This is a genomic window from Legionella sp. km535 (assembly GCF_003990085.1).
Taxonomy (GTDB): Bacteria; Pseudomonadota; Gammaproteobacteria; order Legionellales; family Legionellaceae; genus Legionella; species Legionella moravica.
On the sequence record NZ_RZGU01000022.1, the window covers coordinates 1 to 57671 of the forward strand.

Consider the following 57671-nt stretch of genomic DNA (forward strand, 5'->3'; position numbering starts at 1 on the left):
ATGTGCTGGATTTAAGACAATGGCGTCAACAGTCGGCTGCAAATGACGTGCAACGCTACGGCGGTTTGGGTGGTTTAACTTTTGAGGGAGAACCCGGTATTGGTAAGTCCGAGCAAATAAAACAAACGTTAATCGCTCGCGGATTTAAACTCATGTCCAGAAACTCGGTGCCGGCTCCTGGTGAGCACCCCATGTATGTTCTCCCCGTCAGTATGTCTGCTACGGATAAGGAAGCGCTATTACTTAAGGCTTTTCATGAGGGAGCAGTTGTGGTCATTGACGAGATTAATAGTTCTCCGATGATGGAACATTTATTGAATAGTCTTCTTATGGGTAAAACCCTGCAAGGGGATACACCCGATGTTCCAGGATTTTTTATTATTGGAACGCAAAATCCCATTACCCTGTCCGGTCGCCGCGCACCCAGTACTGCCTTATCCCGGCGGATTATTACGGAAGAACTGCCGCTTTATTCCAAAAAGGAGATGCTGAATATTTTAATCAATGAGGGCGTGAAAGAGAATGTTGCTGGCGACATGATTAAGGCCTTTATGAACAACAGACAAAGAGCTGAAAAAGAACGGCTTCTTCCTGGTCCAACATTCAGGGATTTACTCCGCCTTGCTCAAAGCACTGTGAACACTAATGCCAAAAAGCGTGAACGAGTTGATGCGCGCATCGAACATGCGGAAGCAAAAACTAAATGTGCACGACAATCACAGGGCAGACAACACGTTTCAAGTACGAGTTCGAGTAGTGCTTCCACTTCGAGCCTTGTTTCCGGCGTAAGTTCTGTGTTCAGTTCAAGCAGCAGTTTCTTTAACTCATCGAAGCGTATGGAAAGAGGGTATGAATCAGAAGAAGCCATGACCAAGATGATGAGGCGCTGATCTGTTGTGTTGCCGTTCTTCGTGCCCAATGCGTGTTACATTTCAAGTTCGGGCATGGCACCGGGGAGATCCTTTTTCGTTTTAGTCACATTGGACTTTAATAAAAAAAGCAAAGGCAGCGCACAGAGTACCAGCCACATCATAAAGCGAAAATCCTGTAAATAAGCTAAAGTAGCGGCTTGGCGCGTTACTTCAGCATTTAGTGACGCTAAGCCCTGGGCAGTCTTTACATTCATGATTCCTAATTCGCCAGCATATCTTAAATTTTGGTTGAATGGGGTGATGAAATTGGCAAAAGCCGCATGATTGGCTTGAATATTTTGAGCTAACTTGGTCATAACGATTGAAATTCCGATGCTACTGCCTATGTTTCTAAGTAAGCTGAATAAAGGTGTTCCGTCGTTGCGGTATTGTTCAGGTAACGTTGCAAAGGCCAGTGTAGATAAAGGAACAAAAATAAATCCCAACCCAAATCCTTGAATTATACCGGTATAAACAATTCTGCTGGCAGTGATATCTGTGGTGAATAAAGTCATAAGCCATAATGAATAGCTGGTTAGCACCAATCCAAAAAAAATTTGATAGCGAGAATCCACTTTGCCGGACAACTTACCGACTATCATCATGGCGACCATGGTTCCTATTCCCCTTGGTGCCATAACCAGGCCTATATCGATGATGGGATAACCCATAAGGCTTTGTAAATAAGGCGGGAGTAATGCCATGGTTGCAAGTAAAATAATGCCTATGATAAAAATGAACATGAGCCCGACACTGAAATTACGATCTCGAAACATCCCGGGATCAAGAAAAGGGTTTTTAGCCGTTATAACATGCGCTATAAATAAATAGAGGCACATCAGGGATAATATACCTTCAATTACGATTTCATTACTGTTTAACCAGTCCAATGATTGCCCTCTGTCCAGAAATAATTGTAATGAACCAATGGCTATAGCCAGGAAAGCAAAGCCCAGCAGGTCAAAATGAGTACCTCGAGTTAATTTATTTTCCTCAAGAAAGGTCGCTAATCCCAGCCATGCCAGCAATCCTATAGGCAAATTAATATAGAACACCCATCGCCAGTTATAATATTCAGTCAACCATCCTCCGAGGGATGGACCGAGTATGGGCCCTATCATCACGCCCATGCCCCAGATGGCCATGGCTGCACCGTGCTGCTTTGGAGGATAGGTATCTAATAATACTGATTGTGACATGGGAACCAGGCTGGCTCCAAAAGCACCCTGGAGCAACCGAAACAGGACAATTTGGTTCAAGCTTTGCGCTGCTCCGCAAAGCATGGAAGCCACTGTAAATCCGACTACAGCCCAGATGAACATGCGTTTACGGCCAAATTTATTGCTTAAAAATCCAGTTAGAGGCATAAAAATAGCTGCTGCTACAATATAGGAAGTAAGAACCCAGGAAATTTGCTCTTGAGTAGCGCCCATGCCTCCTTGCATATGGGGTAACGCCACATTCGCTATGGTGGTGTCCAATGCTTGCATAATGGTTGCAAGCATTACAAACAGGGTAATAAACACCCTTCGTGACGGGGCATGTGAATTATAGGTCTTTAAAAGATTGGGCATAATGAGTGACTCAGGCTGATTTGTTCTTTGAAGAAGAATGTTCCTGTGTATCGATTTTCACCCATGAACTTAATCCGGATCGAAGTTGGGGGCTGTCTGGCGTTGTGATTAACTTAATACGGACTGCAACTCTTTGCGCCACTTTAACCCAGTTTCCTGTAGCATTCTGAGCTGGGATAATTGAAAACTCGGAACCTGTAGCAGGACTGATGCTCTCAACTATGCCTTTCCATTTCAGCTTGGGATAGATGTCTATGGTTGCTGTAACGGATTGGCCGGGATGAATGTTTGTGAGTTCTTTTTCAGTGAAGTTTGCTTCGATCCAGGGGTGGTCATTAGTGACCAGCGTCATGGTAATGGCTCCGGCCGAAATGAATTGGCCCGGTTTGGGGGGCGAGTTGATGGTACCAGAAATTGGCGCTCGAACCTCTGTATGCTGGAGATCCAGTTTGGCTTGATCCAGTTCTGCTTTCGCTATTAAGTAAGTTGGATGTTTTTCAACCGGTTCATTCACATTGCCCGCCAGAGATTCAGCCAAGCGTTCCAAATCATGTTCTACAGTCATAACTTGTTGTGCTGCAATTTCAGCTCCTTCTTTGGCTTCATCCAGAGTTGACGCGGAAGTGAAATGTTTTGCTGCAAGATCGGATTGACGCTTTTTATTGCGTAAAGAAAAATTATATTTGGTTTGTGCCAAAGCAATTTCTGCCTGTTTGGCATGGTATGCTGCTTTAAGCGCAAGAATATCGATACGAACCTTGGCTAATCGAGATTCTGCCCTGGCTAATGCCACTTGATAGGAAGAAGGATCAAGGCGATATAAAATTTGATCTTTAACTACATGCTGGTTCTCATGAGAGAGTGTTTTTTTAACCACTCCTGAAACCTGAGCACTGATTGGAATCTTATCTGCCTTGACGTATGCATTTTCTGTTTCGACATAACGTCCGCTCATGAAATATGAAATCATGACAATAAGTACTATTAATGAAGGAACCAAAACTAAAAGAATAACTCTTTTAGAAAGAAGGTGTTCAACGGATTCTCTGACAGCTGGCAGAGCCGAGTCTTCTCTCTGGGGGGCTTGCAGTTCATTCATAGGTAGTGCTCCTTAATTTCGCAGCAGTTCTATATTCCTGACTCACAGTAATCAGCAGTTAAATCTATGGTGAATCTGAGGTATCATTTATGGATTTTATAATAACAGGTTTTTTATGCAATTCATTGATAAATTAAATACCCCGGGCGAGCATTCTTTGGCTCTTGAGGGATTGGCTGGTCAAATTGAAGCAGTATTAACCGTTCCTGAGAACATTAATACCTCTTATGTTGCCTTTTTAGGACATCCCCATTCCTTGCAAGGGGGTACTATGAATAATAAGGTAGTGACTACTTTGGCCCGGGTTTTTAAGGAACTGGGAATACCTTCATTACGTTTTAACTTCAGGGGGGTAGGGCAGTCGGGTGGCGTTTATGATAATGGTTTGGGTGAGAGTAATGACTTGCTTGAATTGGTTCGCTCGTGGCAAAAAGATCAACCTGAGATGAAATTGATTTTTGCCGGTTTTTCTTTTGGGTCTTATGTTTGTTATCGAGCGGCAGCTCAGTCGAAACCCAATATATTAATTACGATTGCCCCTCCGGTGCATCATTATGATTATCGAGAATTTGATTCTCAGCCAGAGCCATGGCTCATTGTGCAAGGTGATGCTGATGAGGTAGTCCCCAGTTCTTTAGTAATTGATTTTGCAAAACAATCACAGCCTATTCTTCCTGTGATTGAGTTTTCTGAAACAGGACATTTTTTTCACGGAAAATTGGTGGAGCTTAAAATCAGATTAATTGACTGGCTTGGAGACTGGATTCAGACATCATGAATTTAATGAAGCAGTATGAAGCAGCGATTCAACGGGGTGAAATAGAGGATGATCTCAATCAGCGAGAGATTTTGATCCACATGCAACGGCTTGCAGATGAATTAACCCAGGACTCTAAGTCCTGGTTTCAATGGCCACGTAAACGATCAATTAAGGGATTGTATCTCTACGGACCTGTCGGGGTTGGAAAAACTTATTTGGTGGATTTGTTTTATCAATACATCGATGAAAAGAAAAAAGCACGATTTCATTTTCATCATTTTATGCAACAAATTGATTATAAATTAAGGCAATTTCAGGGAAGAAGAGATCCTTTACGTCACATTGCCAAAGAGATTGCCCAATCGACTCGCTTATTATGTTTCGATGAATTTTTGGTTCATGATGTGGCTTATGCAATGATTCTTGCTGAATTGTTTCAAGCATTGAATACTCATGGCGTGATACTGGTTATCTCGTCTAATACGAGTCCTGATGATTTATACTTGAATGGAGTGCATCGAGAGCGATTTTTACCTGCTATAGAGATCATTAAAAACAACTGCGAAGTACTTAAAATCCCAGAAAAAAAAGATTACCGGATTGGGCATCAGCCTTTATTAGACGCTTATTTGTATCCCTTAAATGACCAGACAGAACATGCGATGGAACAACAGTTTCGCTTATTGGTCAAGGAATATACGCTCAATGGTTCAATCGTCATACAGAGCAGGGATATTCCTTATCTTAAACACGGTTCTCAAACAATTTGGTTTTCTTTTGACGTCATTTGTAATTTACCACGAAGCCAACTTGATTATCTGGAGTTGGCAGAGCAGTTTAATACCATTTTCGTCAGTGGCATTCCCTGTTTAACAGTGAATCATACCTTGCAAACTATAATGTTTATTCATTTTATTGACGTAATGTATGATAGAGGTATAAATATTATCATGTCAGCTGAGGTTCCTGTTGAGGAACTGTATGTACAAGGCGAAATGAAGGATACTTTTAAACGCACTTTAAGCCGTTTGATGGAGATGCAGTCGGTTGACTATCTTGCCAGGCATCCTCGTCGAATTGTGCAAAATATGATTTAGGCTGTTGCGTGTAATGGAACCAGTTAATGATTAGCAAGACTCAAGGGTTGATGTATATTTTTTCGCTTAATTGAGAATGATTCTCGATATCATTTGTGGTATAATTATTTTATTAAACTATTTTTTAGTAGTGCATGATGAACATTTCTGAATTAGTGGGTGGAGACAGAGTGCGATTGGTTGATTTTGGTGCCACTGATCTGCAATACAGAAGAAGACTGTTATCCTTGGGAATAACTCGAGGCGTAGAAATTTCTGTTGTACGAATCGCTCCCTTGGGATGCCCTGTCCAAGTTGAGGTGAGGGGAACATCCTTGACGCTTCGCAAAGAAGAAGCGAGTCAATTAGTGTTGGAGCGTCTATGACTCAGGTTTTATTAGTAGGAAACCCAAATTGTGGTAAAACCACCTTATTTAATGCTTTAACCGGAGACTGCCAGCAGGTTGGAAATTGGCCAGGTGTTACCGTTGAAAAGAAGACAGGCGAGTGTTCTGTCGGTACTCATTTAATTGAAATTACCGATTTACCCGGTGTGTATTCTTTGGTGGCAAATGCTCAAGGCATGAGCCAGGATGAGCAGATCGCGGCCCAATCCATAGTCAATTTGGAGTCAGATTGCATCATCAATGTGATTGATGCCAGCCATTTAGAACGACATTTATATTTAACCACGCAAATATTGGAGTTGGGAAAGCCTGTAATTGTGGCTTTGAATATGATGGATATTGCCGAGCAGCGTGGTATTACGATTGATATTAAGGCGCTGGAACAGCAATTAGGATGTCCGGTAATTCCCGTTCAGGCGCATAAAAATATTGGCATACCAGAATTACTCAACATGTTATTATCTGCTCCTGCAGAACTGATACCATTATCCTTACCCTTATCACAACCAGCCCAGCAGGCATTAAACAGCTTAGAAACCCGATTAGTCAGTGAAGGATACAGTCAATCTCTTTCCTATTATTATTCACGCAGACTTGCTGAAGGCGATTCATTACCTGGGCATAAATCCTTGCAAATTGACTGGGACCAAGCAAAAAACAACAATCTTGGTATTGATGTACTCTTGGCAGATGCTCGATACCAGGCTATTCACCAGATTGTTTCGGCTGTTCAACAAAAGAAAAGCGATGCCAGTGAGCATTTTACGGCGAAATTGGACAAAATCGTCTTACATCGCTTTTGGGCTTTGCCAATATTTTTTGCCATGATGTATTTGATGTTTTTGTTTTCTATCAATATTGGCGGGGCATTTCAGGATTTTTTTGACATAGGAACGGATACTGTTTTTGTTCAGGGCAGTGCTTGGCTGTTGCAGCAAATGCATGCACCGAACTGGATCATTGCTTTAATTGCTAATGGAGTGGGTAAGGGGATTAATACGACCTTAACTTTTATTCCTGTTATCGCATCCATGTTTTTCTTTTTATCTTTGTTGGAAACTTCAGGTTACATGGCAAGAGCTGCATTTGTCGTTGATAAAGCGATGCGAGCCATGGGGCTTCCCGGCAAGTCCTTTGTGCCCATGATTGTTGGTTTCGGTTGTAATGTTCCGGCGATTATGGCAGCACGAACCCTTGATTCCGAGCGAGACCGTTTATTGACCGTTATGATGAGCCCCTTTATGTCGTGCAGTGCTCGATTGGCTATCTATGCTGTTTTTGTTGCTGCATTTTTCCCTTCTGGCGGGCAAAACGTCGTATTTTCTTTGTATTTGATTGGTATTTTAATGGCTGTTTTAACGGGCTTTATTTTGCGTAAAACCACATTAAAAGGTCACTCCTCACCGTTAATCCTGGAATTACCCGCTTATCATAAACCTGCAATGAAACGTTTGTTAAAAGAAACCTTAATGAGGTTAAAATTCTTTGTCTTTCGGGCTGGAAAACTAATTATTCCAATTTGCGTTATTCTGGGAGGATTGAATGCAATTACTCTTGGTGGTGGAATTAATACCGGTGAGGCCAGTACTGAATCATTACTTTCTATAATGGGACAGTGGATAACTCCTCTGTTTGCCCCGATGGGTATTCATCAGGACAACTGGCCAGCAACAGTAGGTTTATTGACTGGCATGTTAGCTAAAGAAGTAGTCGTGGGCACCTTAAATACACTGTATGCCCAGGTAGGCCATCTAGGGGAAGTGGCCGCCGCTCAATTTGATTTTTGGTCTGGAATTAAGGATGCATTTTGGTCCATTCCGGAGAATTTATCTCAGCTCGGTTCTGCTTTATGGAATCCCGTTTTGGCCAGTGCTGCGGATAGTGAGGTATCCAAATCAGTGTACGGTATGATGTCTCAACGTTTTGATGGACAGGCTGGGGCTTATGCTTATTTGCTTTTCGTTCTTCTTTATATCCCTTGTGTTTCCACTATGGCGGTAATCAGGCAGGAAGCAAACCGGCAACTGATGTGGACTTCCGTAATTTGGTCTTTTGTAGTTGCTTATGCGGTAGCTGTTGTGTTTTATCAACTAACACAATTTTTTGAGCATCCCCAACAAAGCGCTTTATGGATAAGTGCCATGATATCGAGCCTGTTTTTGGTGGTCGTTGTATTTAAATACAGTGGAACAAATATGGAGAAGAATGGTGTTGTTGCAAATTCGTGATTATATTCGTCGAGAGGGTGTTGTCAGCACCCAGCAATTGACTAGAGAATTTCGCCTGGATCTTCCTGCTCTGCAACCCATGCTGGATATATGGCTCAATAAAGGCGCTATCAAAAAATGCCAAGAGAAGGGAGCGTGCCAAAGTTCCTGCTTTAAATGCCGCACCCCTCCTGAATATTATCAGTCGGTTATGTGATGCGCTCTTATCTATCTTGTGAACATACGAGCATTTATCAGGCCATCACATAAGTTATTCGGTGGGTAATAACCTAATTTTACGTGATTTTTACCTTTATTCATCACATCGTTCGTGCTCATTATTCAATTTTGGGCTAATATAAACTTATCTCATTTTATACTTGGGTAAATAGATGGCTGACTCTGAGAATATAGAGAACCCCGGTTTTGCGGAAGTCAGTTTCGATGTTCGCAAATTGGAAGTAACAAATGATTTGAATAATCCAATCACCTTGGTGGAACGTGTTTATCAAATATGGTGGCATTGGGCTGATTTTCATCTTTACATTACTTCTCCTCATATTGAGGCTATCTCTCCACCAATCATCATAAAGCCAGAAACTATTCCAGGATCCAATGATCTTGAATTTGTTTATGACATACACGATTCGGGTCACAAATTATCTACTTCTAAAAGTGAAGATATGTATACCGCCGGGATGTCCATGTGTAAATTATTTTATACCATAGAGAAAATGATTAATATCCTTGTCGAGCGTCTGAAGTCTGGTGGCGTGAGTGTGGAAGATGAAGTTCAGGTAGCCTTCGGTGGTCATGAAATTGCGCAAAGAAAGGCTTTTGAATCCATTATCAATTTAAGCTATAACGTTGTCGTTACTAATTTTGATCCGGGTCAATGGGGCGAGCGTTACTTACAAACTGTGAAACGCATAGCAGATAAAGGGTATGGATATCCATCAGAAGCACCGCGTGATACTTACAAGCAATTACCTAATCCAGCTTCGGCAGGGATATCACGTTAATGCTCTATTTAATTTGTGATGAATTCAGTACTGGTCCATTTATTTATCAGGGCATAACTGCTTTTTAAAAATGCAGGGGCAAGGAATAATGCCGGTATAAAATAGATTAATCGCAATACAATTTGTTGATTGGATATTTTTTTCTCATTCACGGAAGTCAGTTTAAATCGCCAAGCCCTCATTCCCAGAGTTTGTCCCCCAAACCTTAGTGAACCTTGGTAATAAAAAAATGCCGTACTAAGTAACGCGAGTTGATACCAAAGGGTAGACGGCGGAATCGCCTGACCATTGTTTACTATCAGCAACAGGGCGGTAAGGCAAACAAACAATACCAGGACTATGATTGCGTCATAACAAAGAGCCCCCAGATAGCGAATCAAAAACATGGTGTACCTTATATTAAATCTCATTCATGCATGGCTTTTGAACTGTCAGTTATCAATGCCAAACTATCGATATATAATTTACTGATATCTACCCCATTATAATTTTCTGCAGGTACTTGTTCCCATTGTCCTTGTTCGTAAGCGATGACTAAAGACAGTAGTGTTCCCAAAGTGCCTTTTTGGCCTATTAAGGCTTTTTTTATGTCCTCGGCCAAGGTGATTTGATCCATCAGCTCTTGCATGGGTTTATTTAACAAGCAATCCAATATGGATAACAATCCCGCCGTATAAGCGCTTTGACCATTGATGTTCGTGCTGGCCTCAGCCAGTTCTCTTGTCATATAAGCTCTGATAAGCGCTGATTCTAATATCTCTACTGGTTTATTGGAAATATTTTTCATGGAAAACAGCATAACCCAATTTTTCAAATTGATTAAACCAAAACGAGCGATAGCCTGGTCAATCGATTCTATAGTTTGTCCGCCTGAGATTCCAATAGAGTTTGCAACTCTGAGGATTTGATAACTTAACAAGGGATCTGACTGAATTAGCGTTGAAATATCATTAAAATCGCAGTCATCTTTTTGAACCGTCTGAATCAGCTGGATGAGATTCAATTTATTTGCTGCGATGTTGTCATGAACTGTATGGCTTAGTTGAAAAAGAAAATCGCCACAATAATAATCCATGTTCATTGCTTTGCATTTATCGAAACTGGCTGGTTGCGCGATGCCGTATCCGATCACTTTTCGATGCTTTGCCTTACAGTATTGAACAACCCTGTTTACGTCAGATTGAGTCATTAGTTGATCCGTCAGGGCAATATAATCGGCAAAATTAAGCCAAGCCAGTTGTTGTGATGTGTTGATGATTAAGGCAATTGAAAAGACAGACTCTTGTAATTCAATTACTGAATATATTGATTCGATTTCTTCAGCGGGCAATTTTAAAATAACTGGATTTTTTAATGGAGGATCTAATGGCTCCAGAAACACTTTAAAGGCAAAAGGCACAAACAGCGGAAGTTGAGTATCAGAATTGGTAATTAACTCTAAAAGATTGTTGGTTAATTCTTCATTTGATTGTAGATTTTGATAAGATAAAATTTCATAAGCGACACATTTTAAGTGCTGATTAAATATTGGCCTTTTGGTGAGCATTAAGACCTCCAAGTAACTGTTTTGTTTAATAATAGTACCGGTTGGGCCAATTAGCCAGTTGGTTCTGAATTTTACTTACCGACTTAACTTTGCGTGATAAAAACAGAGTGCTATACTTGCTTGCGTGTATTGAAATTTAGCCATTCTAAATTGTACTATCGTCACCTGATTTGAGGTTTTGCAAGAAAATCAGCTTGATAATAATGCAATGATCAGGATAGGAATCATCAATATGGATTAGGATGAGAATAGGCTGATTCGAGTTGTATTTGAGAAGGTGCTATATTTACAACATTTTCTAATGAGGAAGAAACCAATAGTGAACAAGAAGAGACCGGTTAATCTTGATTTAGGTACTTTAAAATTTCCTCCTATGGCGATTGCGTCCATATTGCATAGGATTTCTGGGGTACTATTATTTATACTGTTACCCATCATGTTATATATTCTGGGGCTTTCGCTTCAATCAGAAGAAAGTTTTACCCAAATGAAAAGCATGATTGCAAACCCTTTTTATAAATTAGTGCTGTGGGCTTTTAGCGCGTCACTGGCTTATCATATTCTGGCTGGTATCCGACATATTATAATGGATATGGGGTTTGGCGAACATTTGGCAACAGGCCGACGCACTTCCATTTTAGTTATAGTTCTTTCAGTTATTTTGACAATTATTCTAGGAATCTGGATATGGTAACTAATGTCACTAGCTTAACAGGTAATGGGTTAAAAGATTGGTTGATTCAACGAGTTACTGCGATATATTTTGCAGCCTATTCCATTTTTTTATTGTGTTTTTTGATCAATCACCCAGATTTAAATTTTGAACAATGGCACCTATTGTTCACTAATACGCTGTTTCAAATAGCAACCGGAATTGGGTTGCTGGCATTGTCATTGCATGCCTGGATCGGAATTTGGACAGTGACAACGGACTATATGAAATGTACCGCTTTACGTTTGGCAGTACAAATGGTGGTTGTTCTATGGCTTCTGAGTCAGTTTATCTGGGGCTTAATGATTGTTTGGGGACAATAAGCATGACAATTCCACGTAATAAATTTGATGCAGTAATTATTGGCGCTGGTGGTGCTGGAATGCGTGCTGCGCTGCAGTTGGCCAATTCAGGATTAAAAGTAGCGCTGTTATCCAAGGTTTTTCCAACCCGCTCTCACACTGTTTCTGCCCAAGGGGGAATTACTGTAGCCCTGGGAAATTCACACGCTGATGACTGGCGTTGGCATATGTACGATACCGTCAAAGGCGCCGATTATATTGGCGATCAGGATTGTATTGAATACCTGTGTAAAACCGGCCCTGAAGCCGTTTATGAATTAGAGCATATGGGCTTACCCTTTTCACGTATGGAGAGTGGTAAAATCTATCAACGCCAATTTGGTGGTCAATCCAAAAATTTTGGCGGAGAACAGGCTGCACGAACAGCCGCAGCAGCTGACAGAACCGGTCATGCACTACTGCACACTCTGTACCAACAAAATATCAAAGCAAAAACACATGTATTCAGCGAATGGTATGCCCTTGATTTCGTCAAGGATGCTCATGGACGTATTTCGGGCGTTACCGCAATGAATATTGAATCTGGCGAAGTCGTGTTTTTCCAGACCAGAGTCTGCATCCTTGCGACTGGTGGAGCAGGACGAATTTATCAGTCGACAACAAATGCATACATCAATACAGGTGATGGATTTGGAATGGCTCTCAGAGCGGGAATTCCATTACAGGATATGGAAATGTGGCAATTTCATCCGACCGGTATTGCGGGTGCGGGTACTCTGGTTACTGAAGGATGTAGAGGTGAGGGCGGTTATCTGATTAATAAAGATGGGGAACGCTTTATGGAGCGCTATGCTCCTCGAGTAAACGATTTGGCTTCTCGAGATGTCGTGGCACGATCCATGGCTCTGGAAATAAGAGCCGGTAAAGGGTTTGATCCTAAAGGTATCGATCATGTCAAATTGAAACTTGATCATCTCGGCGCCGATCTGATTATGTCGCGCTTACCTGGTATTCGTGAGTTGTCCATGAAGTTTGCCGGAGTAGATCCGATTCTCGAACCCATTCCAGTCGTTCCTACATGCCATTACAGTATGGGGGGCATACCCACCAATATGCACGGTCAAGTGATCACCAAAACCAACGGTGAAGAACATTTGGTCGAGGGGTTATATGCTGTAGGTGAATGTGCCTGCGTATCCGTTCATGGCGCAAACCGTCTGGGCGGTAACTCATTACTGGATCTGGTGGTATTTGGACGGGCAGCTGGCTTGCATGTTGAAGAGTTATGGCAATCCAACCAATTGCCTGACATGCCTTACATCAGTGAAGACGATATTGCCGCATCAATGGTGCGATATAATCGTTGGGATCAATCAAAAGATGGTGAAAGTCCTGCAATCATTCGTGATGAAATGCAACGCGTCATGCAGGAAGATTTCGGTGTGTTTCGTACTGGTGACGTTATGGCTTCAGGATTAAAGCGATTACAGGCGCTTCGCGATCGATTGGCCCATGCTAAACTGGAAGATAAAAGTCATATCTTTAATACCGAACGAGTTACTGCGTTGGAATTGGACAATTTAATGGCAACTGCCTACGCTACTGCTCAATCGGCTATTGCCCGAACTGAGAGCCGAGGAGCGCACAGCAGGGAAGATTTTCCCGCTCGTGACGATGCGAACTGGATTAAACATACGTTGTATTTTGAGGAAGGCGAGGTACTTGATTATCGTCCGGTGAACACATCACCCAAATACGTTGAGCCCTTTGAACCGAAAGAACGCGTTTATTAAAGAGGATATATAATGACTGATAGTAGAAATGTGACCCTGTCGATATATCGTTATAATCCCGAGGTGGATGACAAACCTTATATGAAAGATTATGAGATAGCGATCCCGGTTAAAAGCGATCCAATGATTCTGACCTTGCTTGAGCGCTTGAAAGCAGAGCAGGATCCCTCAATCACTTATAGACGCTCGTGCAGAGAAGGGGTGTGTGGTTCTGATGGTATGAACATTAATGGAACTAATGGTCTGGCATGTATTACGCATTTATCTCAGCTAAATTCGGATAAAGTCGTCATACGTCCTTTACCCGGGTTCCCGGTGATACGCGATTTGGCCGTTGATATGAGTCAATTTTATCAACAATATGAACGTATAGAGCCCTATTTGCAAAATGATCAAGTGGCTCCCGCTCAGGAACGTTTGCAATCTCCGGAAGAGAGAGCTCAACTGGATGGGCTGTATGAGTGCATTTTATGCGCTTGTTGTACCAGCTCTTGTCCATCTTTCTGGTGGAATCCAGAAAAATTTGTTGGCCCTGCAGGGCTTTTACAGGCGAGACGCTTTTTAGCTGATAGCCGTGACACAGCGACGCAACACCGTTTGGATAAATTACAGGATCCATTCAGTGTATTTCGTTGTAGAACTATTATGAATTGCACGAATGTGTGCCCGAAGGGACTCAATCCATCGCAAGCGATTGCTAAAATTCGCACGCAAATGTTGACACAGGAAACTTGATATAAGAATCATCCCGGAATCGTTTAACCCGTACTGTTTCATTTGGAAACAGTACTTGCCGCTTTGAATGCAGTCAGAACGCTTGGCAACATGGCACAAAATAAATATTTGACCAAGTTGCTAATTCTTTGATTTGTATCAAATAAGCGGGTTAAAAATGACCGGGTAAACCCTTTGGAGAGAACAATGAGCAGTTCCAATCTGCAAAATGAATGGGCTTCTTCCTATTTGTCTGGTGGAAGTATGGCTTACGTAGATAGCCTTTATGAGGATTATCTTGCTGATCCGAATTCGGTATCGGACGATTGGAGGGCAATCTTTAGTGCATTGCCTAAAACCAATGGTGCGGATAGTGATGTATCTCATAGAGAAATACGAGAGTACTTTTTGCAGAATGCTGATAAGAAAGTAAGTCATGTCGTTCAGTCCGCTGATAGCCAACAATATCAGGTAGCCAATCTGATCAATGATTTTAGAGCTTTAGGCCATTTGGCTGCGGATCTCGATCCTCTTGGGATGGCAGAACGAACTCATGTTCCTCGGTTGGAACTAGCCTATCACCATCTTGCTGATGTAGATAAAAATCGCTCCTTTTTCGCAGGCACCAGTTTTAACGGGCCAGAAATGCCACTAGCAGAGCTGTACAAAGCACTTCGAGAAACTTATTGCCGTAGTATTGGTATTGAGTACATGCATATTTCCGATACGGAAGAAATTGAGTGGTTGCAACAGCGTATGGAGTCTGTTCGCGGGCGTCCTGTTTATAATTCTGAGAAAAAAGTAACAATTTTAAAAGACTTAATTGCTGCAGATGGTTTAGAGCGCTACTTGGGAACCCGATATGTGGGGCAAAAACGCTTTTCACTCGAAGGTGGTGATTCTTTAATTCCCATGATGAAAGAAATCATTAATAAAGCTGGCACAGATGGGGTTAAGGAAGTTGTGATTGGAATGGCGCATCGAGGCCGTCTAAACGTACTGGTTAACGTTCTGGGTAAAGAACCAGGCCAATTATTTCAGGAGTTTGAAGGAAAAGTTAAGTACGACCGAACTGGTGATGTGAAATACCATCTTGGTTATTCTTCTGATATTAAGACTGAATCAGGAGCTGTTCTGCATTTGGCTTTGGCGTTTAATCCTTCTCATTTGGAAATTATCGGTCCTGTTGTTGAAGGTTCCGTTCGTTCGCGACTGGAGCGACGTAACGATTTATTGAAAAAAGATTCTGTTGTTCCTGTAGTTCTTCATGGTGATGCTGCTTTTGCTGGTCAGGGTGTCGTGATGGAAACCTTTAACTTTTCTCAAGCCAGAGGGTACTCAACCGGTGGAACAATTCACATCGTTATTAATAACCAGATTGGATTTACCACAAGTAATCCATTGGACGCGCGGTCTACTTTATACTGTACTGATGTAGCGAAAATGGTCCAGGCTCCTGTGCTGCATGTTAATGGAGATGATCCTGAAGCGGTGGTATTTGCAACTCAAATCGCATTTGACTTTAGAATGAAGTTCAAGCGAGATGTCGTTATTGATTTAGTCTGTTACAGACGCAACGGCCACAATGAAGCAGATGAACCTGCGGTTACCCAGCCAATGATGTATAAAAAAATTAAATCCATGCGTCCGCTGCGCGAACTGTATGCTGAACGATTAATCAATGCAGGCATACTGACCCAAACTGATGTCAATCAATTTGTTGATTCATACAGAGACATTCTGGATCAAGGTAAAGCAGTAGTTGATGTCGTTCATGAAGATTATGAAGGGAAATATTCCATAGACTGGTCAGCTTATATGAATGCCAAGTGGACGGATAAAGCAGATACCACAATCAGCAAAACCGAGTTACAGACGCTGACAAAGAAGCTTAATGTGATTCCTGAAGGATTTGAGGTGCATCAGGTGGTTCAGCGCTTACTCGCTGAGCGTGAAAAGATGGCCAATGGAGAAATTCCCATGAACTGGGGTTATGCTGAAACCATGGCATACGCCAGCTTATTGCAAGAAGGTTATGGCGTTCGATTATCAGGACAGGATTGCGGTAGAGGTACCTTTGCTCATCGACATGCGGTCTTGCATGATGCGGCAACAGGTGATTCTTTTGTTCCATTGGAACAGATATCTACCGATCCCAAGCGGTCTTTCACTGTAATTGATTCTGTATTATCTGAAGAAGCCGTTTTGGCCTTTGAATACGGTTTTGCCTCATCTGAGCCGAACCATTTGGTCATTTGGGAGGCTCAATTTGGTGATTTTGCTAATGGAGCGCAGGTAGTTATAGACCAGTTTATCAGTTCTGGTGAGCAAAAATGGGGACGTTTATGTGGTCTCGTGATGATGTTACCTCATGGTTATGAAGGACAGGGACCTGAGCATTCATCTGCACGTTTAGAGCGCTATATGCAACTATGTGCCCAGCATAATATTCAAGTATGCACTCCAACGACTCCGGCTCAAATATTTCATTTGTTACGCCGGCAGGTAATTCGTAATTTTAGAAAGCCTTTGATTATCATGACTCCAAAGAGTTTATTACGCCATAAATTGGCTGTTTCTCCTTTGGACGATTTAACAACAGGCAAATTTTATACGGTTATTCCTGAAATTGATGATTTGACTGCCTCTAAAGTAACAAAAGTGGTGTTATGTTGCGGTAAGGTCTATTATGATTTATTGCAAATGCGGCGTGAAAAGAAGTTGAATCATATTGCCATAGTACGCATTGAGCAACTGTATCCATTTCCCAAAAAAGCATTATTGGCCGAACTGGACAAATACCCACAAGCCAATGAGGTCGTTTGGTGTCAGGAAGAGCCTCAAAATCAGGGCGTTTGGTTTTCATCTCAGCACAATATGAGAGATTGCTTACGTCCAGAGCAAACATTGCTTTATGCAGGTCGAGAGTTTGCTGCCGCTCCGGCAGTGGGCAGTCCGGCGTTGCATGCTCAACAACAAATTGCTTTGGTTGAGCAGGCTTTATTAGGTAATAAATAATTAAACACTATAAAACGAGAAGGTATAACCATGTCTATTGAAGTCAAAGTACCTGTTCTACCCGAGTCTGTAGCTGATGCAACGGTAGCTGCATGGCATAAAAAAGTGGGTGATAAAGTAGTCCGCGATGAAAACCTGGTGGATCTGGAAACAGATAAGGTCGTTCTTGAAGTTCCTGCTCCTGCAGATGGCGTACTTACTGAAATATTGTTTCAAGTGGGTGATACTGTTGGTTCAGGTGAGCTGCTTGCTAAAATTGCTTCAGGTACCGCCATAGCAGCTGCATCTCCAGTAAAAGAAGAGAGTGCATCAACAAAAGAACCTGTTGCAGCACACGAAGATAAATCGACCAGTCCAGTAGTTCGTCGCATGATGGCGGAACATGATTTGCAGCCAGGCCAAATTCAAGGTACTGGTAAAGAAGGACGGATAACTAAAGAGGATGTCCTATCTTACATAGAGTCCAACAGAGGAAAATCGGCACAAGCTGCTGAACCTAAAAAAGCGCAACCTGCAGTTGCAGCTCCTATGGGGGCTCGCGAAGAACGTCGTGTTCCTATGACTCGATTGAGAGCCAAAATTGCCGAGCGTTTATTAGAAGCACAGCATAATGCCGCAATGCTTACTACATTTAACGAAGTAAATTTGAAAGCGGTTATGGACATGCGTGCTCAATATAAAGACAATTTTGAGAAGAAGCATGGAGTGAAACTGGGTTTCATGTCATTTTTTACTAAAGCAGTAGTAGAGTCTCTGAAGAGATTTCCTGCTGTAAATGCTTCTATAGATGGTCAGGATGTTGTTTATCATGGATTTTATGATATAGGAATCGCTGTATCTACTGAAAGAGGATTAGTAGTTCCAGTGATTAGAGATGCTGATCAGATGAGTATGGCTGAGATTGAACTGGCTATTAATGATGCAGCAACCAAGGCCAGACAAGGTAAATTGTCGATGGAAGAGATGCAGGGAGGTACATTTACTATAACTAATGGTGGTGTATTCGGCTCATTGCTTGCAACACCAATCATCAATCCACCCCAGACGGGAATTTTAGGTATGCATAAAATTGAAGACCGTCCTGTGGTAGAAAAAGGACAAATTGTCATTCGTCCTATGATGTATGTTGCGTTGTCCTACGATCATCGTCTGATTGATGGCAAGGATTCCGTACAGTTTTTAGTAAGTGTTAAAGAGTTGTTGGAAGATCCGGCTCGTCTTTTACTTAATGTTTAACAAGCGCATTTAACAGCATGACCCGTGTTAACGGGTTTTGCTTTTTTAGAAAGGTAATCACAATGAATTTACATGAATATCAAGCCAAGCAATTATTCGCAAGTTATAATTTACCGACTCCTCGTGGTGAAGTGGCTTATAATGTTGAAGATGCATTGCAGGTAGCATCACAATTATCTACCCCCAGATGGGTTGTTAAAGCCCAGGTTCATGCTGGCGGACGAGGTAAAGCCGGAGGTGTAAAACTGGTTTCCACTAAAGAAGAGCTAGCAGCAGTAGCGAAGTCATTATTGGGAACTCATTTGGTGACTTATCAGACAGATGCTAAAGGTCAGCCAGTAAATTCAGTATTAGTTGAAGAAACCTGCGATATCGCCAGAGAGCTGTATCTTGGTGCTGTAGTCGATAGAGCGACTCGTCGTGTTGTGATTATGGCTTCTACTGAGGGCGGTGTTGAGATTGAAAAAGTAGCTGAAGAGACACCTGAAAAAATATTCAAGGTTATTGTCGATCCTTTAGTCGGAGTGATGCCGTTCCAATGCCGCGACACAGCGTTTAAGTTAGGTTTGGAAGACGACCAAATTAAACAATTTACCCACCTGATGATGGGATTAGGTAAAATGTTTGTCGAGTGCGATTTAAGTTTACTTGAGATCAATCCATTAGTTGTTACCAAAACAGGGCAGTTAATCTGTTTGGATGGCAAAATTAATATTGATGGAAATGCCTTATACCGTCAACCTAAATTGAAAGGCATGCGAGATACAACTCAGGAAGATGAACGAGAAAATCGTGCCAGCGACTGGGAGTTAAATTACATTCCTTTAGATGGATCGATTGGTTGCATGGTGAACGGTGCTGGATTAGCTATGGCAACCATGGATGTTATTAAATTGCATGGCGGCGAGCCTGCAAATTTCCTTGATGTTGGCGGCGGCGCTACTAAGGAACGCGTAAGTGAAGCGCTGAAAATCATTTTATCTGATGAGCACGTCAAAGGGATATTGGTTAATATCTTTGGTGGTATTGTTCGCTGCGATCTAATTGCGGATGGAATTCTTGCTGCCGTGAAAGAAGTGGATGTGAAAATCCCTGTAGTTGTCCGACTCGAAGGTAATAATGCTCAATTGGGTGCAGATATTTTAAATAAGAGTGATCTGAATGTGATTGCAGCGACAAGTTTGACCGATGCAGCCAAGAAAATAGTCGCGGCTGTGGCGTAATAACATAATTTTTATTGAGATAAATAGACAATTTAGAGTTGCTGGATCAATAGAACTGAATGTGGATTCATTATTCAAAATGAACGACTGATTGTAACAAAGATTAACCAGTCTTATTGATTTGGCAACAACAAAAAATTACGAGGTTAACAATGAGTGTTTTAGTTAATAAGCAAACCAAAGTATTGTGCCAGGGGTTCACGGGCAAACAAGGAACTTATCATTCCGAGCAGGCTTTAGCGTACGGTACGAAAATGGTTGGAGGTGTAACACCAGGAAAAGGTGGGCAGCTTCATTTGGGATTACCTGTATTTAATACTATGCGAGAAGCAGTTGAAGTAACTGGAGCTGATGCTAGTGTTATTTACGTTCCAGCGCCATTTTGCAAAGATTCGATCCTGGAAGCTGCTGATGCCGGCATTAAACTGATCGTCTGCATTACCGAAGGTGTTCCTGTACTGGATATGCTTCAGGTAAAAGTTTATTTGGAAAATAACACCGATGCCCGTTTGATTGGACCAAACTGCCCAGGGATAATCACACCTGGAGAATGTAAAATTGGAATTATGCCGGGATCAATACATTTGCCAGGTAAAGTTGGAATTGTTTCACGCTCCGGGACTTTGACTTATGAAGCAGTAAAACAAACTACAGACAAGGGTTTTGGCCAAAGTACCTGTATTGGTATAGGTGGAGATCCCATTCCCGGAACTAATTTTATCGATGCCTTGGCTCTTTTTGAACAGGATCCACAAACAGAGGCAATCATCATGGTAGGTGAAATTGGTGGATCTGCTGAAGAAGAAGCAGCTGAATACATCAAAGCTCATGTCCGTAAGCCTGTTGTTTCTTACATTGCAGGAGTGACAGCTCCTGCCGGTAAGCGTATGGGGCATGCTGGTGCCATTATATCTGGTGGTAAAGGTACAGCCGCAGAAAAATATGCAGCGCTTGAAGCTGCTGGAGTAAGAACTGTACGTTCTCCTGCTGACTTGGGTGATGCAATTGCCGAAGTAACTGGTTGGTAAACACCTTGGGTAGCAGCTGGATATTCGGCTGCTACCAACCTCTCTAAATGTCCAGGCTATAAATCGGGTAACGGCTCAACAGGTATTATTAGTATGGGGTCTTTACATAAAAGCAGCGTGATCTTTTCTCCTTTTCTCCTCTCGCAAAATAGTGATTCCCAAGCGTATAATTGAAACCAATCTTCATTTGGAATGGTGTGCTATGAGTAATTTTAGAAGTCTTGCGGATATAAGACGAGATTATGGTGAATTATGTTTGAGTGAAGAGTCTGCTCAACATGATCCTATCGCTCAATTTAAACTTTGGTTTGAAGAAGTGTTACAAAATGAAAAAAATGATCCTACGGCAATGATACTGGCAACTGTTGATGAGAACGGATATCCAGATACTCGAGTAGTTTTATTGAAGGGATTGGAGGATGGAAATTTTGTTTTTTACACGAATTATCAAAGTGCAAAAGCCATGCAATTGAACAAAAAACCTTATGCCGCGCTTAATTTTTATTGGCCTCAAATGGCAAGACAGGTTCGTATTCGAGGACGAGTTAAGAAGGTGAGCAGCGAGCAGTCTGATGCATATTTTTCTTCACGGCCTATTAAAAGCCAGTTTAGCGCTATAGTATCTCCTCAAAGTCAGGAAATTCAGAGTAGAGCCTCGCTAGAAACGACATTGAATGACTTAATTCAACAGCATGGGCAAGATCCGGTACTCAGGCCTGAAAATTGGGGGGGCTATATGATACTTCCAGATGAAATTGAATTTTGGCAAGGACGTGACAATCGATTACATGACCGAATCCACTATTATCGAGACGGAGCTCGATGGGGGATAAGAAGGCTTGCCCCCTAACCGGCAGAAATTGCCGGTGGCTGGAAATTTTCAGTTGCGAGCAACCAGGCTTAATATCAACACATAGTTAGAGTAGGTCGGGCCTTGGCCCGACAAAATCCATCTAGTTTTCCTGACTGACCAAATGTATTTGATGCGCCAAAACAAGCTTTATTAATCATAAATCAATTATTATTATGCATTATGGAATTGTTGGACCAAGGCCCAATATACACTTAACGTTCGGCACCTAAAGCGCATAACGTGGGCAAGGAAAGCAATTGGCAATAGATCCCGTGATTTGCCGTATCTTCCGGAACATTTTGTAATCGAGCTAAAACTCTGGATAAAAGTGGACACTAGATAGTGCTCCCAGGCTCATTCACTCAGTGTCTTCGTTTAGGGGCTGTTGACATTTCATTATGTTCAAGCCTACTTTCCGCGACTTGTTCGCGGAATCGATAGATCGTGCGCAAAACAAGAATATATTGCGCCTATAAAAAGTGAATTGGATCCCGCGAACAAGTTGCGGGACGTCGAAACTTGAATTGTCAACAGACCCTAGTAATTGTAAGTGTTTACTCAGATGATTTGGAAAGTAAATCAGCCATAATGTTAAAATAAACAACAGGTTAAAAAGTTGGCCTGATAGTTGCTTATTATATAGAAAATCAAAGAATAAAATGATTGTCGTTGATTTTTTATTTCCAGAGTAAAAAAGAATATTGTCAAGAATATGTAAATAATTTACCTGCGAAAGCATGGGGTTTTAAGAAGACGTAAAATTGATTCAAGTGTGATGATTTCATGTTCGTAGTGCATGTGAAATACTCACATAGTTTTAATGTAAACAACCAGGAGTAGAGTCAGTTGAATATAGGTCACTGTATATCAGATACATAGCTAGGGGATTATTATGAACGACACAACAGCCTTATTACCACATATTAAATTACGATTTAACATTGAACATCCAAGTTATGAAGAGTGTTATATCTTTGGTTATGAATGTGCACTTTCAGAAGTCGAAGAGGAAGATAATCCTTTCCGTGAAGGCTCTCAGGAAGCAGAACAATGGCTGGAAGGTTGGTGGGCCGGTACTTATGGGGAAAAACCTTTATTTGATATGAGTAGCCTGGATAGTGAAGAAACTATTCTTGATAAAGAAGTTGCTGCAAATGATCAACAGTATTGCCACAAACACAGTTTTATGTCTTTAGTCTTTGAAATTAGTGGTGCGATAGCTGCTTCAGCCATAGTTGGATACCAATTGCTTGAACTGGTAGCATAATGAATCGCATTCAATTGAAGAGCATGACTTAGTGCTTCTTCAATTGGGTAAGGACTGACGAAAAAATCCCTATTCAGGATTAATAATCTCTTTACCTACGCTCAGGTTGTTAATTTGAGGCCTGCTGACTATTGACTTGTTCAATTGTCATCAGACCCTAATTGCTGTCTCTTGCACGCAAATCTTACTTTTCTCCAAGATTCCATAATTGTGACTAAGAGTCAGACCCTAATCACGGCGAAATGGATTTAATCTTTAAATAATTTTAGAATCATCGATCTCATTCGTGCAGTTTCAGCAGGAATAAATTCTTTATAATGTTCGCTTCCTATATCAAGGCAAACGATCACATTGTCACCGAGACCTTTGAGTAAGTCGACTCCAGAAAGTTTGAGCAATTTGATGCGTGTGCTTATTTCGGCTGCCCAGGCATCCAGATAGCTCATTTCAGTGAATACAGGAAGAAAAATCTGGTTATTTTCTTCCAGAAACAAGACTACCGGGCTTTCGTCTTTTGAGTCATACTCTACAGGTATAATAAAATTTGCTTTTATAAATTCGAGATAGGCTTTATTTGCTTCTTTCATATTCCCGGAACTGTGGATCGCCTCTTTAACTGCCAAAATCAGACTGTTCATTGTAAATTTCATAAAAAAGAAACGATTATACCTGAGTCTGGTTTCTATCGCTAATAACAATCAAATCAAATCCAACTATGTGTTGAAATAACTGACAACAACAGTATAATGTACCTTTGTTTTTGTTAATTAATTGCCCATTATTTAAATAATTACGGCATTTGTTTGTCTTGTTTTTAAACAAGATGAACCATTCAAACCCTGATTTACCAGGGTAATAATCAGATTTTTGGCTAGCCCTTACGGGCATCAGGAAGAGTATCTCCAGCCGGCTATTTCAATGAAGACAGTCTGAAATGACATGAGCCCATTGGAAATTGGACTGGACTGTTATAAGTAGAGAGCTTATGAACAAAATGAATGCATCAAAAGTAGAAATGTATAACCGTAAAAACTATTTGGGGTTTGCATGGTTAGTTTGGGGTTTGGCAGCTGCTTTTTATTTTTCTGATTATCTGGCACGAGTTGCTCCCGGTGTAATGCATCGCTATTTGCAGATTGATTTTGGGATCAATGAAGCCGGTTTTGGCATATTGACCGCATCTTTTTATATACCCTACATTTTTATGCAGATTCCCGTTGGACTAACTGTGGATAGGTTAAGTATCCGATGGCTATTAACTATAATGTCGTTGGTAACTGCTTTTGGATGCTGTGTCTTTGGCCTTGCAGACGGATTAATGATGGCATCAATTGGTAGAATGCTCATTGGCTTCAGTGCTGCTTTTGCTTTTGTCTGCTCTCTGCGTTTGGCAACTTCATGGTTTCCTCCTACTATGCTGGGATTATTGGCTGGTTTGACTCAATCTCTAGGTATGCTTGGGGCTGCCGCCGGTGAAGCTCCTGTTTCTTTTCTGGTGAGTAATGTAGGTTGGCGGCACAGCATGTTAATTATTGCCTTTCTATTTATCGCCTTGGCAGGTTTGCTGTATCAGTTCGTGCAGGATAGGCCCGGATCTCAAAGGCATGAAGTACAAAAAGTGAATGGAATCAGCATCTTACAAAGTTTAAAAATCATCCTTTCGAGCCGTCAAACCTGGCTAAATGCTCTGTATGCAGGATTTTTGTTTGGCCCCACGGCAGTAATAGGAGAAGCGATTGGTCCCGCGTATCTCCAGTTTGGTCGTGGATTGGGCGCACATGCCGCAGCTTTCGCAACGGGCCTGATTTTCATTGGATGGGGTATTAGCGGACCTTTATCCGGTTGGTTATCAGACAAAATGGGACGGCGTAAGCCTTTAATGATTCTTTCAGCTTTATTTGGGGTTATTTTTACAACCCTGTTTGTTTTCTACCCATCAATGAATCAAAATACAGCCTATCTGTTATTTTTTGCTTTCGGATTAACTAACACGGGTGTCGCCATTGCTTATGCAGTATCTACTGAGTTACATGATAGAAATGTAGTAGGAACTTCTATAGCATTTACCAATATGACATCAATCTTTGTTGGCGCTCTGTTGCAGCCTTTGGTAGGTAGATTAGTAGATATGGTATCCGGCTCAAGAGCGTACAATGTAGAATCTTTGTTGCTTTCTGATTTTCAAGCCGGCCTGAAATTATTACCCTTATGCTCATTAGTCGCGTTAATTTTAGCCTTTACAATTAAGGAAACCTATTGTAAACCGGTACGATAAAAACGAAGGTTACTTTTCAGCTTTTTTAAGTCTCTTGATAATTGATTCAAGGGTTTTTAACGTCGAGCGACGTTGAGGTCGAAAATGATTTATACATCACGGAAAGTCTGGTTGGTAATTCAATCAGGTTTGTAGTGGATAGGTAAAATTCCTCGATAGAACACGTAATTTATATTCTCATTTCTGTATATAAAAAGCCTGAAGGCGAGATTTAATCTCACTTTTTTCTATAAGTTTCAATCTTCTTTTAATAGATTGTCGCACTCTTATATTATTTACTGCTATACTTTGCCCAGCGCTTTGCTGCAATAAAGTAACGCTGGTCGCAAACTAATCACATGGAGATAATAATGAAAAAACTTACAGGATTAATAATTATCCTGGCTGTTTTAGTCCTGGGCGGATATTATGGCATGGGAGTTCTTACAGAAAGAACCATTAAGAACAACGTACAAGTAATTAATCAATCTAACGGACTTTTAGCTGATATTGAGCAATACAATAGAGGCTGGTTTAGTTCTGATGCCAAAATAAAATGGCGTTTGCATGTTCCAGAGCGCGTTGTTAAAGATGCTGACGGTAAATCCCAAACAGTTGCAGCTCAAGACTATCAAATGGATATGCCGCTTGTTATTCACCACGGCCCATTTATTCTTGCTAATAAAAGTTTACGATTTGGTATGGGTTATGCTGAAACCGTATTTCCCTTTCCTGAGCAATACAATAAACAATTTGATGAGATGTTTTCTAAAGATTCAATTAAACCTCAGTTGGATTTAAGTATATTTGTAAACTACTTAAACCATAGTACGGTTGAATTGGCTTTACCGTCTTTCAAATTAATTTCAAAAGATGGAACCGGTAATTTTGATTGGATGGGTATGGAAAGTACCACCGCAATGTCTTCAAATTTGAATAAAATAGATGGCGATATTGTTGTCTCTGGTATGAAAATATCCAAAGATGATACTAAAGTCACATTGGGCAAAGTAACCAGTGAATTTGATTTACATCAAACTCCTGCTGGATTGTACTTGGGCGAAGCCAGTTTTTCCTTGCCAGCTTTTGATGTCGTTGTTAAAGATCAAAAAATGTTTGAAATAAATGAGCTTTCGTTGAGTTCTAGCAGTGATATAGAAGATAGTCTCTTTAGCACTCATTTTAACGCTGAGATAAAGTCTCTATTTGCTAATGGAAAGTCTTATGGTCCAGGACAGCTTGAGGTTTCTTTACGTAATCTTGATGCAGATGTTCTTGCCCGTATTAATCAGCAGGCAACAGCAATGCAAAATGGAACAGATGCTGAGCGTCAACAGGCGATGATGGCTATGCTTCCAGAATTACCTAAATTATTCACTAAGGGAGCTGAGTTTGAAATATCAACATTAAGCCTCAAATTACCTGAGGGTACTGTTGATGGCAGCTTGCTCGTTACTCTACCTAAAGGTGAAAGTACCAATCCTTTTGAATTGATTCAGAAAGTTCAAGGGAATGCTAAATTAAGAGTTCCCACTGCTGTAGTCAAAATGTTAATGCAACAATCAATAATGCAACAAATGGCAAATCAGCCTGAAATGCAACAAGCGCTGATTCAGCAGCTGCAAAGCAATAATCCTCAGACCAATTCAGCAGCTCCAACACCAGAGCAATTGGCTGCGATGCAGACTGAGAAGCAAATTTCATCTCTTGAGCAATCCGGGTTGATTACATTAGATGGCTCTGATTATGTTGTTGAAGTAAGTCTGGAGCAGGGTAAAGTCACAGTAAATGGCAAGCCATTTGACCCATCAATGTTAAAATTTTAAAACCTGATTAGGGGCTATTGGCATTTCATTATATTCAAGGCTACTTTCCGCGACTTGTTCGCGGAATCAATAGTTCTTGCGCAAAACAAGAATATATTGCGCCTATAAAGAGTGAATTGCATCCCGCGAACAAGTCGCGGGACGTCGATACTTGAATTGTCAACAGACCCTAGTACTGGATAAGCTTTTTACTAAAGCTTATCCCATTTTATAGTCAGAAAGGATTTTTTGAAAAAGCAATTGTTGATGGCAGACACATTAAATATTGAATTTTAATACAGTTTTTAATGTTCTGCCCTTGTCTCGAATTGCTCAATTCGGTAATATACTGCTTTTAAAAGGAGGAGCTAATAATAATGACAACAATCAGTAATGATGCAGGGGATACCACTGCTTCACTAGCCGAGAGCGTAACTCACTCAGTACAAAAATATTTTTCAGAGCTTAAGGGAACTGATCCTGTTGACTTATACCAGTTTGTACTTGAAGAAATTGAGACCCCTCTATTTCGCGCAGTTATGGAACACTGTAAGTACAATCAGTCCCGTGCTGCTATCATGCTGGGCATTAGTCGTGGAACATTAAGAACAAAATTACGACGTTATTTTGATGATAAATATGTTGGAACTCGTGATTAAAATCATTTGAATACAAAATAGGGAGCTTGGCTCCCTTTTTTGTTTCTGGAACACTGATCCTCTCCTAAGTCTCTATCCAAGGTTGGCTCTAAGAGATAATGAAGAACAATATATGTCATTTAATTCTGTTTTCTGCTATCTCTAATGGTCAATATTATTCAGGTCCCGATATCTTTTGAGATCCTGGATGATGAATGAGTTATTTTAAGGAAAAAGTAATGCAAAATGACCAGAATCGATTATTAATACTATCCAGTTTAGGTGGCGTTTTAGAGTTTTATGATTTTATTATCTTTGCATTATTTGCGAGTTATATTTCAAATGCCTTTTTTCCTGTGACTAATGAGCTTGTCAGCCTGTTAATCACATTTGCCACATTTGCTATAGGCTATTTGGCAAGACCGCTTGGAGGGGTGATTTTCGGTCATTTTGGCGATCGAATCGGAAGAAAGGTAGTTTTCACCATATCCATCCTGATGATGGCTCTAGCTACTTTGGGCATAGGGTTGATCCCATCGTATGAGCGAATTGGAATAATTGCTCCGCTGGCCATTATCAGCCTTAGGATCATTCAGGGGATCTCGATTGGCGGGGAAATACCTGGTGCAATAACTTATGTCAGTGAATCATATACTCAAAATAAAGGTTTTGCATGTGGCGTTATCTTTGGCGCATTAACTTTAGGTATTGTTCTAGGATCCTTAGTACACGCATTGACTATTTCGTTATTTTCTAGTGAGCAAATGCAGTTATTTGGGTGGAGAGTTCCCTTTGTTCTTGGTGGTATTTTTGGGTTGTTGAGTTATTTATTGCGTAAAGATCTGCATGAATCAGCACAATTTTTAGAAATTGAGAATAAAATTGAAAAATTTCCTATCATTACAGTATTTAAAGAGCAATTTATTATGGTTCTTGCCGGTACATTTTTGGCAGCAATGTGCGCGGTTATCGTGACTTCGTTATTTTTATTTATTCCTGCTTATTTCACAAAAGTTCTTCATTTGCCTGCCGATTCGTTTGTTTGGGAACGAACTTTAGCTATTGCGATGGGTTCAGCCATGAGTGTATTTTTTGGTTATTTAACCGATCGTATACCGGTAAGAAAATTAGTAATGGCTCTTGGAATCCTGACGACATTATGCGCCTATCCAATATTTTTCATTTATGTCTATTGCACTCAATTGTACCTATTGGCCTTTCTGGCAAGTGCATTTTTACTCGGTATATCAGCGGGAATAATCCCTAGATTACTGAGTGAACTATTTCCTACGACTATTCGATACAGTGGAATAGCAGTGAGTTACAATCTTGGCTTCGCTTTATTTGGGGGGTTAACACCATTTATCTCATTATCCCTGATTTATTATAGCGGCATTGCAACAATCCCCGCTGTTTATTTGATAGCAGTCGCTGTTATGTCAATTATTTCACTGATGTTGATTAAGAATAAAGAAAAAAGGACTCATCAAATGGGTTCGCAGTGCATCGCTTGAAATGAAACGTGTAGTAACTTTCTGGTAAAGCGGAATATCTATATTCATTCTGTTGAATTAGCCTTTCTGTGCTTCCCACTTTCGTGAAGACAGAATTCAATATTGTACATGGCTAGAGAGCGGAGCTGTGTATGCGGTAAGATTATTTGGGGTTCCTTTCAGGAAGGTACGAAATTTCCCAGCATACCCTTATAATTCTTTACCAGTCTAGGTTTTAGCCAATAAATTGATTTTTCCGTTGGGTATCTTATTTAGTATAAGCTATTGTAAATTAAGACTTTCCTTTTTGTTTTAAAATTCATATTATCCAATCAAGTTAGTATTTTGGACCTTTCTGTTATATTCCCCCAAAAGTGCGTATAATTTGCTCATTTTCAAACGAAAAACTACCGGAATACTAGTAATGGGTTTTTACGAATTAATTGGCAAACAATTTAGTGAATTAAACCTCGAAATTGATTTTAAAAAGTTAGATGTCCTGGAATATATGGTGCTTGAAAGAGGGGGATGCTTAAATGCTCTGAAAGGTATGCCACTTAAATGTGTTTTTTTAAGCGGTCACACAAGTAATGTGCACTTTGAAGATGGTTATCAGCGCTCAAGCATTCAGCTTGGTTTTCATAGTAAAGTAGATGAAGTAACGGAACGTCGTTTGAGAGATTCTCTCAGGAAAATCCGGCCTAAATTTAGTCAAATTTATTGTCTTTGAGAATTTCATCATAAATTTTTGCCATGCGCTGCGCTGCTTTAATATCAGCAATATGTTCATTTTTATGATTTGCTTTTTCCATACCCACTAATGGCAAAAAAAACACAAAATTTTTATTAAGGTCGGGTATTTTTGTATCCAGAGTATCTTTTTGTTTTGGTATCTATAGCTAATAGTTCTTTATAGTTATGTCTCTTGAGCAGTATAAACAGCGCACAATTGCCATTGCCAAGGGGATATATAAACCTAAAAAAGATGAACCAAAAATTTGGTTCACGTCAATGAAGTCAGTATGCGAGAGACGCCCATGCCCTTTGGCTTCTTTTGGTTTACGGCTCTCATCAAATGATGCGCTGAGTGTGGGCTCTTCTGGGGCAGTATTATTCTGTTCCGCCTTTGGATATTTGTTTTGTAGTCTAGTGGCCTTATCCCCTTTGCCAAAGATAAGCCTCTTTAAATTGGATACAGTGATTTTATGCTCGACCAGTGCGCGAAGAATCCAAGAGGCTAGTTTAATGCACCCAATGACAAAGGGTTTTGTTCCCTCGGGTAAATTTGATGCGTGCACCAAGATCCTCCAGTGATTTTTCAATGACGATGGGTAATTCTTTGGCTGGTGTCATTAGTAACCCTGCTCCTCTTAAAGGCAGCAAGGTTAGTTAGCCGTCGTAATAAAATCAATAGGTTGTGGTGAAAATAATCAAACAATGTTTTTTTGCTGCAAAGTCACCAATAATGGCAACCTATTGACATTGTATTTTCATTAATTGAGCTTTTTATTTGTTGCAACCTATTGATGATTCCTCGCCAATCTAAATCACTCATTAACTTATCAGACTGACACCCAGTTGCCAGCTCCATTAACTCTTGCTCATCACGCTCAAGAGTCTTCGCAAGTTGAACAAGTCGCTTTCCATACTGTTGTCGTGATTCAAGAGAAAAGGAAGCGTCTTTTGATTTGTGAGATGAAGCAAAGTCTATTAATACCGGACAAGGTTTTGGACCTTCTCGAAGCAATATATTGGGGTTCATCAGATCGCGATGTGCAAAACCTGCCTTATCAAGAATTTCCAAGCCAGAAGCCAGATCAATAGACAGATCGATAAGATTAAGACATTTTTCCAGATTATGCTCTTTAGCTTGCTGCTCTCTACAGTATTGTTCGAAAGGATAGCCATTAACGTACTCGTACATTAGTCCCCATTGATTGAGCTCTTTAATAAAAGCCAAGCCTTTCACTCCAGCAATGAAGCGACTTTGAGGAATTGAGCTAATCGCTGCGAATATTTCATAGCATCTATTGAATGACTTATGCATATCAATATCCGATAAAGGGCTAACTAATATACATTCGTCAGCGATTACACGCCGAGGGTCTAAGGTAAATTGCCTTCCTTGCTTAACATTACCATGCATTAATCGATCTAATTTTAAAGCAAATTTTTCGTAAGAAGAGAAAACCAAATGGACTTGCCCCATATTGCCCCTGCCAAGCAATTTGTCTTCAGGGAAGGTTTCCACAGCAAAAACAGGAGGCAGGACAGTATTTTCTTCTTGCATCTTTAGAAATTGAGGAAAGTTATCTAACTGAATTTCCCCATTTTCTCCCAGCAATGGAATACTTAATTTTTCTAAGGGAATCCATTTACGGCGTGTTAACAGATAACCGTTTGACTGATATTTGTATTCAAAATGTGAATCAGGGTAATAACTTGAAAATCCTTCATTGTTAATTTGTAATTTGGCTATTTCATCAGAGCTAAGAAAGATTTGTTTGTCAAAGTGAAGTTCCATGGGTACAACAGGCGATTGAACTATGTCTGAAGTGCATTCATTTTTTCGCCGCGTAATTAAATAGCGTTGGCCAGGTTGAGAGTTGTATTCAAAATAAGAATCAGAATAATAGTTAGAAACTCCTTTCGCATTTATTTGCATTTTTGTCATGTCATCGAGTGACATCAGTATTGGTTTATCAAAAGGAAGGTCTATAGGTTCTTGGAGATTAGTATGCGAATTAAAAAAGCCTTGATTAGTTCGACCTGATTGATGCGATTCTTCTTTCTTGAACATAGTGGTTACTCAGTCAATTTATAAGTCAGAAATTATACACCTCTGGCATTAACTTGATCAATGAGTTTTATTTTAAATCTGAGGTCGCTTCTGCTGAGTGAAATGCCTTAAATCCTTTCATTGGCTTAGTGATTTTTTTTACAAATCGTCGAGTAACCACCCCTCATTGCTGAAGGGCAGTCCTCTAAAAACCTTACGTAAAAGCGAGCAATCAAGTGTAAGATGCATATTAATGGCCCGATGCAATCAATTGTCATCCAATAACCAGGCTAGAAAATATGAATTTCATCCTAATTAAAATGTTATAATTTACATGGAGTTATAGAATTATTAGTAACAGATCTAAAAATAAATTTACTGGCTGCAGCCTAGGTTACCAAAGGGTTATAGGCATGCTGCGGGAAATTTCGTACCTTCCTGCAAAGAACCCCTATTTGTGATCCGATGTTTCGAACCACAACACTGTCTTTAATTGAATGGTTTAATTTGTAGTAGAGCACTCTAGAAATTCAGTATCCCATAACTGATCGCAGTCATTTACGGGATACTAGGCAATGTCCCTAAAGTTATTTTAGCGTTCCCAGACCTAATCTGAGCACGGATTTTTCAGATTATTTCGATCTGCCTCCTCTCCCGCGCTAGGAATTTGATTAGTATGATGATGTTTTTTCGCGGGATGAGGGTTGGGGAGAGGGAATGGAACAATCTGTGTTAAGACAACGAGCCCGCGATTTAAGGAAAAATAGTACTGATGCTGAGAGGCATCTATGGTACTATCTTCGAGCGAATAGACTTGAATTTAAACTCAAGAGACAAGTACCAATAGGCGAATATATCGTTGATTTTGTCTGTCTTGAAAAACGACTGATTATCGAGATTGATGGTGGTCAACACATGGACAATCAAATGTACTATACGAAGCGTACTGATTGGCTAAAGACACATGAGTTTAAAGTGTTGCGCTTTTGGAATCATGATATCTTTCAGCAAACGCCATCAGCCCTCGACATCATCATAACTGCTCTAATTTAAAGCCAATAGTATACTCACAAACATCACTCCAGTGAGGTACATTCTGGCTGTTTTATCATATCTTGTGGCAATTCTTCTAAAACGCTTAATTTTTTGAAAAAACGTTCAACAATGTTCCTCTTTCGACCAGTTGTTATAACGATTATAAACACTTTTCCAATTACCGTAGTCCGCCGGTAAGTCTCGCCATGCAGCCCCAGTTCTAAGCATCGAGCATATTGCCTCCATAAACAACCGATCATCCTTACCATGACGTCCCTTGGGTTTTGGAAGCAACTTTTCTAAACGACACCGCATCTCATCGTCAATGACCATCCTTGACATTCCCTCTACCCAACCCTCATCCCGCGAAAAAGCATCATCTACTCAAATTCCTTGTGCAGGAGAGGGGGCAGATCGAAATAATCTGAAAAATCCGTGCTCAGATTCGGTCTGGGAACGCTAAAAAAACTTTAGGGACGTTGCCTATTAAATGTGATCTATTTATTCTGCAAACATTGAGCTGACGGACTCTTCAACATTCACACGTTTTATTGCTTGCGCTAACATATCAGCAAGGCTGACAACCCGAATTTTTTCACAACTTTGGGCCTCGGATGATAAGGGAATGGTGTCAGTCACAACCACTTCATCAAGACAGGAATGGCGAATATTTTTTACTGCAGGACCAGATAATACTGGATGTGTAATATAAGCTCGGACGCTTTGAGCCCCATTCTTTTTAAGCTCATGTGCAGCGGAACACAAGGTTCCTGCTGTATCCACAATATCATCTACGATGATGCAGTTTTTACCCGCTGGTTCACCAATAATATGCATCACTTCTGATTTATTAGGACCGCTTCGGCGTTTATCTATGATGGATAATTCCGCGTCATCAAGTCTTTTAGCGACAGCCCTTGCTCTTACAACACCACCAACATCAGGCGAGACAATCATGATATTGTTCAGGTTTTGTTTTGTTATGTCTTCAATCAGTATGGGTGTTGAGTAGACGTTATCAACTGGCATGTAGAAGAAGCCTTGAATTTGATCGGCATGTAAATCAACCGTGAGGACACGACATATTCCTACCGATGCCATCATGTCCGCAACGACCTTTGCTGTAATTGGAACGCGCGCGGAACGGACTCGTCTGTCCTGGCGGGCGTAACCAAAATAAGGAACTACCGCAGTAATACGACCAGCTGAAGAGCGTCTCAGGGCATCTGCCATAGTCAGCAGTTCCATGAGATTGTTATTCGATGGCGCGCAGGTTGATTGAAGAACAAAGACATCTTTCCCACGGACGTTTTCTAATATTTCGACCATGGTTTCACCATCGCTAAACGTACCAACAGTCGCTTGACCAATAGGTATTTGCAAATGGGAAGAGATTTTAAGCGCCAATTCAGGGTTAGCATTCCCGGTAAAAATCATCATTGTGGACATGTGTAAAAAGCCTTAGATTTAGGTTAATCGCTTAACTTAAACACATAGCAGAAGACAGCCAGAAAGATATTATTATTATTTGAGCGATACGAGGTACGCATCCTTCCAGGGTATCTTCTGCCGTCTGTTTACTTGTACCTAGATTCAACTTCTTATTCTAGGTTGAATCAACAAGAAAGTGGCAGGGGTGCTAGGATTCGAACCTAGGTATGCAGGGATCAAAACCCTGTGCCTTACCGCTTGGCGACACCCCTAAAATTTGTAGATTCTCACATCATCCATGAGATAATATGTAACTGTTATCATCCCTGCAATGTGCTGCGTATTTTGCAGTGGTTTTTCAGTGATGTCAACTTCAGAAAGCAAATAATTTATTAAATTTGAATTCAAGTGACTTTTTAAGCTGTTTATCGCAGCATTTATGTGTCGGACTGACCGATAGTTACCCACAAAGTAGATTGTTCTTTGCGGGTAATTAAAAATTTTATGCTGTTACAGTCCAGTTTTTTATTACAACTTTAATCATAACACCATTTCCTTCCAGGCGTATCATGCTGGGAAGATCAATGCCTTTCACCGAAGTATATTTCGTGAAATCAATGGTGTATCCACTTTGTCTTAATTGAACCAGGTGATTGTATTGGTCATGTTTCTCAGATTGAACCCCTCCAGGAGCAGGTAATCCTCTAACCCAGTAGTACAGGTTGTTTACTGGTAGACGAATTCCAGTTTGTTTCAGGAGTAATTCATCTGCATTGCTGGAGCTTGATGTTTTAGGTCCATCCTGGAAGGTTACTGTGTCGCCATTTTTGTTAATCAGTACCGTACCACCGCCTAAAGGTCCCATTAATCGAATCTGGTATGAGCCTGGCCCATGCTGTACCCAATTCATGGTTGCTGACCATCCTTTTGTTTTGCTTTTGGCCGCTAAAGCTCCTTTGATGTCCCAGGAAGAAACGGTTGCGGTTTCTGCTTTACGCTCTGCAAGAGGAATCACTTTATTTGTTGGCAGTTCTTCAGCAGGACGTGGGGGCGCGCATGCGGTCAGTAAACAAATAGACACAATCGCACAACGTTTTAATGCATTCATTGCTCACCTCAATTCCATTTCTATAGTTTTTCAATTAACAATACGCTAGACTGCATTTATATGCAATCGGTGTAAAAAAATATGAAACAAAAAGCAATATACCCCGGCACATTTGATCCTGTAACTAATGGCCACATTGATATAATTTCTCGTGCCGCACGTATTTTTCCTGAACTTACAGTAGCAGTGGCCAGCAATAAAACGAAACGTCCTTACCTGGCTCTTGAAACACGAATTCGGTTATTGGAGGAAGCTGTTGGCCATTTACCTGGTGTTCAAGTCGTAGGCTTTGATAGTTTGTTAATTGATTTTGTTCTTGAACAAAACGCTGGAATTATTTTACGCGGTTTACGTGCTGTATCTGATTTTGAATATGAATTTCAATTGGCCGGTATGAATAGAAAGCTTTCTAAAGAGGTGGAGACTTTATTTTTAACTCCTTCTGAAAATTTGATGTTTATTTCATCAACTTTGGTACGAGAAATCGCTGCCTTAAATGGTGACGTGTCTCAATTTGTGCCTCCCGGCGTCGTTAAAGAATTAAATAAGAGGCGTAATGAAACTCAGATCTAAATGGTTTAATGGTTTACTTCTTTTAATTTTTAGTGCAACACCAGTATCCTCCAATACCCTAGCCATTCAACCACCTGGTTATGCCGTAGCCAGCGCTCATCCTTTGGCCACTAACGCTGGTCTGGAGATTCTGGCTGCAGGCGGAAATGCGTTCGATGCCGCGGTTGCAGTGACTGCAGCTTTGGCGGTGGTCGAGCCTTATCATTCAGGATTAGGTGGCGGTGGATTCTGGTTATTGCATCAGGAGCGTACCCATAAAAATCTGTTTATCGATGGGCGAGAAGTTGCTCCAAAAGCAGCATCAAAGAATATGTATCTGGATCATGATGGCAATGTTAAACCTGGATTATCATTAAATGGCGGGCTCTCAGCAGCAATTCCTGGTGAGCCTGCAGCCATGGTTTATATCGCCAGGAATTTTGGGCGCCTTCCATTAAGTCAAACATTGGCACCTGCTATTAAATTAGCGAAAGAAGGATTTCCCGTTGATGAACAATTTATTCAGTTCTCAACGATGTTTGATCGCATGGATCAATTAAAAAAATATCCAGCGAGCGCCGCTGTTTTCTTAAAGAACGGTCAACCTTATGCTCTTGGCGACAAGCTGGTGCAAACTGATTTGGCCAATACACTAAAACTTATAGCAGAGCATGGCGAAAAGGGATTTTATCAAGGAGAAACGGCACAGCGATTGGTTAAGGGCGTTAATGCCGCCGGGGGAATCTGGACTCTTGAGGATTTGGCTCAATATCAAATAAAAGTAAGAGAGCCTTTAGTGGGCGCCTATCATAATATGCTTATTATTACGGCCCCTCCGCCATCAGCAGGAGGCGTTGCATTATTAACCATGCTCAATGTTTTATCCCATTTTCCCTTGGCGACCTACACCAAAATCCAGTGGATACATTATGTTGTTGAAGCAATGCGATTGGCCTATTGGCAAAGAGATCAGTTTTTAGGGGATCCGGATTTTGTAACCATTCCTGTCGATAAATTAATCGGTGCTGAAAATGCGAAGTCATTAAGTACTTTAATTTCACCTGATAAACCGATATCGAGCAAAGCATTAAAAGGAGAAACCCCATCGAAGTCGAATACAACGACTACTCATTTTTCCATTATCGATGGTGAAGGCAACCGTGTTGCAGCAACAATGACAGTGAATTTTATTTTTGGTTCCAGTGTGGTTGCTGAAGGAACGGGAGTGTTGCTTAATGATGAAATGGATGATTTTTCAACTAAAACAGGAGTTGAAAATGTTTTCGGGATTGTGGGCAGCGATAAAAACGACATCATGCCCGGTAAAAAACCCTTATCCAATATGACACCTACATTTCTTGAATTACCAGGACGTGTTGCTATTTTAGGTACTCCTGGCGGAAGTAGAATCCCTACTATGGTATTAATTGCCTCATTACTGTTTAACGATGGATATGGGGCGATTAGTATGGTTTCCGCCATGCGTTTTCATCATCAATATTTACCTGATTTGGTTCAATTTGAGCCGGAAACGTTCCCGAAAGTTATCCAGGAAGGTTTGAAGGCTATGGGCTATCAATTAAAACCGCTGGATCAAAATTATGGTGATATGCAAGCGATTACCTGGGATAAAGAAAAAAATGTTTTGATTGCCGCATCGGATCCCAGAGGCATTGGTTTATCAGCGAAAGTCGCAACTACTCCCAAAGGTTATGGCGTGAACTATTAATTTGCTTTTTCTCCGATCAGTTCTTGAATAGCAAGGTAGGTTTGTTGAATCAGTTCGTCTTTATTCTCAATGCTAAAATCTGAAGCCTTGATAGGTTTTCCGATATGAATTTCTGCTTTCTGATTCAGATTAATCTGAAATGAGCGGGCTGGTAGAATATCAAAAGCGCCTCTGATGCCAATAGGGATTATCGTCGCTTTTGCTTGTATGGCAGTAATGAACGCCCCTTTTTTAAACGGAGCCAGTTTGCCGTCTTTTGAGCGTGTGCCCTCAGGGGCAATCCAGATAATAATTCCACTTTCCATGAGTTGTTGTGCATAGGCCAGATCTTTAATCGCCTGATATCTGTTTTTTCTATCGACAAAAGGAAATTCAGCGGCTTTCATTCCTTTCCCGAGCAAGGGAATCCTGGACAATTCTTTTTTGGCCAGCATACGGATGGAGCTGTTAGGAAAGGCTTTGAACCCCAGGGGGATGTCGTACGCACTGGAGTGATTGCACATCAGAATAGTTGCCTCTCCAGCGTTGGGTTGTACATTAAAGTGATTGATGACCTTGTAATCTACTTTTACTTTATTTAATAACTGATCTATCCAATGATGAATGGTTTTGTCTACCCAGGGACGCGTAGGTGTGCTGAAGTAGTATTTAAATATAGAACGCAGACTCACTACTGTTGTGTAAAAAAATAACGTAATGACTATCCAGGCGGTTCTTAATCGGCTTATTTTCATTATCATGGTTTTTGGTTTATTGATGGGCAATCATACAGCAAGCCAATTAAAATGCCTAGATGAATTATGGACACTGATTGTGTCCAATAACCGCGTGCAATCAAGATGTAAATAAACGTCCTAATCGTGATAACACATTCTGATCTTCTGCTTCTATGTTATGGATATTAAATCCTTCTGACATGACGCGTTTATCATGCCATCGTTCTTCCATCCACATAGTGTATTTTTCAGTATTTAAAAAAGCCATATTCTCTATTTCATCCCGAACAGCGTGACGTCTTTCATCGTTAGCTAGTTCATAATAGCGTAAACGGTAGTAAGGATTTTCTGGCATGAACTCCGCCGCTTTTTTAAAGTAGGGAAGAGCATCCTGGCTGCTGCGAGTATAAAAATGGAATAGATCTCCCTTGATATAACAGATTTTACCCAGAACAGCTCTAATCTCTTTTGGGGGTTTCTGTTCATTACGCTTAATGAATAAAGAGAGGTTTTTATGTAATAACCGGAGCTCTTGCTGAATGGTGGGTAGGAATTCCCTGCGTACAGATGCTGCATCATTAAAATTGATGGGTACCCGGATTTTTTCAATCAGGCAGCCAATTTTACGGATTAACAGCTCATTAAATCGCTGCTTATGTTGAGGTACATTTTTTGATAAATTGCAGTTCATTAATATTTTTTGAGCTTCATTTAATGAATCGAGATTTGCATCTTGAACATCAGGATGCATTTTTTTATCGATTTCAATCAGAGTGCCTGCATAGTCAATCGTTACAGCGACTAATGGGTTATCCTGGGGGGTGATTCGGGCTATTTGCTCGGCAATATGAACGGATTGTTGGGCTGTTTCTTTTGCCGAAGGAAAATTCATCAGGTCTAATTCTGCTCTGACTCTTCCCTGATTTTCTGTCAATTCGGACAGTAAATAATTTTTTAATCGATTCAGATTATTTTTATCGAATGTAATCGTGTCGTGAGACTCGAATAATCTTCTTGCCTCTTTGAAGTTTCGATCTTTAATGGCTTCATTAAACAGATAGGTAATCCATTCTTCCTTTAAAATAATTTCCTGCATTGAATTATCTTGATCCAGGATATCCGGTGCAAGTTTTATTGCTTGTGCCAAGTGGTTTATAAAATGTGTTCCGAACAGTAATCTGGTGATGGGAGACCTGCTTTTTTCTTTTTTTGCATCCTCCAAATAGGATTGAGCCACAGACCGTCTTAATTCGGAATCAGGATCCAGATGAGTTAATTGTTCGGAAGGATTTAAATAATCTTTAATGTAAGCTACTGATTTATTTTTATCTTCACTTTGTGGTGACAGAACCAATATGTTCAGGAGTTCAATTGCGTTGTGTAAGGCGTTATATGTGGTGTGTTTTGTAGATAAATAGAAGTTAATATACTGTTCTGGAAATTGATATTTGATGTCTTTGTGCCAGTTTAATGCATCGATATAATGCTCTTGGGTCACCAGATAGGTTGCATAATATTCTGCAAAACGACTATTGGTTAAGCATTCCCTGATTGTAAGACGTTGACGGCGATCATGTAATCCATTGATGGCACTAGAAATCACATGTTCATCCTGAGCATCAATACCAGAAACTAATTGGTACAACTCATCGTTGATAAAGCTGGTAAATGTTTGGCCAAAGGAGTGAGCTGCATGGAGAGGTGAACCCCATCGAGTGATTTGATCTGAGTGAGTAATGTAATAACTTAAGAGCAGTTCCTGCAACTCCGCCGAATTTTTGTTCTCTCTTCGTGTATTCAGTAATGATTCAAATCGTTCAGACAGGATGGGAGGAGCAAAGTTAAATTGATTCTTTGTGTGAAAGCCTTTCAGATAACCTTGGTAGGCAATCTTGGCCAGAGTCATTTCTACTTTATTTGCCTGGCAATGATTTTCAAAACCCAGCCAGCCTTTAACGGTCTGAAATAAAGACTGTAACCAATTGACTCGAAACACCTGTATTCCATCAGTATATAACTGGCTTATAGGGTGGTTTTTTATATTTTTCCAAAAAGTCCAATATTCTGCTTCATCTATGTCGTAAATTATAAAATCAGGGCGATATACTACCCCTCTGTCTTTATAACGTCTGACAATAGGGCTTCCTAATCTGATACGCAGCATTAAGTACCTTTATGAATTTTTAAAAGAGCTGCATTTTACAGGAAATTAACTTGTTGTTCAAATTGTTTGTAATTTGGGTTTGATTTATTCATTTCAAATGGTTATGCGAAGCGATGTTCCGGTTGGCAGTTAGGACAGAATGCTGAATGACGTCCAGCAATCACGATGCTCTCGATGATGGAGGCACATTGATAACAAGGCTGCTTTTTTCGACCGTATACTTGCAGTGCTATGCTGAAATAGCCTGGTTTGCCATCGAAGGTATAAAAATCTTTTAAAGTGGTCCCCCCTGCTGCTATAGCTGCTTCCAATGTTTTTTTAATATGGGCAGTCAACGAGTTTAAGGTGTTTTCTGGTATGTTTTTGACTGGGGTTAAAGGATGCAATCCAGTCAGATACAGGCTTTCAGTCGCGTAGATATTACCAACACCGACGACTATTTCATTGTTCATTATGAACGATTTTACCGGTTGATTTTTATTCTGAGCTCTTTGATGTAAATAGTTGGGGTTAAAATCCGCAGAGAGAGGCTCAGGTCCTAAATGACTCAAGAGTGAGTGTTGATGCGGATTATCTTCTATGTACAAGAACAAACCAAAACGTCTGGGATCACAGTATCTCAGCATCAAACCATTCCCTAAGAGCATGTCAATATGATCATGTTTTTCTGCTTTTGTTCCATCGGGCACTATTCTTAAGTGACCCGACATCCCAAGATGCACCAGTAAATAGCCTTCGTTAAGATGAATCAATAGATATTTAGCTCTTCGTGTGATGGCAATTATTTTTTTACCGACACACAGTTCGTTCATGTCCGCAGGTACTGGCAATCTGAGAGAGGCATTGCGAACGTGAATATTATTGATCGTTTGACCATCCAGATGGGGTTTTATTCCTTGTTTTGTGGTTTCAACTTCGGGTAATTCTGGCATTATTTTTTATCATCATGCTCAATGATTCGTCCTTCTTCCTTTTTAGATGATTCACTAGGGAAAAAATACTGTTTTGCCAAGGCTACAAGATATAAAACTCCACCGATTACCACGCCCCAGATAGCAACATAGAAAAACATAAATAACAATCCAACAACAATAGCGATGCCAACTCCAATCGCTATAAATGGGATAAAATTTTCAAAAACCTGTTTTAATTTATCGCTCATGACTTCATCCAGAAGAAAGTTATGTGTTAATTATCGACTACTTAATCAAATCATGCAACGATATCAATTAAAATGTGTTATCATTACACTATATGGATATAATGTTTTTAAACTATTACTTCCAGATTGTGGATGTATTATTATTTTGTTACCAATTTTTATTTAAAGCGGGGTTCCTATGGTTTTCGGATATTTAAACCTGTCCTTTTGGGGGTATGTTCTTGCAACTTTAGTTTTAACGCAAATAACTATAGCTGCAGTAACCATATATCTCCATCGCAACCAGACGCATCGAGCGTTGACATTGCATCCAATCATCAGTCATTTCTTTCGTTTCTGGTTGTGGTTAACTACAGGTATGGTTACCGCTGATTGGGTTGCTATACATCGTAAACATCATGCCACTACGGATGTTGAGGGTGACCCTCATAGTCCTGTAGTATTAGGCATTAAGAAAGTATTTTGGCAAGGGGCTGAACTGTATCGAGCCGCACGAAAAGATCGGGATATGGTTGCGAAATATTCACACGGTACCCCTGACGATTGGCTGGAGCGTCGTGTTTATTCCCGTCATTCCGCCAAAGGCATTATGTTGATGTTGTTCATCGATTTATTTTTATTTGGTGTTCCTGGATTAACCGTCTGGGCAATTCAAATGATTTGGATCCCATTGTTTGCCGCTGGAGTCATTAACGGTATAGGACATCATTGGGGATATAGAAATTTTGAGTGTCTGGATGCCGCAACCAACATCATTCCCTGGGGATTTTGGATCGGTGGTGAGGAATTGCATAATAATCACCATACTTTTGCTTCATCAGCCAAATTTTCTGTTAAGTGGTGGGAATTTGATATTGGTTGGATGTATATTCGCATACTGTCATTTTTAGGTTTGGCTAAAGTTAAAAAATTGCCACCAAAACTGGCTATGGAAGAAGGCAAGCTGCAAGTGGATATAGATACAGTTAAAGCAGTAATTTCCAATCGCTTCCAGGTCATGTCCAATTACTATAAAGCAGTAATCAGACCGATACTCAAGCAAGAAAAGAGTCAAAGTATCGAGACTAAAGAAGATAAAAAATTGTTTCAACGTGCTGGCCGATTACTCCGCCGTGAAGATAAGTTATTGACAACCAAGGCAAAAACACGATTGAATCGGCTTTTGGAAGCTCGTGAGCAATTGCGAGTTGTTTATAGCTACAAACAATCCTTACAGAATGTATGGATGAAAACTGCTACTTCACAAAAAGAATTGATCGATGCGCTACAGCAATGGTGTCGTCAGGCTGAAGAGTCTGGGCTTGAAGTATTAAGCCAGTTTGCTCAACAGTTAAAGGGTTATGTTCCCGCTTACGCTAAGTAGTATTTAATTAAGAGTGTGGTGTTATAAACCACACTCTTTTTCAGATCCAGAGACTATCTCATTGAGTTATGAAACTCATCATCAAATTTAGGGGCTGTTGAAATTTCATTATATTCAAGCCTACTTTCCGCGACTTGTTCGCGGAATCGATAGATCGTGCGCAAAACAAGAATATATTGCGCCTAGAAAGATTGAATTGGATCCCGCGAACAAGTCGCGGGACGTTGAAACTTGAATTGTCAACAGACCCTAGTTATTACAAATAAAATCATTTGGAAACACTACTGATATACTGTTATTGGAACCATTCAAAACAACAGTGCCGGCTTTTAATATGCATTGACCAATTTGAGGGCTGTTTTTAGCGTTCATATTCGGGAGTGTATAGAACTGGGTAGCGCTAATGGTATAAGGTGCAGGAGAGCAGGTTAGTTTTCCTATGGTTTTAGGAGTGCTTCCTCCTTGAAGAATGATTGACTTGCTCAGGCCGCTGTCATTCGTCACATTAAATGCAACACTCTGATCAGGTTGAATCGGTGGGCTGGATACAGCAACCTGGATTTCGCAAGAATCATCATTTGCATGCACATAGTGTGGGATGGTCATTGCAACGAGTGATAGTGTTGTAGCCAGTAATTTATTCATCAAAGTTCCCTCATTAAGTGAAAATCATGGTTCAATAGATGGAACTGCTCAATACGTCCAGAATGCGCCATCTCAAACGTAGCATGAGAATTTCTGCTCCCGACCTGTTGCTCGTGTCTGAAGACTTCTCACTGGACTATGGATTGACGAAATTCTTGGGAATGCTGAGAAGTTACCAATTCGCAAAGTAACTGCTTGAAAAAAAACATTTCAAGGCTTCGACAGGGTACATTTAATCTAATTTTAATGCAAGAATAGCGGGATTATAAAAAAATTCGCTTCATTTTAAAGCGTGAACTTAACTGATTAATGGAATTTAATATGCTGATGCTTAAATCATTTCAGTGCTTCTTGTTATTTTGTATTCTTGTTGTATTCCCTTACCAGTTGGCCCTGGCTATTGATTCGGATCAAATACCCACTGTACTAAATAAAGGCATATCGGCATTAGTCACACAATATGATATTCCTGGAGCTTCTATTGCAGTGGTGCGAAACGGCAAAATCATTTGGATAAAAACTTACGGTTATGCTGATTTAGATACAAAACGACCTGTGAATCAGGACACCTTATTCCAGGCGTGCTCCATTACTAAAACGTTAACTTCTGCAGAAGTTATGAAAGTGCTCAAAGCCTATCATATTCCTTTGGATGCTCCGGTCAATCGCTATTTAAAAAGATGGAAAATACCCTCAAATTCCTTTACGAAAAAACACCCGGTGACGCTGCGAACATTACTCAATCATACTGCGGCGATTAGTAATCCTTATCCTGATGGGGGTTATCGCTATAACGACACTTTGCCGACACTGACCCAGTTGTTTCTGGGGGTTCCACCGGCTACTAACCCAACCTTGACGGTCACAGGGATTCCTGGCCAAAAGTACAGTTATTGCAACGGATGTTATTCCATACTGCAGATGTTTTTGGAAGACGTAACTTCAAAAACTTATCCTGAACTGATGAGTGCCCAAATATTGAAGCCAGCAGGTATGACGAATAGTTTCTTTGATAACCAATTATTTATTAAATCACCAGAGAAAGTAGCCTTACCCTATGATCCCGCACACCATCGATTCCCTCAAGCCCCAACGACCAGTCCAATTTATGCCACGGGATTACTGTGGAGCACTCCAACGGATTTGGCTCGATTTCTCATTGCCATACAGCAAAGTCTCACTTTGTCGCATGGTTTATTAACTCGCTCACAAGCACTTGCTTTGGTCACTCCCAGCAGTACTCCTACTCGTGGGCTGGGGTTTTTTATTAGTGATCAATACGGAAATGAATATAGAAAAGGCCGCTATTTCATGCATTCGGGTAACAATGTTGGTTATTTAACTTTGATGATTGGCAGTATGGATGGAACGAATGGAGCCGTTATTATGATTAACATTTCTCCTGAATGGAATGCAAAAGACTACCCGCAGTATGAATTCATAAAAGAAAGTTTGAAGTTGATTGCAACTTATTATCATTGGCAATAGGGCGAATTAAATAACCGCATGCCAGCACGCCAATCTGACTCTTTTCAAAGATTCCATATTTGTGACCAAGAGTCAGAAGCAAGCAACCATCTATCCAGATAAACCAATACTTAAGTCAAGCCCCTTAAGCTTGGTGTGCTTTCTCACGCTTGGCGTTTTTTATTATTCAGCAACCAGTTGAATTGTGGGTTGTTGTAAAGACTCTGCCAAATCCATAATGCTTTTAGATAAACCTGAACGTGTTGAACCATAAGCAAAGAATCCTGCACCTGAAAGGGCGCTGGTCACGCCAGCAATCGCAATACTGATGCCCAATGGCGCAGTAATTCCCAAGGTGCCAGCCAGAAGGGTAATACCTGATATTGCAGCGATTGCCATGCCCAGGCTCATCATAATGCTACCCATGGTTCTCCATAATTTTGAAGGGTGCCCTTTTGCGGTATATCCTGCTGCGATGAGTTCTTCTATATGCAATTTGGGGGGGTGGTAACTCTCAGTAGGCAATGCCTTGTCTATGATCGCAATGGTGTGGAGAAATGTTCGTGGGTCGGACAGCGTTTCGCCTGATTTTCTTAAGGCACATAGGTTTTTAAAAACAGCTAATGCCTGATTCCGAATGGATAAGGTATACTGAATTTTTGAACTCTCTTCAGCGCCAATTGTAATTAAGTTGATTTTCGTTTTCAGATTCTTTAGTTTGAGATCACAAATAGGGAACAGGCTTTCATTAAATTCCCTCTGAGTGCCTATGCTGAGTCCGTTACGGATCGAGTGAACCGAAATTCCACAGTCTATTAAAGCCTGGCAGTTGGCGGGAGAGTTCAATCTCTTTTCATAAAGTTTTTGCATGTAAATAAAAACGTCATCTTCACGACAAGTGCTGCGCATCATCAGGGTAAAGTCAGCTTGCCGTAACCAATGGCAAGCAGTAAGCCATTGGCTTAGTGTTTCTGCACAGCCTGGTTCATGACGATCTGCGCTACATAGAGAGTCAGTGTGTCCAGGCTCACTGAGTTCCAAGGTCTGAGCATTTGTTTTCAGTCGCCGGGGAGCATTAATGACTTTTTCAACTAAATCCTGAATGTTTTTTTTGGAAAGAAGTTGTTTTCTATTCATCTGAATGAAACATTGGGCTACAAATTCAATGTCTGTTTGCTGACGATTTGCTGTGATGATTTGGTATATACCATTAAAAGTGTTTTGGTTTAATGCTGAAGGATTTTCTGAAGCCAATCGATTGATAGCTAATTGAAACGTTATCAATCTATGCGATAGTTCCTGACGGTTATCAATGTCAGCTAACAAAGGTGCGTCTTGAGCCACATTCATCAGCGCGTCAAGATTGTTCAGATAACCGGGTTTTAACAAGGAAGGCTGGGCCAGGATTAATTGCTCGCAAACAGCTCGAATGGAGTTGAATCGGATGTCGTCACCGTTTATCTCAGCCGGTATTTTATAGTGAATGTGATGTGTTTGTAACAATTGAGATAATTGGTGTCGCGCATTCACTGATTACTCCAAAAATAAAACTAAAACGCATTATATCATCCTATTTGTTTAAATAAAGATCAAAATTGATTTTTAATGGATTATTTATGGCTTAAAAGAATGATGGAATTTATTATATTGTATCGGCCGCAATAATTATTAAGAAAGGTGCATGCATGATTATTAAGGAAATTTATATTGCGCAATTGACCATTCCGTTGAGTCGCCCATTTATTACGGCTGTACGACGCACAGAGTGCGTGGATGATGTGGTGGTAATGATCAAAACAGATTGTGGCAAAACAGGTTATGGTTCAGCCGCATCAACTCCCGCAATTACAGGCGACAATACGGCATCTATAGTTACTGCAATTAAAAACATTTTGGGGCCACAATTAATTGGTCGAACTATTTCCGAGTTGAATTTGTTATTGCAGATGAACAACCAGAACCTGGTAGGGAATTCTTCTGCTAAAGCCGCGATTGATATTGCTCTGCATGATTTATTTGCTCAATATTGTGGCTTGCCACTATATAAATTATTGGGTGGTAACAGCAACAGTATTCGCTCCTGTATTACCATAAGCGTTAAAGCGGTTAATGAGATGGTAAGCGATGCAATTGATTTGGTGAAACAAGGGCATCGTACTCTAAAAATAAAATTAGGCTTGAACCCAGTCGATGATATTCAGCGCGTGAAAGCAATTCGTAAGGCTTTAGGCAATGACATTTCCTTGCTTGTTGATGCGAATCAAGGATGGTCTTTTGAAGATGCTCTGGAGGTTATTGATTCATTCAAAAAACTTCAGCTGGATATTCCTTTGGTTGAGCAACCGGTTGCTGCTGGCGACATTGCACATTTAAAGGCAATTAGTGAAATGGTTGATTGCTCCATTATTGCTGATGAAGCCTGTTTTTCTCCAAACGATGCTCTAAATTTAGTTAAGAATAATGCATGTGATGGCGTCAATATCAAATTAATGAAATCGGGTGGCATAGAGCGCGCTCAAGCTATATATCACATTGCTCAATCAGCAGGAATGAACATTATGGTTGGTTGTATGCTGGAGTCGCCTATTGGCGTTGCAGCTATTGCCAGTTTTGCTTTAAGTAAACCGGATATTTTTTATGCTGATCTCGATCCACTCTATTTGATTCGCGATAATTACGTTCTCGGCGGTGCACAGTGCCTTGGTACACAAATTTTTCTTTCAGACAAACCGGGTTTAGGTATTGAAGGAATATCGCAGGGATTAAATCTTGTTGGAGCGATATGCTGATGTCTTATTACATTCAATTAGCCAGTTTATCGATTATTATTCTTTATGCTTTGATGTTGTTTCGCAATGTAGATCCTCTGGTTGCTACCGGGCTTTGTGTTGGATTGGGTTTTGTGTGGAATTTGAGCAGCCCAATTGCCATAGGTAATACCATGGCTGAAGCTTTAGGCTCGTTTATGGCTTTAGTCGGGTTTATTATCATGTTGGGTCGTGGGTTAGGGGAGGTGTTAACGCACACTCAAGTCAGTCATACTTTGGTTCATCAAATTGTTCATGGTATTGGTATTAACACGCAACGACGTGCCAAAGTGGGTATTGTGCTTTCTTCTTTTCTCATTGTCAGTTTGCTTGGAACATTGGCTGGCGGGTTGGCTATTCTTGCACCCAGCTTGCGTCCGGTTGCTGGTTCTGTAGGATTATCACGCCCAAGCCTGGCCGTGTTAATGCAGGCTTCTGCTGAAGAAGCTTTAATCCTGGGGCCTTTTGCTCCTCCGGTGGTTGCATTATTGGGTGTAACCGGTCTAAGTTATGGGACTGTGTTTTTCTACGCTGCTCTACCGGTGGCTTTAGTTACATTAATCACTACCTGGTTGATGGCCTCCCGATTACAAAGACAATACGCGTATGAACTCTGTGAAGATAAAGACAGTTCTGAGCCGTTTATACCCAATCGACAACAAAAGCGCGCAACTCTAATTTTTTTATTCGCTTTTTTAACGTGTGTAGTCTATGGTTTATTGGCTCAGGCCAAAACATCCTACGTTATTTTTGTGATGATATCCTTAGCCTTTATTACAGGATTGATGAATCAATTAAGTACGAAAAAAATTTTTAGCCTGTTATATACCGGGATGCAAAAAAGTCTGCATCTATTTTTTTTATTTATATTATTCGATCCTTTTATGTCTTTGATTCATCAAGCAGGGGGATTTAATGCGTTGACCCAATTATTGATTCCTTTGATTCATTGGGGAGGTAAACCGGTATTATCCATGTTAATAGGATTTACTGGCGCTTTTGGAATGCCCGGAGCTGCTGAAGCAACGATAAAAATGTTGCACCAGCTTTTTTCTCCTGCCGTGGCTTTGTTGCAATTACCTATGATTTCATTTGCCTTATGTATGCTATTTGCCACTCGCGTGACGAATTATGCATATCCAGGAGCGAATATGTTTGCCGCCATGGGCTTTGCAGGCAGTGAAAACGTCAAAGCAATGATCCAAAATGGACTTACAGTGACTGCAGTACAGGTTGTATTTTTAATTGTGTACAGTTTATTCATATAAAATAAACTGAGGTCTCAGCCATTGACAAGTGGCCGAATTTACTTTGTAGTAATGTCATTCAGTAATCATTTCAAAACAGGGAGTTGTTATGGAACAAATGATAGCTGTTGTTACCGGAGGAACCGGGGGTATTGGATCTGCTATAAGCCAACGTTTATCGACGGATTTCAAGGTTGTTGCATGTTATTTTAAGGATGGACGCCATGAGGAAGCAAAGCAATGGCAAGCCGAACAAAAACAACTGGGTTATGATATTGATATAGTTTATGGTGATATTGCCCAGTACAGTGATTGTGAAAAAATAACCAATTTAATTATGGAGCGATACGGTCGTATCGACGTGCTGGTAAATAATGCAGGAATTACTCAGGACAGTAGTCTGCGAAAAATGACGCCTCAGCAATGGCAACATGTGCTCGATGCGAATCTGACCAGCGTATTCAACATGACTCGTAATGTCATACCTGTCATGCTTGATAAAGGCTATGGACGAATAATTAGTATATCCTCAATTAATGGTCGAAAAGGACAATTTGGCCAATGCAATTATGCTTCAACCAAGGCTGCTCTGTTTGGATTTACCAAAAGTCTTGCATTAGAAGTAGCAAGCAAGGGCATTACGGTTAACACGATTTCTCCCGGTTATATAGAAACCCCAATGCTGGCTGCTGTCAAGGAAGACGTACTCAATTCAATCATAGCCAATATACCCGTTGGTCGATTAGGCTATCCTCGAGAAGTCGCGGATGCAGTTGCATTTCTGTCTTCATCTGAAAGTGGATTCATTACTGGTGCTAATCTTGATGTAAATGGTGGCCAATACATGTAAATTGGTTCTGGCAAGCAACAAGGGATAATCCTGTGCCTTGCCAGAATTATTTGAAACTTTTGAGCCTATTGTGACAAATTAAAAAGAGAAATTCATGCAGAATAATAATGTAGTATTGATTACAGGTGGAACAGGCGATATAGGTACTGCGGTCGCAAAAGAATTGGATGGGAGTTATAAGCATGTTATTGCCCTTGATCTGATTTCGGATGAAAAGGGAAATGCCTGGAAAAAGGAACTGCAGGATCAGGGTTTTAAAAACATATCATTCCGGCACATGGATGTTACGGACTTTGATCAATGCCAGGAAGTTATTAGCGTCATCATTAAAGAATTGGGTTCTATCGATGCTTTGATTAATAACGCAGGTATTACACGCGATGCGGTATTTACTAAAATGACCAAACAGCAATGGGATGAGGTCTTACGGGTCAATCTTGATGGTATGTTTAACGTGACACGACAGGTTGTTGATAGCATGAAAGCTCAGGCTTCAGGCCGGATCGTCAATGTCTCGTCAGTGAATGCGCAAAAGGGACAATTTTCCCAGGCAAATTATGCAGCATCAAAAGCGGGTGTCTATGGTTTTACAAAAAGTCTGGCTCAAGAGTTAATGAGCAAAAACATTACTGTTAACAGCATCTCGCCAGGATATGTCAATACACGTTTAATGCAAGGGATTAGACCCGATATTCTAGAGAGTATCATTCAGTTAATACCGGCTAAACGATTGGCTGAACCTCAGGAAATCGCGTGGGCAATTGAGTTTTTAATCAGTGAAAAAAGTCGCTATATAACCGGTGCAAACCTGAGCATTAACGGTGGATTACATATGTATTAAACTGTGGTGAATTTAACTTTTGAGATTTCATATGACCCGTTTAATTAAAAAATATAAAAATCGTAGACTTTATGATACTGAAACCAGTCAATACATTACTCTTGAACAGTTACAGCGTTATGTAGTGGAAGGAATTGCGTTTAAAATAGAGGATTCCGAAACAGGAAAGGATCTGACTAATTCAGTGTTGCTGCAGATTATTGTGGAAATGGAAGCGGGTCCTACTCAATTTTTATCTCCTGAGATTTTGCGGCAGATTATTTCTTTGGCCAACCATCCCATGCATGTTTCATTAAAAAGTATGATGGAACACATGTTTCAGGCAATGGATAAGCCGCTACAAAATAATCCCTATCAACAGGCAACTGAAACCTGGAATAAACAAATGCAGGAAATGATGCAGCAGTGGCAAAAGCTGTTTAAAGGATAAAAAATGATGCAGTGCAAAAGTTATTTGAATATCTATTGACAGTTTCTAAAATTAGGGTCTATTATTAAATTGTGCAGTGCAACATATTGGAGAACATCATGAATCAGGCAAATTTTGAAAAATGGAGTGAAATGGCTAAAAAATTACAAGAGCCTTTTCAAGCTATTGCAGAACTAAATGTTAAGACGTTACAAGGTTTGACTTATTTAAAGCCTGATGAACTTGCCCATGTTAAAAAACCTGAGGAAGTTCTTGAAAAGCAAATTAATCTGGCGGTTGAAAATGGCCACAAAGCTTTAGATTATATGCAACAGTCTTTTCAGATCATAGAAAAAGCAATGTTAGGATTAGTCAAAGAAGCTAAAAAAACAGCTGGTGAAAATAAATAATATTCTAATTCTTGATAAGAACATCATAAAGGTTTATTGAAAATTCAATAAACCTTTATTAATTAAAAATACAGCTTATATCCCATGATGATCCTAATGATAGCTGAGAGCATGGCCGAATTGGACCGTTTAATAGAGAAACTTAGATCTTGCCCCGTTTATTTTTATATAAATGCTCCCTTCTCCCTTTTTAAGGGTGAAGGGTTGGGGAGGGTTTCTTATCCCTTGGCAAGATCTGCCCCTTTTTATGTGCTTCTTTTTATGGACGTGTTATCACGAAGCAAATAATGCGCCCTGCCTTATTTTGAAACAAAATGTCTCGATTATGCTATATTTATAAAATGACTTTTTTGGGGTTTAGAATGGCATACACAGCCGCAGAAATGCGTAACACATTCTGGAGACTGGGCGATAACTGGTGGAAGCAAATTTACGATGGCAAGTATCACTCATTTGGTGCCGATGTTTTTGATCTTGGGTTACACGGTAGCGGAAGAAGAAGAGAGATAGCAGAACCCGGCTATTATGCCAGTGTTAAAAAAGCAGCAGAATTTGCATCCATGGAATTAGGAAAACAACTGACAAAAGAGATGTATGTACGGATACATTCATTAGCCTGCGAACATTTTTCTGATGTTGATCAAAAAGCGATTAATGTCGAAAAAGACAAGATTCATCAATTCAGAGCTGTACATTGTGGCTGCTCCCAAAACCTGGTTACAGACTCCAATGAAGCGGAAGATAAATATCAAGCCAAAATGAAAAAATACAGTTTCATTTTTATTCATAGCCTGCGAATGAATCTTCAAAATAAATACCACATCACTACTGAATCAGGATCAAAGCAAGAACTGAAAAAAATCCCTGTCGAAATAACATCAAGAATATGTAGCGAATTAACTCGGAATGGCTTTTTTGCAGCTAAGGGAGTCAATGCTGTTGATATTTTAAACAATGGCTATGTATTTTATGAAAACGCATTCACCGCCTTAAATCAAATCAATATAGAACTGGCAAATTTGCAACAGAAATTGCACCACTCCAAACCTTTAGCGACTCTAATTTTGAATTCCTCTCTGGACACCCCATTTATTACGATTAATTATAATTTTATGAATCCGGTCGAAATCGAAGAAATAGTGAGTCAATTAATTACTAACTACAACGATATAATAAACTCACTCCCTGAAGATACTACTTTAAGAAATGAAGAACAAAATCAGCAGGCACTACGAGCTATCGCTGAGTTGTTCCAACATCTGGAATGGTTGCATCCCTTTTATGACGGACAGGGAAGAACAGATCTGGTTCTTTTGGCAAAATTACTTACTGAAAATGGATTCAATCCATCCATACTGTATCAGCCCTATTTTTCAACTTTTGAACCATTAGATAAATGGACTCACTATCTAGAAAAAGGCATAGAGGCATGGAAAATAGAGGCATTAAAACTTGAATCATCAATCGCCATTGATCCATTAAAATCGATTAGCATGCTTTAAATATATAACATAAACAAGCAAGTTAGAGAGGGGGCGATCTTGCCTTTTGAAATCATGGAGCAAAGGGCAAGATCTGCCCCCTTATACGTTTTAAAATATGAATACCAGCGGATCCTGTATTAGAAATTTAAAAAGTTATTAATGATTAGATCTCATTGGTTTCTATCTCACATTGAACAAATTATCTTTTAACCAGACTGTGCAAGTCAATTAAATCGCATTATGTTTAATTGTCGACCAATTCCGATCCGTGATATAATAATTTTCATATTGATCAATTGGTGATCTTTGTTATGCCCGATAATAACGATATCAAAATCCAATCAGCACAAGCGGATGAAGTCTATTCTGATAGCCAGGACTACCTCAATGCCGTCCCAAATGAGACGTTTGATGCAAATAAGCTTGGTGAAGATGATGATAATGAACTCCTAACCAATGCCTCCCCACTTCAAAATGAAGTAATTGATAGTGATGCCCTGAAGCAAAGTTATTATCCCGCCTTAAAAGCTGTAGGAGCAAGCTTGCCTGACTGTCAATCCATTTTTGAAAGATTGATGCATCAAGCTTCTTTCGCTCAACCGCTCGAAGACCTCTATGCTGTGATGTACGAAATAGGCGCGAGCCTCCCTGCAGATGAGTCCCTTTTTCGGGCACTTATTCGAAAGACGCTGCTCGCAGACCAGCTGAAAAGCGCTTTACGGGCATTATACGACGCAGGGGCCCGCTTTCCTCAAGAGCGGTCGCTTTTTGAACTGTTTATCGATCAAGCACAATATACGGACAAATTGAAAGCCGGGGTTGATTTGTTATATGGTATGCGGGTTCAGCTTCCTGAAAACCGGATACTTTTTGAGTTAATAAGCCAACAAGCAGTCGCTTCAGCCAGTTGGCAGGAATTTGGGTATCATTATCCCCTCGCATATGCAGAGGCATTGAAAGTCGCGTTTGCAGGACTAGAGAGGGCAGGGGCAAGCCTTGCAACTCACCAGGAGCTTTTTCAAAAAGTTATCCAGCAGGCAAGATATGCATCGGGACTTGAATCCTTATTTCAGGCACTGCTGGATGCAGGCGCCACATTGCATGAACACCCGTCCCTTTTTGAACGTGTTATCCATCATGCACAATATGGCCGCGGGCTTCAGGCGGCATTAGCCGCTTTAATGCAAGCTGGTGCCAGCGCTCTCTCACACGGGGCACTATTTGAAGCGCTTATCGAGCAGTCAAAATATACAGACAAGCTGGTTGTCGCGTTTGCTTCATTAGGTAGCTTAGGTGCAAGTGTTTTAGAAAACAGCGCCCTTTTTGAAGAGGTTATCAATGAGGCAGTATATGCAGACATGCTGCAGGAACCGATTAGATTATTGATTACTGCAGGAGCCATTCTGCCTGCAGACGAGGCACTTTTTCAAGCGCTTATAACCAGGGCTGCGCATGCAGTGAACCTTACCACTCGGATTTACTCCCTGATCATTGCAGGGGCCATCCTGCCTGAGCACCAGGCGCTATTTGAAGCGGTTATTCAACAGGCACAAAATATGGAAAGCCTTGAAGTTCCCTGTATTCCCCAGACCGAATCAGATATTTATTTAGCCGAAAAACAGGAGTTTTTTGAGCCCATTCTCAAGCAGGCACAAGATGTCTTGCTCCTGAAACCCGGGTTGCGGGCATTAATCACTGCCGGTGCCCGCCTGCCTGAAGATCAGACCCTTTTTGAGGCTCTTATTAACGAGGAAGCGCATGCCCTCAATTTAACGGCACCTCTTCGCGGATTAATAGCCGTAGGTGCTCGTTTGCCTGAAGACCGGCGACTTTTTGAACTGGTTATTGAACAAGCTGAGAATGTATACAGGCTGCAAAAGCACCTTCGTCTGATAACGGCTTCTGGTGCCAGGCTTCCCGAACACCGCGGTTTTTTTGAGGCGATAATGGACAGGCCAGACAGGATTACTCCCTTGTTGCACTGGTTTCGCGTTTGTGGGGCCAGTATCGTCTATCACCACTACTTATATGAGGCATTTTTCTCAGGTAATAAACCCTTAGCGTGTTCTCACTATCTCATGACAAAAGTGATGATGGCTCTTCGTAACCTTATTTCAGACGCTAATCCACTTCTTACGCCTGAACAGGAAGGATACAGCGCTCAACGCGAAAAAATTCTCGCACGGATATCGGATGCAATGGATACTGAATTCTCTATTACCGAGGGGCCGTTGAACAAATCTGCCGCCACACTGGCCCTTGAGGCGATTTTGGTTCGGCTAAGCACGCCAGAGGATATTGAGCAGGCCCAAATGCGTTACGATGACTCGCTTGGTTATGTTTTGCAATTTGGTGTAGAGCCCGATATTTACCTTGGTGGTCTGTTGCGAGAGGCGAATTTCAATCATATCGAACTTACTGAGGCTCAAGTTATGCGCCTTGGTGAAACGATTCAAAGATTGAGCAACGATTTCAGCTTGAAATCCGGTGATGGCGTTTTAAAAAGTATTGTCGACAGGCTGCCCGAAACGGCTCAGAATGCATTGGCAAAGTATGTCTCTAATAAATATAAAAACATGAATCGTCTATTTCGCGGGGAGCCTCAGGATTCAAATTCACGATATGTATGGATAAGTCCGGCAGATGGCCACGCAAACTTGATGGCTAACTTTCTGTGTGGCAGTCTGGTCAACTGGTCAGCCGCTCAGTTACCCAAAGTGTTAATCAGCTTAGAAGAGCGTCAGATACTGGAGCGGGTTCTTTTGGCGCGAGGCGAATTGAATGCCGAGACCATTGAGACATTGAAGACAGACCAGGCATCCTACGAAGCTATACTGCGATCCGCTGTTGAAACAGCGGTGATTGACCGGGATGAATATCACAAGGTTATTCAAGGATTCAACAACTTGCATTTACTGTTTCCAAGGTATGGGCTGGTTGATAGGGGTGAAAATTTAAAAGCTGTCAGCACACGTGGAGACGCGGATATTGCTACGCGTCGTTTGGCCAATCCCAGTTTTATGCCTTCTGTGACGAGCTTTAGTATTTTCCAGGAGGGCTCCTCGTATTTTCATAATCCCGGTACCGTGCGGACAAAGCTTGAAACGGATTGCTCGTTAAGACCTGTTATGAATAGTAACGAAGGAGAGATTCTCATCCCTGCGGGAACCACATTTCTCTACACCAGGGATGCAGCCGGGCGTTTTTTTGCAAGGGAAATCAATAGCCCTGGTGTACAGACTGGCGGAAGCTACTGGTCGTCATTTGCACTTGCTGAAGCGTATCGCAACCATTTGCGCCATGCTTATCAGGATGCGGAGCATCAAATAATCCTTGAGGGTGTTAGTGTGCAAAGGCCAAATCATGGTCTGGCTCATACGTACCGCATGATGTCATTGGTCGATGTCGTGATTGATTATTTCGCGCACCACGCCCGTGAAGTTGAGTTTCAGCGTTACTGTCAAAGCGTGACTCCAGAGGAATGTGACTGGATGCGTGTTGCCGCAGCCTACAGCATTACCGGTCGGGAAAGCGAAATTGCAGCACGGGAAAATCTTACACGCTATGATGAATTCAGGGTGCTGAGTATGCAGAATCTTAGCGATTTTTTAAACAAATATGCCCCGCGCACCCTCGATGAGTGCATGCATGAACGCTTGTTGCATGTCGTACGTTGGATGGGAAACCCTCACTATGAACAGGGGCCTGATATCAAGAACGACCATCCTGACATTAATGAAAGGCACCACCGCAATTTTATCCATCGTATCCTGACGGTGGCACACAAGCTCGATTTGCCTCGGTGCTATACACCGCAGGAATTTGAGCGTGCGATGGAGATGTGTCGCGCTCTCTCTTCTCCCAATGAGTCTCAACAAGTATGTTATATCGAAATGATTTCTTATGCTATTGACCTCATTCGTGCACACGGTGGTGCGTTGTCGACGGATATTTCTCCGGAGGGAGCTTTTCGCCAATGTTCAGAGCGATACCGTCCACCTTTTCAAAAAGTTAGCACCAGTCTGCGTATGCTTTATGAATTTTCGGAAACCGTGCCACGCCCGAAAATCACCGAAAAATATCAGTTGACGATGTATTGAATCATCGAGAAACGCTAAAAGACAAGCCCTCTTCGCTCGTTACTGGGGGGGGCTTATTAAATCCATTAAGACTGGTAATCGTAAAAATAGACTTTAAACTAAAAACGGTTATCGTAATATAAACTTTAAAACCTTGTTTCTTTTCTTCACTCCTTGGCTATTACGATATGTTGTTCCTTGTTGTATAATGTATCTTTTTAGAGCAATTATGTTTGCATGTATATAAGAGTTGTCTCGTGGAATTTGAATTGGAACAGAATCGGAAATTGGAATTGGGTAAGAAATCGGATTATGAGGCACATTATAATGCCGATAAATTATTTCCTATTTCTCGAGAAGGTAAGCGCCTTGAAATAGGGATTAATCCCGAACAGCTACCATTTTGGGGATTTGATGCCTGGAACCATTATGAAGTGTCCTGGCTTAATTCTAAA

At 40.8% G+C, this 57671-nt stretch carries 53 protein-coding genes, 1 tRNA gene and 2 pseudogenes (1 of these 56 running past the window's edge); 36 read left to right on the forward strand and 20 right to left on the reverse strand.

Annotated features, from left to right (window positions below):
* Positions 1–890, forward strand: a pseudogene (locus ELY21_RS15635) (AAA family ATPase); the annotation flags it as partial.
* A 35-nt stretch (positions 891–925) separates the two neighbouring features.
* Here the strand turns inward: ELY21_RS15635 and ELY21_RS12410 are convergent.
* Complete coding sequence (locus ELY21_RS12410) at positions 926–2485, reverse strand: DHA2 family efflux MFS transporter permease subunit (protein WP_127109944.1); 1560 nt, start codon at positions 2483–2485, stop codon at positions 926–928.
* 10 nt (positions 2486–2495) lie between these two features.
* Entirely contained in the window at positions 2496–3584 is a 1089-nt protein-coding gene (locus ELY21_RS12415) for an HlyD family secretion protein (protein ID WP_127109946.1), read from the reverse strand.
* Positions 3585–3699: 115 nt separating this feature from the next.
* Between ELY21_RS12415 and ELY21_RS12420 the strand changes: the two genes are divergently transcribed.
* The 6 genes from ELY21_RS12420 (at position 3700) to ELY21_RS12445 (ending at position 9056) form a co-directional block, all read left to right on the forward strand.
* A complete protein-coding gene (locus ELY21_RS12420) occupies positions 3700–4362 on the forward strand; it encodes an alpha/beta hydrolase (protein ID WP_127109948.1) in 663 nt (220 codons plus the stop codon).
* A complete protein-coding gene (zapE, locus tag ELY21_RS12425; protein WP_127109950.1) occupies positions 4359–5441 on the forward strand; it encodes a cell division protein ZapE in 1083 nt (360 codons plus the stop codon). Before ELY21_RS12420 ends, zapE begins: the two co-directional genes overlap by 4 nt.
* A gap of 137 nt (positions 5442–5578) precedes the next feature.
* The gene (locus ELY21_RS12430) at positions 5579–5806 is read left to right on the forward strand and encodes a FeoA family protein (RefSeq protein ID WP_127110014.1); all 228 of its coding nucleotides are present in this window, start codon (positions 5579–5581) and stop codon (positions 5804–5806) included.
* Positions 5803–8055, forward strand: coding sequence for a Fe(2+) transporter permease subunit FeoB (gene feoB / locus ELY21_RS12435; RefSeq protein ID WP_028383300.1), 2253 nt, complete (start codon positions 5803–5805; stop codon positions 8053–8055). Before ELY21_RS12430 ends, feoB begins: the two co-directional genes overlap by 4 nt.
* Positions 8036–8251, forward strand: a complete 216-nt coding sequence (locus tag ELY21_RS12440) for a FeoC-like transcriptional regulator (RefSeq protein ID WP_028383299.1) — start codon at positions 8036–8038, stop codon at positions 8249–8251. Before feoB ends, ELY21_RS12440 begins: the two co-directional genes overlap by 20 nt.
* 175 nt (positions 8252–8426) lie before the next feature.
* On the forward strand, positions 8427–9056 hold the full coding sequence (locus tag ELY21_RS12445) for a hypothetical protein (protein WP_028383298.1): 630 nt from the start codon (positions 8427–8429) through the stop codon (positions 9054–9056).
* An 8-nt stretch (positions 9057–9064) separates the two neighbouring features.
* Here the strand turns inward: ELY21_RS12445 and ELY21_RS12450 are convergent, their stop codons facing one another.
* Entirely contained in the window at positions 9065–9442 is a 378-nt protein-coding gene (locus ELY21_RS12450) for an RDD family protein (RefSeq protein ID WP_028383297.1), read from the reverse strand.
* A gap of 20 nt (positions 9443–9462) precedes the next feature.
* Complete coding sequence (locus tag ELY21_RS12455) at positions 9463–10602, reverse strand: EAL and HDOD domain-containing protein (RefSeq protein ID WP_127109952.1); 1140 nt, start codon at positions 10600–10602, stop codon at positions 9463–9465.
* A gap of 319 nt (positions 10603–10921) precedes the next feature.
* Between ELY21_RS12455 and sdhC the strand changes: the two genes are divergently transcribed.
* The 10 genes from sdhC (at position 10922) to ELY21_RS12505 (ending at position 22748) form a co-directional block, all read left to right on the forward strand.
* Positions 10922–11296: a succinate dehydrogenase, cytochrome b556 subunit gene (gene sdhC / locus ELY21_RS12460; RefSeq protein ID WP_028383295.1), complete on the forward strand. Its 375-nt coding sequence runs from the start codon at positions 10922–10924 to the stop codon at positions 11294–11296.
* Complete coding sequence (gene sdhD, locus ELY21_RS12465; protein WP_028383294.1) at positions 11290–11637, forward strand: succinate dehydrogenase, hydrophobic membrane anchor protein; 348 nt, start codon at positions 11290–11292, stop codon at positions 11635–11637. Before sdhC ends, sdhD begins: the two co-directional genes overlap by 7 nt.
* A 2-nt stretch (positions 11638–11639) precedes the next feature.
* Positions 11640–13409, forward strand: a complete 1770-nt coding sequence (sdhA, locus tag ELY21_RS12470; protein WP_127109954.1) for a succinate dehydrogenase flavoprotein subunit — start codon at positions 11640–11642, stop codon at positions 13407–13409.
* Between the two features lie 12 nt (positions 13410–13421).
* Complete coding sequence (locus ELY21_RS12475) at positions 13422–14144, forward strand: succinate dehydrogenase iron-sulfur subunit (RefSeq protein ID WP_028383292.1); 723 nt, start codon at positions 13422–13424, stop codon at positions 14142–14144.
* A gap of 186 nt (positions 14145–14330) precedes the next feature.
* Positions 14331–17141 (forward strand): 2-oxoglutarate dehydrogenase E1 component, encoded by a 2811-nt coding sequence (locus tag ELY21_RS12480; RefSeq protein WP_127109956.1) that lies wholly within the window; start codon positions 14331–14333, stop codon positions 17139–17141.
* A gap of 30 nt (positions 17142–17171) precedes the next feature.
* Positions 17172–18377, forward strand: coding sequence for a 2-oxoglutarate dehydrogenase complex dihydrolipoyllysine-residue succinyltransferase (gene odhB / locus ELY21_RS12485; RefSeq protein ID WP_127109958.1), 1206 nt, complete (start codon positions 17172–17174; stop codon positions 18375–18377).
* Between the two features lie 62 nt (positions 18378–18439).
* On the forward strand, positions 18440–19600 hold the full coding sequence (gene sucC, locus ELY21_RS12490) for an ADP-forming succinate--CoA ligase subunit beta (RefSeq protein ID WP_028383289.1): 1161 nt from the start codon (positions 18440–18442) through the stop codon (positions 19598–19600).
* 152 nt (positions 19601–19752) lie between these two features.
* Complete coding sequence (gene sucD, locus ELY21_RS12495; protein WP_028383288.1) at positions 19753–20628, forward strand: succinate--CoA ligase subunit alpha; 876 nt, start codon at positions 19753–19755, stop codon at positions 20626–20628.
* 202 nt (positions 20629–20830) lie between these two features.
* Positions 20831–21478, forward strand: a complete 648-nt coding sequence (gene pdxH, locus ELY21_RS12500; protein WP_127109960.1) for a pyridoxamine 5'-phosphate oxidase — start codon at positions 20831–20833, stop codon at positions 21476–21478.
* An 895-nt stretch (positions 21479–22373) separates the two neighbouring features.
* The gene (locus ELY21_RS12505) at positions 22374–22748 is read left to right on the forward strand and encodes a transmission trait enhancer LetE (RefSeq protein ID WP_127109962.1); all 375 of its coding nucleotides are present in this window, start codon (positions 22374–22376) and stop codon (positions 22746–22748) included.
* 248 nt (positions 22749–22996) lie between these two features.
* Here ELY21_RS12505 and ELY21_RS12510 read toward each other — a convergent pair whose 3' ends face one another.
* Positions 22997–23386 (reverse strand): SseB family protein, encoded by a 390-nt coding sequence (locus ELY21_RS12510; protein WP_127109964.1) that lies wholly within the window; start codon positions 23384–23386, stop codon positions 22997–22999.
* A gap of 25 nt (positions 23387–23411) precedes the next feature.
* A complete protein-coding gene (locus ELY21_RS15640; protein WP_158618558.1) occupies positions 23412–23636 on the reverse strand; it encodes a hypothetical protein in 225 nt (74 codons plus the stop codon).
* A gap of 106 nt (positions 23637–23742) precedes the next feature.
* On the opposite strand from ELY21_RS15640, the gene ELY21_RS12515 reads away from it, so the two are divergent.
* From ELY21_RS12515 to ELY21_RS12535, 5 genes are all read left to right on the forward strand, one after another.
* Positions 23743–25023, forward strand: a complete 1281-nt coding sequence (locus tag ELY21_RS12515; RefSeq protein WP_127110016.1) for an MFS transporter — start codon at positions 23743–23745, stop codon at positions 25021–25023.
* Between the two features lie 350 nt (positions 25024–25373).
* Positions 25374–26828, forward strand: coding sequence for a YdgA family protein (locus tag ELY21_RS12520; protein ID WP_127109966.1), 1455 nt, complete (start codon positions 25374–25376; stop codon positions 26826–26828).
* Positions 26829–27184: 356 nt separating this feature from the next.
* Positions 27185–27466 (forward strand): helix-turn-helix domain-containing protein, encoded by a 282-nt coding sequence (locus tag ELY21_RS12525; protein WP_018576070.1) that lies wholly within the window; start codon positions 27185–27187, stop codon positions 27464–27466.
* Between the two features lie 194 nt (positions 27467–27660).
* On the forward strand, positions 27661–28959 hold the full coding sequence (locus tag ELY21_RS12530) for an MFS transporter (RefSeq protein ID WP_127109968.1): 1299 nt from the start codon (positions 27661–27663) through the stop codon (positions 28957–28959).
* Positions 28960–29362: 403 nt separating this feature from the next.
* Positions 29363–29668: a hypothetical protein gene (locus tag ELY21_RS12535; protein ID WP_127109970.1), complete on the forward strand. Its 306-nt coding sequence runs from the start codon at positions 29363–29365 to the stop codon at positions 29666–29668.
* Here ELY21_RS12535 and ELY21_RS16060 read toward each other — a convergent pair.
* The 3 genes from ELY21_RS16060 to ELY21_RS12550 form a co-directional block, all read right to left on the reverse strand.
* Positions 29646–29774, reverse strand: coding sequence for a type IIL restriction-modification enzyme MmeI (locus ELY21_RS16060; protein WP_370272652.1), 129 nt, complete (start codon positions 29772–29774; stop codon positions 29646–29648). The genes ELY21_RS12535 and ELY21_RS16060 overlap by 23 nt on opposite strands.
* A gap of 63 nt (positions 29775–29837) precedes the next feature.
* Positions 29838–30236 (reverse strand): hypothetical protein, encoded by a 399-nt coding sequence (locus ELY21_RS15885; RefSeq protein WP_233588712.1) that lies wholly within the window; start codon positions 30234–30236, stop codon positions 29838–29840.
* A gap of 158 nt (positions 30237–30394) precedes the next feature.
* Positions 30395–31738, reverse strand: a complete 1344-nt coding sequence (locus ELY21_RS12550; protein ID WP_127109973.1) for a serine/threonine-protein kinase — start codon at positions 31736–31738, stop codon at positions 30395–30397.
* A 696-nt stretch (positions 31739–32434) separates the two neighbouring features.
* Between ELY21_RS12550 and ELY21_RS12555 the strand changes: the two genes are divergently transcribed.
* A complete protein-coding gene (locus ELY21_RS12555) occupies positions 32435–32770 on the forward strand; it encodes an endonuclease domain-containing protein (RefSeq protein ID WP_127109975.1) in 336 nt (111 codons plus the stop codon).
* Here ELY21_RS12555 and ELY21_RS16065 read toward each other — a convergent pair.
* The 5 genes and pseudogenes from ELY21_RS16065 to lolB form a co-directional block, all read right to left on the reverse strand.
* Positions 32762–32889 (reverse strand): annotated as a pseudogene (locus ELY21_RS16065) (IS5/IS1182 family transposase); the annotation flags it as partial. The gene ELY21_RS12555 and the pseudogene ELY21_RS16065 sit on opposite strands and share 9 nt — an antisense overlap.
* Complete coding sequence (locus ELY21_RS16070) at positions 32876–33094, reverse strand: transposase (protein ID WP_127109977.1); 219 nt, start codon at positions 33092–33094, stop codon at positions 32876–32878. The pseudogene ELY21_RS16065 and the gene ELY21_RS16070, both read right to left, overlap by 14 nt.
* Before the next feature lie 159 nt (positions 33095–33253).
* The gene (locus tag ELY21_RS12565) at positions 33254–34201 is read right to left on the reverse strand and encodes a ribose-phosphate pyrophosphokinase (RefSeq protein ID WP_028383281.1); all 948 of its coding nucleotides are present in this window, start codon (positions 34199–34201) and stop codon (positions 33254–33256) included.
* Between the two features lie 179 nt (positions 34202–34380).
* Positions 34381–34455: transfer RNA gene (locus tag ELY21_RS12575), tRNA-Gln, on the reverse strand.
* A gap of 230 nt (positions 34456–34685) precedes the next feature.
* Entirely contained in the window at positions 34686–35291 is a 606-nt protein-coding gene (gene lolB, locus ELY21_RS12585) for a lipoprotein insertase outer membrane protein LolB (protein ID WP_127109978.1), read from the reverse strand.
* 81 nt (positions 35292–35372) lie between these two features.
* Between lolB and coaD the strand changes: the two genes are divergently transcribed.
* Together coaD and ggt are read left to right on the forward strand one after the other, a co-directional pair.
* Positions 35373–35864, forward strand: coding sequence for a pantetheine-phosphate adenylyltransferase (gene coaD, locus ELY21_RS12590; protein WP_127109979.1), 492 nt, complete (start codon positions 35373–35375; stop codon positions 35862–35864).
* Entirely contained in the window at positions 35848–37572 is a 1725-nt protein-coding gene (gene ggt / locus ELY21_RS12595) for a gamma-glutamyltransferase (RefSeq protein WP_127109980.1), read from the forward strand. The genes coaD and ggt overlap by 17 nt, the downstream gene beginning before the upstream one ends.
* Here ggt and ELY21_RS12600 read toward each other — a convergent pair.
* The 4 genes from ELY21_RS12600 to ELY21_RS12615 all read right to left on the reverse strand — a co-directional run bounded on the left by ELY21_RS12600 (position 37569) and on the right by ELY21_RS12615 (position 41614).
* Positions 37569–38306, reverse strand: coding sequence for a 1-acyl-sn-glycerol-3-phosphate acyltransferase (locus tag ELY21_RS12600; RefSeq protein ID WP_028383277.1), 738 nt, complete (start codon positions 38304–38306; stop codon positions 37569–37571). The two genes, ggt and ELY21_RS12600, sit on opposite strands and share 4 nt — an antisense overlap.
* Positions 38307–38406: 100 nt before the next feature.
* Positions 38407–40452: a hypothetical protein gene (locus ELY21_RS12605; RefSeq protein WP_127109981.1), complete on the reverse strand. Its 2046-nt coding sequence runs from the start codon at positions 40450–40452 to the stop codon at positions 38407–38409.
* Between the two features lie 101 nt (positions 40453–40553).
* A complete protein-coding gene (gene mutM / locus ELY21_RS12610; RefSeq protein WP_127109982.1) occupies positions 40554–41384 on the reverse strand; it encodes a bifunctional DNA-formamidopyrimidine glycosylase/DNA-(apurinic or apyrimidinic site) lyase in 831 nt (276 codons plus the stop codon).
* Positions 41384–41614, reverse strand: coding sequence for a hypothetical protein (locus ELY21_RS12615; protein ID WP_127109984.1), 231 nt, complete (start codon positions 41612–41614; stop codon positions 41384–41386). Before ELY21_RS12615 ends, mutM begins: the two co-directional genes overlap by 1 nt.
* Before the next feature lie 178 nt (positions 41615–41792).
* On the opposite strand from ELY21_RS12615, the gene ELY21_RS12620 reads away from it, so the two are divergent.
* Positions 41793–42977 carry a fatty acid desaturase gene (locus ELY21_RS12620; protein WP_127109986.1) on the forward strand — a complete coding sequence of 395 codons (1185 nt, stop codon included), beginning with the start codon at positions 41793–41795 and terminating at the stop codon, positions 42975–42977.
* A 249-nt stretch (positions 42978–43226) separates the two neighbouring features.
* On the opposite strand, the gene ELY21_RS12625 is transcribed toward ELY21_RS12620, so the two are convergent.
* The gene (locus tag ELY21_RS12625) at positions 43227–43625 is read right to left on the reverse strand and encodes a hypothetical protein (RefSeq protein ID WP_127109988.1); all 399 of its coding nucleotides are present in this window, start codon (positions 43623–43625) and stop codon (positions 43227–43229) included.
* Positions 43626–43949: 324 nt separating this feature from the next.
* On the opposite strand from ELY21_RS12625, the gene ELY21_RS12630 reads away from it, so the two are divergent.
* The gene (locus ELY21_RS12630) at positions 43950–45110 is read left to right on the forward strand and encodes a serine hydrolase (protein WP_158618560.1); all 1161 of its coding nucleotides are present in this window, start codon (positions 43950–43952) and stop codon (positions 45108–45110) included.
* 162 nt (positions 45111–45272) lie between these two features.
* Here the strand turns inward: ELY21_RS12630 and ELY21_RS12635 are convergent, their stop codons facing one another.
* Positions 45273–46619, reverse strand: coding sequence for a hypothetical protein (locus tag ELY21_RS12635; RefSeq protein WP_127109992.1), 1347 nt, complete (start codon positions 46617–46619; stop codon positions 45273–45275).
* Between the two features lie 155 nt (positions 46620–46774).
* Between ELY21_RS12635 and ELY21_RS12640 the strand changes: the two genes are divergently transcribed.
* From ELY21_RS12640 to queF, 9 genes are all read left to right on the forward strand, one after another.
* Positions 46775–47878: a dipeptide epimerase gene (locus tag ELY21_RS12640; RefSeq protein ID WP_127109994.1), complete on the forward strand. Its 1104-nt coding sequence runs from the start codon at positions 46775–46777 to the stop codon at positions 47876–47878.
* Positions 47878–49164, forward strand: coding sequence for a Na+/H+ antiporter NhaC family protein (locus ELY21_RS12645; RefSeq protein WP_127109996.1), 1287 nt, complete (start codon positions 47878–47880; stop codon positions 49162–49164). Before ELY21_RS12640 ends, ELY21_RS12645 begins: the two co-directional genes overlap by 1 nt.
* An 88-nt stretch (positions 49165–49252) precedes the next feature.
* Positions 49253–49993: an acetoacetyl-CoA reductase gene (phbB, locus tag ELY21_RS12650; RefSeq protein ID WP_028383269.1), complete on the forward strand. Its 741-nt coding sequence runs from the start codon at positions 49253–49255 to the stop codon at positions 49991–49993.
* A gap of 94 nt (positions 49994–50087) precedes the next feature.
* The gene (phbB, locus tag ELY21_RS12655) at positions 50088–50834 is read left to right on the forward strand and encodes an acetoacetyl-CoA reductase (protein ID WP_028383268.1); all 747 of its coding nucleotides are present in this window, start codon (positions 50088–50090) and stop codon (positions 50832–50834) included.
* Positions 50835–50865: 31 nt separating this feature from the next.
* The gene (locus ELY21_RS12660) at positions 50866–51264 is read left to right on the forward strand and encodes a polyhydroxyalkanoate synthesis regulator DNA-binding domain-containing protein (protein ID WP_028383267.1); all 399 of its coding nucleotides are present in this window, start codon (positions 50866–50868) and stop codon (positions 51262–51264) included.
* Positions 51265–51362: 98 nt separating this feature from the next.
* Positions 51363–51653 carry a phasin family protein gene (locus ELY21_RS12665; RefSeq protein WP_028383266.1) on the forward strand — a complete coding sequence of 97 codons (291 nt, stop codon included), beginning with the start codon at positions 51363–51365 and terminating at the stop codon, positions 51651–51653.
* Between the two features lie 362 nt (positions 51654–52015).
* Positions 52016–53155: a Fic family protein gene (locus ELY21_RS12670; RefSeq protein WP_158618561.1), complete on the forward strand. Its 1140-nt coding sequence runs from the start codon at positions 52016–52018 to the stop codon at positions 53153–53155.
* A gap of 293 nt (positions 53156–53448) precedes the next feature.
* The gene (locus ELY21_RS12675; RefSeq protein ID WP_127110000.1) at positions 53449–57237 is read left to right on the forward strand and encodes a SidE phosphodiesterase domain-containing protein; all 3789 of its coding nucleotides are present in this window, start codon (positions 53449–53451) and stop codon (positions 57235–57237) included.
* Between the two features lie 236 nt (positions 57238–57473).
* On the forward strand, positions 57474–57671 hold the 5' end (the start) of the coding sequence (gene queF, locus ELY21_RS12680; protein ID WP_127110002.1) for an NADPH-dependent 7-cyano-7-deazaguanine reductase QueF. Its footprint extends 645 nt past the window's final position; the window shows 198 of its 843 coding nt (coding positions 1–198); it begins with the start codon at positions 57474–57476; its stop codon lies off the right edge, out of view.

Excerpts from the sequence above, each read along its gene's own strand:
- mutM (WP_127109982.1), bottom strand. The coding sequence starts at position 41,384 with ATGCCAGAATTACCCGAAGTTGAAACCACAAAACAAGGAATAAAACCC.
- ELY21_RS12430 (WP_127110014.1), top strand. The coding sequence starts at position 5,579 with ATGAACATTTCTGAATTAGTGGGTGGAGACAGAGTGCGATTGGTTGAT.
- ELY21_RS12675 (WP_127110000.1), top strand. The coding sequence starts at position 53,449 with ATGCCCGATAATAACGATATCAAAATCCAATCAGCACAAGCGGATGAA.
- ggt (WP_127109980.1), top strand. The coding sequence starts at position 35,848 with ATGAAACTCAGATCTAAATGGTTTAATGGTTTACTTCTTTTAATTTTT.
- feoB (WP_028383300.1), top strand. The coding sequence starts at position 5,803 with ATGACTCAGGTTTTATTAGTAGGAAACCCAAATTGTGGTAAAACCACC.
- sdhD (WP_028383294.1), top strand. The coding sequence starts at position 11,290 with ATGGTAACTAATGTCACTAGCTTAACAGGTAATGGGTTAAAAGATTGG.
- ELY21_RS12455 (WP_127109952.1), bottom strand. The coding sequence starts at position 10,602 with ATGCTCACCAAAAGGCCAATATTTAATCAGCACTTAAAATGTGTCGCT.
- ELY21_RS12515 (WP_127110016.1), top strand. The coding sequence starts at position 23,743 with ATGAATGCATCAAAAGTAGAAATGTATAACCGTAAAAACTATTTGGGG.
- ELY21_RS12525 (WP_018576070.1), top strand. The coding sequence starts at position 27,185 with ATGACAACAATCAGTAATGATGCAGGGGATACCACTGCTTCACTAGCC.
- ELY21_RS12475 (WP_028383292.1), top strand. The coding sequence starts at position 13,422 with ATGACTGATAGTAGAAATGTGACCCTGTCGATATATCGTTATAATCCC.
- ELY21_RS12615 (WP_127109984.1), bottom strand. The coding sequence starts at position 41,614 with ATGAGCGATAAATTAAAACAGGTTTTTGAAAATTTTATCCCATTTATA.
- ELY21_RS12415 (WP_127109946.1), bottom strand. The coding sequence starts at position 3,584 with ATGAATGAACTGCAAGCCCCCCAGAGAGAAGACTCGGCTCTGCCAGCT.
- zapE (WP_127109950.1), top strand. The coding sequence starts at position 4,359 with ATGAATTTAATGAAGCAGTATGAAGCAGCGATTCAACGGGGTGAAATA.
- sdhA (WP_127109954.1), top strand. The coding sequence starts at position 11,640 with ATGACAATTCCACGTAATAAATTTGATGCAGTAATTATTGGCGCTGGT.
- pdxH (WP_127109960.1), top strand. The coding sequence starts at position 20,831 with ATGAGTAATTTTAGAAGTCTTGCGGATATAAGACGAGATTATGGTGAA.
- ELY21_RS15640 (WP_158618558.1), bottom strand. The coding sequence starts at position 23,636 with ATGCCCGTAAGGGCTAGCCAAAAATCTGATTATTACCCTGGTAAATCA.
- ELY21_RS12410 (WP_127109944.1), bottom strand. The coding sequence starts at position 2,485 with ATGCCCAATCTTTTAAAGACCTATAATTCACATGCCCCGTCACGAAGG.
- ELY21_RS12530 (WP_127109968.1), top strand. The coding sequence starts at position 27,661 with ATGAGTTATTTTAAGGAAAAAGTAATGCAAAATGACCAGAATCGATTA.
- ELY21_RS12565 (WP_028383281.1), bottom strand. The coding sequence starts at position 34,201 with ATGTCCACAATGATGATTTTTACCGGGAATGCTAACCCTGAATTGGCG.
- ELY21_RS12670 (WP_158618561.1), top strand. The coding sequence starts at position 52,016 with ATGGCATACACAGCCGCAGAAATGCGTAACACATTCTGGAGACTGGGC.
- ELY21_RS12520 (WP_127109966.1), top strand. The coding sequence starts at position 25,374 with ATGAAAAAACTTACAGGATTAATAATTATCCTGGCTGTTTTAGTCCTG.
- ELY21_RS12550 (WP_127109973.1), bottom strand. The coding sequence starts at position 31,738 with ATGTTCAAGAAAGAAGAATCGCATCAATCAGGTCGAACTAATCAAGGC.
- ELY21_RS12555 (WP_127109975.1), top strand. The coding sequence starts at position 32,435 with ATGGAACAATCTGTGTTAAGACAACGAGCCCGCGATTTAAGGAAAAAT.
- ELY21_RS16070 (WP_127109977.1), bottom strand. The coding sequence starts at position 33,094 with ATGTCAAGGATGGTCATTGACGATGAGATGCGGTGTCGTTTAGAAAAG.
- odhB (WP_127109958.1), top strand. The coding sequence starts at position 17,172 with ATGTCTATTGAAGTCAAAGTACCTGTTCTACCCGAGTCTGTAGCTGAT.
- sucD (WP_028383288.1), top strand. The coding sequence starts at position 19,753 with ATGAGTGTTTTAGTTAATAAGCAAACCAAAGTATTGTGCCAGGGGTTC.
- ELY21_RS12630 (WP_158618560.1), top strand. The coding sequence starts at position 43,950 with ATGCTTAAATCATTTCAGTGCTTCTTGTTATTTTGTATTCTTGTTGTA.
- coaD (WP_127109979.1), top strand. The coding sequence starts at position 35,373 with ATGAAACAAAAAGCAATATACCCCGGCACATTTGATCCTGTAACTAAT.
- ELY21_RS12505 (WP_127109962.1), top strand. The coding sequence starts at position 22,374 with ATGAACGACACAACAGCCTTATTACCACATATTAAATTACGATTTAAC.
- ELY21_RS12450 (WP_028383297.1), bottom strand. The coding sequence starts at position 9,442 with ATGTTTTTGATTCGCTATCTGGGGGCTCTTTGTTATGACGCAATCATA.
- ELY21_RS12605 (WP_127109981.1), bottom strand. The coding sequence starts at position 40,452 with ATGCTGCGTATCAGATTAGGAAGCCCTATTGTCAGACGTTATAAAGAC.
- phbB (WP_028383268.1), top strand. The coding sequence starts at position 50,088 with ATGCAGAATAATAATGTAGTATTGATTACAGGTGGAACAGGCGATATA.
- ELY21_RS12480 (WP_127109956.1), top strand. The coding sequence starts at position 14,331 with ATGAGCAGTTCCAATCTGCAAAATGAATGGGCTTCTTCCTATTTGTCT.
- ELY21_RS12535 (WP_127109970.1), top strand. The coding sequence starts at position 29,363 with ATGGGTTTTTACGAATTAATTGGCAAACAATTTAGTGAATTAAACCTC.
- ELY21_RS12600 (WP_028383277.1), bottom strand. The coding sequence starts at position 38,306 with ATGAAAATAAGCCGATTAAGAACCGCCTGGATAGTCATTACGTTATTT.
- ELY21_RS12660 (WP_028383267.1), top strand. The coding sequence starts at position 50,866 with ATGACCCGTTTAATTAAAAAATATAAAAATCGTAGACTTTATGATACT.
- ELY21_RS12640 (WP_127109994.1), top strand. The coding sequence starts at position 46,775 with ATGATTATTAAGGAAATTTATATTGCGCAATTGACCATTCCGTTGAGT.
- ELY21_RS12645 (WP_127109996.1), top strand. The coding sequence starts at position 47,878 with ATGTCTTATTACATTCAATTAGCCAGTTTATCGATTATTATTCTTTAT.
- ELY21_RS12620 (WP_127109986.1), top strand. The coding sequence starts at position 41,793 with ATGGTTTTCGGATATTTAAACCTGTCCTTTTGGGGGTATGTTCTTGCA.
- ELY21_RS12665 (WP_028383266.1), top strand. The coding sequence starts at position 51,363 with ATGAATCAGGCAAATTTTGAAAAATGGAGTGAAATGGCTAAAAAATTA.
- ELY21_RS12510 (WP_127109964.1), bottom strand. The coding sequence starts at position 23,386 with ATGAACAGTCTGATTTTGGCAGTTAAAGAGGCGATCCACAGTTCCGGG.
- lolB (WP_127109978.1), bottom strand. The coding sequence starts at position 35,291 with ATGAATGCATTAAAACGTTGTGCGATTGTGTCTATTTGTTTACTGACC.
- phbB (WP_028383269.1), top strand. The coding sequence starts at position 49,253 with ATGGAACAAATGATAGCTGTTGTTACCGGAGGAACCGGGGGTATTGGA.
- ELY21_RS12445 (WP_028383298.1), top strand. The coding sequence starts at position 8,427 with ATGGCTGACTCTGAGAATATAGAGAACCCCGGTTTTGCGGAAGTCAGT.
- sucC (WP_028383289.1), top strand. The coding sequence starts at position 18,440 with ATGAATTTACATGAATATCAAGCCAAGCAATTATTCGCAAGTTATAAT.
- ELY21_RS12420 (WP_127109948.1), top strand. The coding sequence starts at position 3,700 with ATGCAATTCATTGATAAATTAAATACCCCGGGCGAGCATTCTTTGGCT.